The 57,671-nt window shown below is 66.5% G+C and carries 48 protein-coding genes, 1 tRNA gene and 1 pseudogene (1 of these 50 running past the window's edge); 36 read left to right on the forward strand and 14 right to left on the reverse strand.

The window, feature by feature from the left end; genetic code table 11:
- Window positions 1–841 precede the first annotated feature (841 nt).
- The 17 genes and pseudogenes from EDF39_RS12045 (at window position 842) to EDF39_RS12120 (ending at window position 17,694) form a co-directional block, all read left to right on the forward strand.
- Window positions 842–1,648, forward strand: coding sequence for a hypothetical protein (locus EDF39_RS12045; RefSeq protein WP_123943493.1), 807 nt, complete (start codon window positions 842–844; stop codon window positions 1,646–1,648).
- Window positions 1,599–2,642 (forward strand): HAD-IIA family hydrolase, encoded by a 1,044-nt coding sequence (locus EDF39_RS12050; RefSeq protein WP_123943495.1) that lies wholly within the window; start codon window positions 1,599–1,601, stop codon window positions 2,640–2,642. Before EDF39_RS12045 ends, EDF39_RS12050 begins: the two co-directional genes overlap by 50 nt.
- 65 nt (window positions 2,643–2,707) lie before the next feature.
- Entirely contained in the window at window positions 2,708–2,860 is a 153-nt protein-coding gene (locus EDF39_RS17625; protein WP_194606605.1) for a hypothetical protein, read from the forward strand.
- Entirely contained in the window at window positions 2,860–3,696 is an 837-nt protein-coding gene (locus EDF39_RS12055; RefSeq protein WP_123943497.1) for a TlyA family RNA methyltransferase, read from the forward strand. The genes EDF39_RS17625 and EDF39_RS12055 overlap by 1 nt, the downstream gene beginning before the upstream one ends.
- A 4-nt stretch (window positions 3,697–3,700) precedes the next feature.
- Window positions 3,701–4,612, forward strand: a complete 912-nt coding sequence (locus EDF39_RS12060; RefSeq protein WP_055957251.1) for an NAD kinase — start codon at window positions 3,701–3,703, stop codon at window positions 4,610–4,612.
- A complete protein-coding gene (gene recN / locus EDF39_RS12065) occupies window positions 4,613–6,340 on the forward strand; it encodes a DNA repair protein RecN (protein ID WP_123943499.1) in 1,728 nt (575 codons plus the stop codon). It abuts the gene before it with no gap.
- A gap of 48 nt (window positions 6,341–6,388) precedes the next feature.
- Window positions 6,389–8,107: a CTP synthase gene (locus EDF39_RS12070; RefSeq protein ID WP_304999871.1), complete on the forward strand. Its 1,719-nt coding sequence runs from the start codon at window positions 6,389–6,391 to the stop codon at window positions 8,105–8,107.
- Window positions 8,108–8,111: 4 nt separating this feature from the next.
- Window positions 8,112–8,699 carry an NUDIX hydrolase gene (locus EDF39_RS12075; RefSeq protein WP_233573186.1) on the forward strand — a complete coding sequence of 196 codons (588 nt, stop codon included), beginning with the start codon at window positions 8,112–8,114 and terminating at the stop codon, window positions 8,697–8,699.
- A gap of 181 nt (window positions 8,700–8,880) precedes the next feature.
- Complete coding sequence (xerD, locus tag EDF39_RS12080; RefSeq protein WP_123943501.1) at window positions 8,881–9,867, forward strand: site-specific tyrosine recombinase XerD; 987 nt, start codon at window positions 8,881–8,883, stop codon at window positions 9,865–9,867.
- Between the two features lie 199 nt (window positions 9,868–10,066).
- Window positions 10,067–10,900 carry a ParA family protein gene (locus EDF39_RS12085; RefSeq protein ID WP_055961731.1) on the forward strand — a complete coding sequence of 278 codons (834 nt, stop codon included), beginning with the start codon at window positions 10,067–10,069 and terminating at the stop codon, window positions 10,898–10,900.
- Window positions 10,884–11,732 carry a ScpA family protein gene (locus EDF39_RS12090; protein ID WP_055957257.1) on the forward strand — a complete coding sequence of 283 codons (849 nt, stop codon included), beginning with the start codon at window positions 10,884–10,886 and terminating at the stop codon, window positions 11,730–11,732. The genes EDF39_RS12085 and EDF39_RS12090 overlap by 17 nt, the downstream gene beginning before the upstream one ends.
- Window positions 11,722–12,381 (forward strand): SMC-Scp complex subunit ScpB, encoded by a 660-nt coding sequence (gene scpB / locus EDF39_RS12095; protein WP_123943503.1) that lies wholly within the window; start codon window positions 11,722–11,724, stop codon window positions 12,379–12,381. The genes EDF39_RS12090 and scpB overlap by 11 nt, the downstream gene beginning before the upstream one ends.
- A pseudogene (locus EDF39_RS12100) lies at window positions 12,371–13,148 on the forward strand (pseudouridine synthase); the annotation flags it as partial. The gene scpB and the pseudogene EDF39_RS12100, both read left to right, overlap by 11 nt.
- 409 nt (window positions 13,149–13,557) lie before the next feature.
- Window positions 13,558–14,673, forward strand: a complete 1,116-nt coding sequence (locus EDF39_RS12105; protein WP_123943507.1) for a prephenate dehydrogenase — start codon at window positions 13,558–13,560, stop codon at window positions 14,671–14,673.
- Complete coding sequence (cmk, locus tag EDF39_RS12110) at window positions 14,670–15,440, forward strand: (d)CMP kinase (RefSeq protein ID WP_123943509.1); 771 nt, start codon at window positions 14,670–14,672, stop codon at window positions 15,438–15,440. The genes EDF39_RS12105 and cmk overlap by 4 nt, the downstream gene beginning before the upstream one ends.
- Window positions 15,441–15,534: 94 nt before the next feature.
- Window positions 15,535–17,004 carry a ribosome biogenesis GTPase Der gene (gene der, locus EDF39_RS12115; protein ID WP_370275193.1) on the forward strand — a complete coding sequence of 490 codons (1,470 nt, stop codon included), beginning with the start codon at window positions 15,535–15,537 and terminating at the stop codon, window positions 17,002–17,004.
- A 138-nt stretch (window positions 17,005–17,142) separates the two neighbouring features.
- The gene (locus tag EDF39_RS12120; RefSeq protein WP_123943512.1) at window positions 17,143–17,694 is read left to right on the forward strand and encodes a hypothetical protein; all 552 of its coding nucleotides are present in this window, start codon (window positions 17,143–17,145) and stop codon (window positions 17,692–17,694) included.
- Window positions 17,695–17,874: 180 nt separating this feature from the next.
- On the opposite strand, the gene EDF39_RS12125 is transcribed toward EDF39_RS12120, so the two are convergent.
- A complete protein-coding gene (locus EDF39_RS12125) occupies window positions 17,875–18,324 on the reverse strand; it encodes a helix-turn-helix domain-containing protein (RefSeq protein WP_123943514.1) in 450 nt (149 codons plus the stop codon).
- Window positions 18,325–18,378: 54 nt separating this feature from the next.
- On the opposite strand from EDF39_RS12125, the gene EDF39_RS12130 reads away from it, so the two are divergent.
- Entirely contained in the window at window positions 18,379–19,608 is a 1,230-nt protein-coding gene (locus tag EDF39_RS12130; RefSeq protein WP_123943516.1) for an MFS transporter, read from the forward strand.
- A 70-nt stretch (window positions 19,609–19,678) separates the two neighbouring features.
- Window positions 19,679–21,769 (forward strand): primary-amine oxidase, encoded by a 2,091-nt coding sequence (locus EDF39_RS12135; RefSeq protein ID WP_255410133.1) that lies wholly within the window; start codon window positions 19,679–19,681, stop codon window positions 21,767–21,769.
- Between the two features lie 102 nt (window positions 21,770–21,871).
- Here EDF39_RS12135 and EDF39_RS12140 read toward each other — a convergent pair whose 3' ends face one another.
- Window positions 21,872–22,246, reverse strand: coding sequence for a hypothetical protein (locus tag EDF39_RS12140; RefSeq protein ID WP_123943520.1), 375 nt, complete (start codon window positions 22,244–22,246; stop codon window positions 21,872–21,874).
- 290 nt (window positions 22,247–22,536) lie between these two features.
- Here EDF39_RS12140 and EDF39_RS12145 point away from each other — a divergent pair.
- The 10 genes from EDF39_RS12145 to EDF39_RS12190 all read left to right on the forward strand — a co-directional run bounded on the left by EDF39_RS12145 (window position 22,537) and on the right by EDF39_RS12190 (window position 33,298).
- Window positions 22,537–22,613: transfer RNA gene (locus EDF39_RS12145), tRNA-Pro, on the forward strand.
- A gap of 191 nt (window positions 22,614–22,804) precedes the next feature.
- The gene (locus EDF39_RS12150) at window positions 22,805–23,308 is read left to right on the forward strand and encodes a hypothetical protein (RefSeq protein WP_123943522.1); all 504 of its coding nucleotides are present in this window, start codon (window positions 22,805–22,807) and stop codon (window positions 23,306–23,308) included.
- 483 nt (window positions 23,309–23,791) lie between these two features.
- Entirely contained in the window at window positions 23,792–25,063 is a 1,272-nt protein-coding gene (locus EDF39_RS12155; protein ID WP_123943524.1) for a hypothetical protein, read from the forward strand.
- A 92-nt stretch (window positions 25,064–25,155) separates the two neighbouring features.
- On the forward strand, window positions 25,156–25,515 hold the full coding sequence (locus tag EDF39_RS12160; protein WP_123943526.1) for a hypothetical protein: 360 nt from the start codon (window positions 25,156–25,158) through the stop codon (window positions 25,513–25,515).
- Window positions 25,516–25,719: 204 nt separating this feature from the next.
- The gene (locus EDF39_RS12165) at window positions 25,720–26,928 is read left to right on the forward strand and encodes a hypothetical protein (RefSeq protein ID WP_123943528.1); all 1,209 of its coding nucleotides are present in this window, start codon (window positions 25,720–25,722) and stop codon (window positions 26,926–26,928) included.
- A gap of 347 nt (window positions 26,929–27,275) precedes the next feature.
- Window positions 27,276–28,262 carry a reverse transcriptase family protein gene (locus tag EDF39_RS12170; protein WP_233573191.1) on the forward strand — a complete coding sequence of 329 codons (987 nt, stop codon included), beginning with the start codon at window positions 27,276–27,278 and terminating at the stop codon, window positions 28,260–28,262.
- A 294-nt stretch (window positions 28,263–28,556) separates the two neighbouring features.
- On the forward strand, window positions 28,557–30,482 hold the full coding sequence (locus tag EDF39_RS12175) for a hypothetical protein (protein WP_123943531.1): 1,926 nt from the start codon (window positions 28,557–28,559) through the stop codon (window positions 30,480–30,482).
- A 396-nt stretch (window positions 30,483–30,878) separates the two neighbouring features.
- Window positions 30,879–31,265, forward strand: coding sequence for a hypothetical protein (locus tag EDF39_RS12180; protein ID WP_123943533.1), 387 nt, complete (start codon window positions 30,879–30,881; stop codon window positions 31,263–31,265).
- A gap of 211 nt (window positions 31,266–31,476) precedes the next feature.
- Entirely contained in the window at window positions 31,477–32,694 is a 1,218-nt protein-coding gene (locus tag EDF39_RS12185; RefSeq protein WP_123943535.1) for a PIN domain-containing protein, read from the forward strand.
- Window positions 32,681–33,298: a GIY-YIG nuclease family protein gene (locus EDF39_RS12190; RefSeq protein WP_123943537.1), complete on the forward strand. Its 618-nt coding sequence runs from the start codon at window positions 32,681–32,683 to the stop codon at window positions 33,296–33,298. Before EDF39_RS12185 ends, EDF39_RS12190 begins: the two co-directional genes overlap by 14 nt.
- 98 nt (window positions 33,299–33,396) lie before the next feature.
- Here the strand turns inward: EDF39_RS12190 and EDF39_RS12195 are convergent, their stop codons facing one another.
- Entirely contained in the window at window positions 33,397–33,795 is a 399-nt protein-coding gene (locus EDF39_RS12195; RefSeq protein WP_123943539.1) for a hypothetical protein, read from the reverse strand.
- Between the two features lie 782 nt (window positions 33,796–34,577).
- On the opposite strand from EDF39_RS12195, the gene EDF39_RS12200 reads away from it, so the two are divergent.
- Window positions 34,578–34,796 carry a hypothetical protein gene (locus tag EDF39_RS12200; protein ID WP_123943541.1) on the forward strand — a complete coding sequence of 73 codons (219 nt, stop codon included), beginning with the start codon at window positions 34,578–34,580 and terminating at the stop codon, window positions 34,794–34,796.
- 59 nt (window positions 34,797–34,855) lie between these two features.
- Here EDF39_RS12200 and EDF39_RS12205 read toward each other — a convergent pair whose 3' ends face one another.
- Both EDF39_RS12205 and EDF39_RS12210 read right to left on the reverse strand, forming a co-directional pair.
- Complete coding sequence (locus EDF39_RS12205) at window positions 34,856–36,451, reverse strand: cell wall metabolism sensor histidine kinase WalK (protein ID WP_123943543.1); 1,596 nt, start codon at window positions 36,449–36,451, stop codon at window positions 34,856–34,858.
- Window positions 36,448–37,131, reverse strand: a complete 684-nt coding sequence (locus EDF39_RS12210; protein WP_123943545.1) for a response regulator transcription factor — start codon at window positions 37,129–37,131, stop codon at window positions 36,448–36,450. Before EDF39_RS12210 ends, EDF39_RS12205 begins: the two co-directional genes overlap by 4 nt.
- A gap of 139 nt (window positions 37,132–37,270) precedes the next feature.
- Here EDF39_RS12210 and EDF39_RS12215 point away from each other — a divergent pair, with 139 nt between their 5' ends.
- Both EDF39_RS12215 and EDF39_RS12220 read left to right on the forward strand, forming a co-directional pair.
- Window positions 37,271–38,371 carry a hypothetical protein gene (locus EDF39_RS12215; RefSeq protein ID WP_123943547.1) on the forward strand — a complete coding sequence of 367 codons (1,101 nt, stop codon included), beginning with the start codon at window positions 37,271–37,273 and terminating at the stop codon, window positions 38,369–38,371.
- A 154-nt stretch (window positions 38,372–38,525) separates the two neighbouring features.
- Window positions 38,526–38,942 carry a hypothetical protein gene (locus EDF39_RS12220; protein WP_123943549.1) on the forward strand — a complete coding sequence of 139 codons (417 nt, stop codon included), beginning with the start codon at window positions 38,526–38,528 and terminating at the stop codon, window positions 38,940–38,942.
- 140 nt (window positions 38,943–39,082) lie between these two features.
- Here the strand turns inward: EDF39_RS12220 and EDF39_RS12225 are convergent, their stop codons facing one another.
- Window positions 39,083–40,900, reverse strand: a complete 1,818-nt coding sequence (locus EDF39_RS12225; protein WP_199726242.1) for a DEAD/DEAH box helicase — start codon at window positions 40,898–40,900, stop codon at window positions 39,083–39,085.
- Between the two features lie 55 nt (window positions 40,901–40,955).
- Between EDF39_RS12225 and EDF39_RS12230 the strand changes: the two genes are divergently transcribed.
- Window positions 40,956–41,423: a hypothetical protein gene (locus EDF39_RS12230; RefSeq protein ID WP_123943551.1), complete on the forward strand. Its 468-nt coding sequence runs from the start codon at window positions 40,956–40,958 to the stop codon at window positions 41,421–41,423.
- Window positions 41,424–41,430: 7 nt separating this feature from the next.
- On the opposite strand, the gene EDF39_RS12235 is transcribed toward EDF39_RS12230, so the two are convergent.
- From EDF39_RS12235 to EDF39_RS12250, 4 genes are all read right to left on the reverse strand, one after another.
- Entirely contained in the window at window positions 41,431–42,888 is a 1,458-nt protein-coding gene (locus EDF39_RS12235) for an APC family permease (protein WP_123943553.1), read from the reverse strand.
- Between the two features lie 258 nt (window positions 42,889–43,146).
- On the reverse strand, window positions 43,147–45,348 hold the full coding sequence (locus tag EDF39_RS12240; RefSeq protein WP_123943555.1) for an ATP-dependent DNA helicase RecQ: 2,202 nt from the start codon (window positions 45,346–45,348) through the stop codon (window positions 43,147–43,149).
- Entirely contained in the window at window positions 45,348–48,647 is a 3,300-nt protein-coding gene (locus tag EDF39_RS12245; protein ID WP_123943557.1) for a DEAD/DEAH box helicase, read from the reverse strand. The genes EDF39_RS12240 and EDF39_RS12245 overlap by 1 nt, the downstream gene beginning before the upstream one ends.
- Before the next feature lie 60 nt (window positions 48,648–48,707).
- On the reverse strand, window positions 48,708–49,367 hold the full coding sequence (locus EDF39_RS12250; protein WP_123943559.1) for a bifunctional 2-polyprenyl-6-hydroxyphenol methylase/3-demethylubiquinol 3-O-methyltransferase UbiG: 660 nt from the start codon (window positions 49,365–49,367) through the stop codon (window positions 48,708–48,710).
- Window positions 49,368–49,492: 125 nt separating this feature from the next.
- Between EDF39_RS12250 and EDF39_RS12255 the strand changes: the two genes are divergently transcribed.
- The gene (locus EDF39_RS12255) at window positions 49,493–51,121 is read left to right on the forward strand and encodes a molybdopterin-dependent oxidoreductase (protein WP_123943561.1); all 1,629 of its coding nucleotides are present in this window, start codon (window positions 49,493–49,495) and stop codon (window positions 51,119–51,121) included.
- A gap of 528 nt (window positions 51,122–51,649) precedes the next feature.
- Here the strand turns inward: EDF39_RS12255 and EDF39_RS12260 are convergent.
- From EDF39_RS12260 to EDF39_RS12275, 4 genes are all read right to left on the reverse strand, one after another.
- Window positions 51,650–53,035 (reverse strand): hypothetical protein, encoded by a 1,386-nt coding sequence (locus tag EDF39_RS12260; protein ID WP_123943563.1) that lies wholly within the window; start codon window positions 53,033–53,035, stop codon window positions 51,650–51,652.
- 30 nt (window positions 53,036–53,065) lie between these two features.
- Window positions 53,066–53,776: an ABC transporter ATP-binding protein gene (locus EDF39_RS12265; RefSeq protein ID WP_158613228.1), complete on the reverse strand. Its 711-nt coding sequence runs from the start codon at window positions 53,774–53,776 to the stop codon at window positions 53,066–53,068.
- A 68-nt stretch (window positions 53,777–53,844) separates the two neighbouring features.
- Window positions 53,845–56,499: a class III lanthionine synthetase LanKC gene (lanKC, locus tag EDF39_RS12270; RefSeq protein WP_123943566.1), complete on the reverse strand. Its 2,655-nt coding sequence runs from the start codon at window positions 56,497–56,499 to the stop codon at window positions 53,845–53,847.
- A 350-nt stretch (window positions 56,500–56,849) separates the two neighbouring features.
- Window positions 56,850–57,185 (reverse strand): hypothetical protein, encoded by a 336-nt coding sequence (locus EDF39_RS12275; protein ID WP_123943568.1) that lies wholly within the window; start codon window positions 57,183–57,185, stop codon window positions 56,850–56,852.
- Window positions 57,186–57,237: 52 nt separating this feature from the next.
- Here EDF39_RS12275 and EDF39_RS12280 point away from each other — a divergent pair, with 52 nt between their 5' ends.
- The gene (locus EDF39_RS12280) at window positions 57,238–57,495 is read left to right on the forward strand and encodes a hypothetical protein (protein WP_123943570.1); all 258 of its coding nucleotides are present in this window, start codon (window positions 57,238–57,240) and stop codon (window positions 57,493–57,495) included.
- Window positions 57,492–57,671: the beginning of a hypothetical protein gene (locus tag EDF39_RS12285; RefSeq protein ID WP_123943572.1), read on the forward strand. Its footprint extends 276 nt past the window's final position; the window shows 180 of its 456 coding nt (coding positions 1–180); it begins with the start codon at window positions 57,492–57,494; its stop codon lies beyond the right edge, outside the window. Before EDF39_RS12280 ends, EDF39_RS12285 begins: the two co-directional genes overlap by 4 nt.

Here is a 57,671-nt window from a genome sequence, read left to right on the forward strand (position 1 = left end):
AAGACTCTCAGCGCCGATGGTACTGCAAGGGGGACCTTGTGGGAGAGTAGGACACCGCCGGACTCAACTTCAGCAACACCTTGAAAGCCACCCCATGACGGGGTGGCTTTCTTGCGTTTAACCCACCAATTAGGTCACCCCGATGCAGCTCTCCGCGGGCTGTTAGGCTGGGATCACAACACCACAGCAGGCCCTTCGGTCGACGCGCGCCTACGCCACGTCGCCGGAAGAACGAGTCAGGCGCCATTGAGCCGACTCGTCAGAGACTTTTACCCCCGAGGAGAACCCCGTGAGCGAGCGCGACGACGACAACGAGAAGCGTCCGCGACGCGACGACCGCGGATCGGGATCTGGTTCAGGGTCTGGACGGGGTAGCGGTAACGGTGGAGGAGCTAGAGGCCCCGCCGGTGCTGGTTCAGGACGCCCGGGAAGCGATCGCCAATGGAGTCCCCGGCCGCCACGTGGTGGTTCGGATCGACCGTATCGCGGAGCGCCGGACCGCCCATCGTCGGGGCGCCCCTCAGCGGAGCGGTCTGATGCTCGTCGGCCTCCTCGCGGCGATGGTCCCACGGGAGGTTCGCGGCCTCCGTTCCGCAGCGACGACCGGCCCCAGCGCTCGGGAGAGCGGCCCGAGCGAAGCGGTGGGCGCCCCAGTACGGGTGGCCGACCGACGTCAGGCCGTCCCACGACCGGCGGACGGCCCACGGGTGGGCGCCCGACCGGCGGTCGTCCGGGATCCTCGCGTCCGAACGATCGTGACGACCGCGGAAGCCGCTCCGGCCGCGACTCGCGTGACGGTGGTGGCGAGTGGGAAGACCGCGATCCGCTGGGCCTCCGCTCGGTGCGCCCCCGCCAGTTCGAGCCGCACCTGCCCGATGAGGTGGAGCCGCGCCAGCTCGACAAGGTGGCTCGAGCCGAGCTGAAGACCCTCAGTAAGGAAAACGCCGACTTCGTGGCGCGCCACCTCGTGATGGCCGGCCAGCTGATCGAGGAAGACCCGCAGCTCGCGCACCAGCACGCGCAGGCGGCTGGTCGCCGAGCCGGACGCGTTGCAGTAGTCCGGGAGACGATCGCCATCACGGCATACGCGCTCGAGGATTACGCGCTGACTCTTCGTGAGCTTCGTACGTACCGTCGCATCTCGGGCCGGAACGACCAGCTCCCGCTAATGGTCGACAGCGAGCGGGGCCTCGAACGACCCGACAGGGCTCTCGAGCTCGGCCACTCCGTCGATGTGGAGACGCTCGATGTGGGCGTGCGCGTATCGCTTGCCATCGCCATGTCGGGGGCGCGCCTCGATCTCGACCAGAAAGACGCCGCTCTACGCGAACTCGAGATCCCGCAGCTCGATCGTCGTCGTGCGTTCAGCTACAGCCCCGACCTGTTCGACGCCTACGGAACCGTGCTCGAGGAGCTCGGTCGTGAGGCGGAGGCCGCCGAGTGGTACGCCCTGTCACGCCGAGCCAGCGGTGCTCTCTCCGCATCTGATTCTGAGGAAGACCATGAAACTGTCGAGATCGTGGAAGAAGAAATCGAAGGATTCGACGGAGACGACGTCGCAGCCGACGACGAACTCGCAGGATCCGCGGACGGCGCCGATGGAGCCGATAACGGAGCCGACGCAGCAGGCGACGAACCCCGCGACTGAGCCGCGCTTTCCCCTCGCCGGAGTGGACGTCGTGTTGGCGGACCTCGACGGCGTCGTCTACACCGGCCGGAACGCCATCGACCACGCGGTCGACAGTCTCAACCGGGCGGCCGAGTCGGCTCGCGTCGGCTACATCACGAACAACGCGTCGCGGACCGCCGAAGCGGTGGCGGGCCAGCTCTCGGGCTTCGGGCTGTCGGTGGCTGCTGACGACGTGGTGACGAGCCCGCAGGCCGCCGTCCGTCTTCTGGCGACCGTCGTGGATCCTGGTGCGCTGATTCTCGTCGTCGGGGGAGAAGGGCTGACCAGCGTGGTCGAGGCCGCGGGGTATCGAGTCACGCGATCGGCGGACGACGGACCCGACGGTGTCATCCAGGGTTTCTCGCCCGAGGTGGGCTGGAAAGACCTCGCGGAGGCGGCGTTCGCTCTCGCCGCCGACATCCCGTGGGTAGCGACGAACCAGGATTGGACGATTCCGCAGGAGCGAGGCATCGCGCCCGGCAACGGAACGCTGGTCTCGGCAGTGCACACCGCCGTCGGAAAGCTGCCGCTCGTCGCGGGCAAGCCGGAGAAGGCGATCTTCGACGCTGCTCTGGAGCGCTTCTCGGCCTCGAAGCCGCTGTTCATCGGCGACCGCCTCGACACCGACATCATCGGCGCCAACAAGGCGGGCATCCCGTCGGTCTTGGTTTTGACCGGGATCGATAAGGCGAAGCAGGTGCTGGCCGCCCCGACCGACTCTCGGCCCGATTTCATCCTCGGCGATCTGAGGGAACTCCACGAGGAGTACCCGGCGACGATCGAGACGAAGGATCCGACGGGCGCGCGGGTGTTCGAGGTCCGCTCCGCTCGGGTGAAGTTGCACGGAAACGTGGTCACCGTGCTCGACGAGGGGTCGTCGCCGGTCGATCTGCTTCGCGCCGGTTCGGCCGCGGTGTGGGCCAGCGGCCTCATGATCTACGGGATGGTCGTCGACCCCAAGCTGTACGAGTAGCGCCTCGGCGAGCCCTGGGGAGGACGCCCCCGGGTGTCAGGGGCAGACGTTAGTGTGGACGGACCATGAGCGATAGCAGGCAATCCGTCGATGAGCTGATCTCGCGACTGACGGTCATCGACCAGCAGCCGCTCGATCAGCGCGCCGGTGCCTTCTCGCAGATCCACGACGAGCTCCGGGCCACCCTCGAAGACGGTCGCGGCCAGGGCGACCGGTGATGGCGTCGTCGTCACCCGACGAAGCCGGCTCGGCGAGCGAGGTATCGCGACTCGACGTGGCCCTGACATCGCGGGGTCTGGCTCGGTCGCGAACGCATGCGCATCGGATCCTTGCCGAGGGTCTCGTGACAGTCGACGGCCGCGCGGTGCTGAAGGCGTCGTTCCCGACCAAGGGCGACGCGACCATCGAGGTCGCGGGTATCGACCACTACGTGAGCCGGGCTGCGCACAAGCTCATCGGGGCCCTCGACGCCTTCGGTGTCGATCCCGCGGGTCGGCACGCCCTCGACGTGGGTGCCTCGACGGGTGGATTCACCCAGGTGCTGCTCGAGCGGGGCGCCGCGTCGGTGATCGCCCTCGACGTGGGGCACGGCCAGCTGGTGACAGCGATCCGGAGCGATCCGCGGGTCTCGGTCGTCGAGGGCAGCAACGCGCGCTATCTCGAGGCCGAGGTGCTCCGTGCGGCATCCGGCAACGCCGACCTCATCTCCATCGTGGTCGGCGACCTCTCGTTTATCTCTCTCACGATGGTGCTGCCAGCGCTCGTGCGGTCGGTAGGGCTCGAGGCCGACTACGTCCTGCTGATCAAACCGCAGTTCGAGGTGGGGCGGCAGGGAATCCGCGAGGGTATCGTCCACGACGCGGGCCTGCGGTCCGACGCCGTTCAGGCGGTTCTCTGGGCTGCTCACGATGTGGGTCTCGGCACCGCCGGCGTCGTGCCGTCGCCCATCGTCGGAACGAACGGCAACCACGAGTACTGCGTGCACCTGAGTGCCCGAGCCGGCACGAATCCGACAGAATGGGTCGGTCGGATCGACGAGATGACGAAAGGGTGATCCCATGGAGAGCCAACAGCGGCACATCCTGATCGTCTCGCACACGGGGCGGCGCGACTCGATCGACGCAGCCCTCGACGTCTGCCGAGCCCTCGACGCAGCGGGGCTCGTGCCCGTCTTGCCCCGAGACGAGTTCGACGACATCCGGGCGGCCGAGCCCGCGTTCACGGGCGTGCACCTGCTGGGTGACGACGTGCTCGTCGACGACATCGAATCGGTCATCGTCCTCGGCGGCGACGGGACCATCTTGCGAGCCGCCGAGCTGGTGCGCGGCACCCGGGCGCCGATCGTCGGAGTGAACCTCGGCCACGTCGGCTTCCTCGCCGAGAGCGAGCGCGAAGACCTGCACGACACCGTGCAGCGCGTGGTCGCCCACGACTACGAGGTCGAAGAGCGATTCGCGCTCGAGATCGCCGTGATGGTCGACGGGAAGCAGGTCTACGAGACCTGGGCCCTGAACGAGGCCACGGTCGAGAAGGCCTCGCGCGAACGCATGCTCGAGGTCGTCATCGAGGTCGACGGGCGCCCGCTCTCGTCGTTCGGCTGCGACGGCGTGGTCATGTCGACTCCAACCGGCTCGACGGCCTACAACTTCTCGGCAGGCGGGCCCGTCGTGTGGCCGGAGGTCGAGGCGATGATCCTCGTTCCGCTCAGCGCCCACGCACTGTTCGCGCGACCACTCGTCGTCGGGCCCCAGTCCACCTTCGCCGTGGAGGTGCTGAGCCGGACCGACGGCTCCGGCGTGCTCTGGTGCGACGGCCGCCGCGCACACACCCTCGAGCCCGGAGCCCGAGTCGTTGCACGCCGATCGGCCCAGCCCGTCCGTCTGGCTCGCCTGCGGACGGCGCCGTTCACCGACCGCCTCGTCGCGAAGTTCCACCTGCCGGTCACCGGCTGGAGAGGCCCGCACACCTAAGTGATCGAAGACATCAGCATCCGCGACCTCGGGGTCATCGGGCGAGCCACCCTGCCCCTCGGGCCCGGTTTCACCGCCGTCACCGGCGAGACCGGTGCGGGCAAGACCATGGTCGTCTCAGCGCTGGGGCTTCTGCTCGGGCAGCGTGCCGATGGCGGTGCCGTGCGGTCCGGCAGCGCCCAGGCGGTTGTCGACGGGCGCTGGTCGGTACCCGACGGTGGTCCGGCGGCCGAGCGCGTGCGCGATGCCGGAGGAGACGTCGACGACGGCGAGCTCTTCCTCAGCCGCATCGTCTCGAGCGAGGGACGAAGTCGTGCGGTCGTCGGCGGTCGATCGGCGCCGGTCGGCGTGCTGGGCGACCTGGCGGAGCACCTCGTGGTGGTGCATGGGCAGTCCGAGCAGATCCGTCTGAAGTCGGCGGCGGCGCAGCGCTCGGCAGTCGACGCCCACGGCGGAAAAAAGCTCGCCGTCGTGAGAGCGAGCTACGCCGAGGCCTTCGAGAGCTGGCAGAAGGCGGCACGCGAGCTCGACACGATCACCGGTGATCGAGACGCTCGATCCGCCGAGGCCGACACCCTCCGCGCCGCGATCGACGAGATCGAACGGGTTGGCCCCACAGCCGGCGAAGACGCCGAGCTCGACGCCACCGCCGAGCGCCTGAGCAACGCCGAAGACCTCCGACTCGCAGCCGGCCTCGCGCACGAGATCCTGTCGACCGACGCGGTCGACGGCACCCGTGACGTCCTGTCGCTGGTCGAAGAGGCGCGCCGCCAGGTCGAGCGGGTGGCGCAGCACGACGCCGAGCTCCAATCGATCGCCGATCTGCTCGCGGAGGTGAGCGTGCAGGTGTCCGACACGTCCGCGCGGTTGTCGAGCTATCTCGGATCCTTGGATGCCGATGTCTCGCGCGAACTCGAGACCGTGCAGGAGCGCCGTGCCGACCTCGGCGCCCTCGTGCGCAAATACGGGCCCACGCTCGACGACGTGATCCAGCTCGTCGCCGACGGATCGGAGCGCCTCGTCGAACTCGACGGTGACGACGATCGAGTGGTCGGTTTGGCCGCGGAGGTCGAGGCGCATCGGGCCGCAGCCGAGGAGCTCGCAGGTCGGCTGACGGCGCTCCGCCGCGAATCCGGCGACGATCTCGCGGCGCGAGTGAGCGACGAGCTCGCGGCGCTGGCCATGGCCGGGGCTCAGCTGGTCGTCTCCGTGAGCGACCGAGGAGAGCTCGGTGCATCCGGTGCCGACATCGTCGAGATTCTCCTGCGCCCGCACTCCGGCAGCGAACCGCGGCCCCTCGGCAAGGGTGCGTCGGGCGGCGAGCTCTCGCGCGTGATGCTGGCCATCGAGGTCGTCATGGCTGCGTCGAGCGCCGTGCCGACGTTCGTGTTCGACGAGGTCGACGCCGGCGTGGGCGGCGCGGCCGCCATCGAGATCGGCAGGCGCCTGGCGATGCTGGCGGATCGCGCCCAGGTGATCGTCGTGACGCACCTGGCGCAGGTGGCGGCCTTCGCGACGAACCACCTCCGAGTCGTGAAAGACGCCTCGGGTGAGGTGACCGCCTCCAGCGTGCAGCAGCTCGAAGGCCAGGAGCGTGTCGCCGAGATGGCCCGGCTGCTCTCGGGGCTGCCCGACAGCGAGAGCGGACTCGAGCACGCGCGCGAGCTGCTCGATCTCGCCACCGCCCGTCCGACACGCGCGGGAGTGCGCACCGATACACGGTCGTAACGACCGGAGGCTGTTCGGTGAACCACGAGTGACGTAGGATGGAAGCCCGTGGTGGTCAATCAAAACTCCGGCTCGGTCAACTCGTCAAACGACACGAAGGTCACGAAGCACATCTTCGTCACCGGGGGCGTCGTCTCCTCTCTCGGCAAAGGCCTCACGGCCGCAAGCCTCGGCAATCTGTTGACTGCTCGCGGGCTCCGCGTCGTCATGCAGAAGCTCGACCCGTATCTCAACGTCGACCCGGGAACGATGAACCCGTTCCAGCACGGCGAGGTCTTCGTCACCGATGACGGCGCCGAGACCGACCTCGACATCGGGCACTACGAGCGGTTCCTCGACATCAACCTCAACCAGGGCGCGAACGTCACGACCGGTCAGATCTACTCGACCGTCATCGCGCAGGAGCGCCGGGGCGAGTACCTCGGCGACACCGTGCAGGTCATCCCTCACATCACCGACGAGATCAAGCGTCGCATGCGCCTGCAGGCCTCCGATGAGCCGCAGCCCGACGTCATCATCACCGAGGTCGGCGGCACGGTCGGCGACATCGAGAGCCAGCCGTTCCTCGAGTCGGCCCGTCAGGTGCGTCACGAGCTCGGCCGCAAGAACGTCTTCTTCGTGCACGTGTCGCTGGTCCCGTTCATGGGAGCCTCTGGCGAGCAGAAGACCAAGCCGACGCAGCACTCCGTCGCCGCCCTCCGCGCCATCGGCATCCAGCCCGACGCGCTCGTGCTCCGCAGCGACCGACCGGTCACCGAGTCGAACCGCCGCAAGATCGCGCTGATGTGCGACGTCGACGAAGACGCGGTGGTCAACGCCAAAGACGTGGCCAGCATCTACGAAATTCCGGCCATGCTCAACGAGCAGGGCCTCGACGGCTACATCATCGAGCACCTCGGCCTCGACGAGAAAGCCGGCGCGGTCGACTGGACCGGCTGGAACCCGATTCTCTCGGCTGTCAAAGACCCCAAGCACGAGGTCACGATCGGCCTGGTCGGCAAATACATCGACCTTCCCGACGCCTACCTCTCGGTCACCGAGGCCCTCAAGGCCGGCGGCTTCGCGCACCAGACCAAGGTCGTGCTGCGCTGGATCCCCTCCGACGAGTGCGAGACCATCGAGGGCGCCGCGAAGGCGCTCGCCGACGTCGACGGCATCTGCGTTCCCGGCGGTTTCGGCATCCGCGGCATCGAGGGCAAGCTCGGAGCGCTCCGGTTCGCCCGCGAGAACGGCGTCCCGACCCTCGGGCTCTGCCTCGGCCTGCAGTGCATGGTCATCGAATACGCCCGCAACGAGGCCGGCCTCGCCGGGGCGTCGTCCTCGGAGTTCGACCCCGACACCGAGTACCCGGTGATCGCCACGATGGCCGAGCAGGTCGACATCATCGCGGGAGGAGACCTCGGCGGAACCATGCGCCTCGGCCTGTACCCGGCAGCGCTGACCGCCGGATCCTTGGCTTCTGAGGTGTACGGCTCGGAGCTCGTCGAAGAGCGCCACCGCCACCGCTACGAGGTCAACAACCACTACCGCGAGCAGATCGCCGACGCCGGTCTGGTCTTCTCGGGCACGTCGCCCGACGGCCAGCTCGTCGAGTACGTCGAGCTCGACCGCGCCGAGCACCCGTACTACATCGGCACCCAGGCGCACCCCGAGTTGCGCTCGCGCCCGAATCACGCGCACCCGCTGTTTTCTGGTCTCGTCGAGGCGGCACTCGACCGTCAGAACGCGACGCGGCTGTTCGAGGTCGCCGAGGCCGAGGGTGCCTGAGGGCGTGCCGTCGACCGGGTCTGATCTGCCGGCCGTGCTCGCCGACGACCCGACCGAGGTGGCCGTCACCCGGTCGGAGGTGGTGTTCGAGGGCGCGGTCTGGAACATCCGGCGCGAGACGTTCGAGTACGGCGGGTCGGCAATCGTCCGCGAGTACGTTGCGCACACCGGCGCGGTCGTCGTGCTTGCCCAGGACGACGAGGGGCGGGTGCTGCTGATCAAGCAGTACCGTCACCCGATCCGCTCGCGCGACTGGGAGCTGCCGGCCGGCCTTCTCGACATCCCCGGCGAAGATCCTCTCGTGGCAGCCCAGCGTGAACTCGCCGAAGAGACCGATGTCACGGCCTCCGCGTGGGAACACCTCATCACCTTCAACACGACGCCCGGTGGCAGCGACGAACAGCTGATCGTCTTTCACGCGACCGGTGTCTCGGCAACGGATGCGGCGTTCGAGCGCGAGGCCGAAGAGGCCGACATCGAGGTGCGCTGGGTGCCGCTCGACGAGATCGTCGACGCTGTGCTGAGCGGAACGGTGCATAACTCGATCCTGTGCGTGTCGGCTCTCGCGCTGCAGGCCAAGCTCGCGCGGTAGTGGGTGGATTGGTAGCCGGGAGCTGAGGCACCCCGGGATGGCCAGACAACCCCCGGATGCCGCGGTGATTCTGGCCAAGCGGGGGTGCGCCGGCGTCTGCGCGCCTGCGCGTGAGCGGCAGCGCGTGCGCGTCAGCGCGTGAGCGGCAGCGCGTGCGCTCCGGCGCGCCTAGCCTGGGGGCATGACCTCGAAGCTCGACGACGCCGTGCAGCGCTACCTGCGGCACGTCACGGTCGAGCGCGGTCTCTCGCCGCACACGGTGGCTGCGTATCGGCGCGATCTCGCGCTGTACGCGACATTCCTCGAGGAGGCGGGCATCCAGGATCCTGCCCTCGTCGATTCGGTGCTCGTCGCGGGCTTTCCGGCCGCGCTCGCCACCCGCGAGGTGCCGCTCGCCGCATCGTCGGTGGCGCGCGCACTGTCGAGTGTGAAGGGGCTGCACCGGTTCATCGCCGAGGAGGGCCTGGTCGCCGACGACGTGACCACGAAGGCGCGACCACCGAAGCTGCCGTCGCGGCTGCCGAAGGCGATCACCGTGGCGCAGGTCGAGGCGTTGCTCGCAGCGACCGACGGCGACGAGCCGACACGGCTCCGTGACAAGGCTCTGCTCGAGTTGCTCTACGCGACCGGCGCGCGCGTGACCGAGGCGGTGTCGCTCAACGTCGACGATGTGATCGAGGGCGACGTGGTGCGGCTGTTCGGCAAGGGCGGCAAACAGCGGATCGTGCCGCTCGGCAGCTACGCCCGGCGGGCCCTCGATGCCTACCTGGTGCGGGCGAGGCCGATTTTCTCGGTGCGGGGGACTGCGACGCCCGCTCTGTTTCTCGGAACACGCGGGGCACGGGTGTCTCGGCAGAACGCCTGGTTGATCATCCAAGCGGCGGCGTCCCGGGCGCAGCTCGGATTCGAGGTGTCGCCGCACACGCTCCGGCACTCGTTCGCGACGCACCTGCTCGAGGGCGGGGCGGACGTGCGCGTGGTGCAGGAGCTGCTCGGGCACGCGTCGGTGGCGACGACGCAGATCTACACGCTCGTGACCGCGGATGCGCTGCGCGACGCCTACGGGCAGGCGCACCCGCGAGCACGGTGGGCGCCGGGGGAGAAAGAGGCCCGGGCTGCCCTGAGTCGTCGGGCCGGTGTCGCCTCAGCAGGAGCCGCTGCGGGGTAGTCCTGTGTTGAGGAGCGGAAAGCAGGTCGACTCCCCGTCAGACGGGCATCTCGTGCCCGAACTCCCTCGGGGTTAGACGGGCGTCCTTTAGACAGGGCGAGGCAACCCGGGCTGGGCGGGACGCGCCGGTAGGATTATCCCCGTGAGTACGACGCCGAAATCGACCGAGGCCCCTTCCGCGGAGAGCCCGGCCGTCGAGATGGGGCCGACCGGCCGACCCCGCACGGCCTTTCCGGTGCCGGCCGAGCTTCAGAGCCACGGCCCCGCCCGCATCATCTCGCTCTGCAACCAGAAGGGTGGCGTCGGCAAGACGACGACGACCATCAACCTCGGTGCCTCGCTCGCCGAGTACGGCCGCAAGGTGCTCGCCGTCGACTTCGACCCGCAGGGTGCCTTGAGCGCGGGCCTCGGCGTGCAGACCCACGACGTGCCCACGGTGTACGACCTGCTGATTGGCACGGTCAAGGATCCCCACGAGGTCATCCAGGGCACCAATGTGCCGGGGCTCGACGTCATCCCGGCCAACATCGACCTCTCCGCCGCCGAGGTGCACCTCGTCAACGAGGTGGCTCGCGAGCAGATCCTTGCCCGAGTGCTGCGGAAGGTCCGCGACGATTACGACGTGATCCTCGTCGACTGCCAGCCGTCGCTCGGCATCCTGACGGTGAATGCGCTCACCGCGGCCCACGGGGTGCTGATCCCGCTCGAGTGCGAGTTCTTCGCCCTGCGCGGTGTCGCCCTGCTCGTCGAGACCATCGACAAGGTGCGCGACCGGCTGAACGAAGACATCGAGCTCGACGGCATCCTGCCGACCATGTACGACTCGCGCACGTTGCACAGCCGCGAGGTGCTCGAGCGGGTCGTCGACGCATTCGGCGATCGGGTACTCGAGACGGTCATCACCCGGACGGTGAAGTTCCCCGACGCCTCCGTGGCCGCAAGCCCGATCAATCAGTTCGCGCCGTCGCATCCGGCTGCCGAGGCGTATCGCCAGCTGGCCAGAGAGCTCATCGCCCGTGGCGCCGCAGCCTAGCGACTCCACTCTCGATGCCGGCGTCGCCTCCGACGTCGAGCCATCGACCGACCAGGCGTTCACGCTGCGTCTCGACAACTTCTCCGGCCCCTTCGACCTTCTCCTCTCGCTGATCACCAAACGCGAGATGGACATCACCGAGATCGCGTTGAGCGAGGTGACCGACGAGTTCCTGTCGTACCTCCGCGGGCTCGACTCCGACGAGGAGCTCGACAAGGCCAGCGAGTTCCTGGTGGTCGCCGCTACCCTCCTCGACCTTAAGGTCGCCGGACTCCTTCCGCAGGGGGAGCTCGTCGACGCCGAAGACGTCGCGCTGCTCGAAGCGCGCGATCTGCTTTTCGCACGCCTCCTGCAGTACCGCGCGTTCAAGCAAGCGGCCGAGTGGTTCGCGACTCGCGGTGAGGCCGAGGGCGATCGACATGCCCGGAGCGTCCGTCTCGAACAGAAGTACCGCGTGTCGACGCCCGAACTCGTCTGGACCCTGTCGGTCGACGACTTCGCGGCCATCGCGGCGATGGCGTTGACGCCGAAAGAGGCCCCCACCGTCGGGCTCGACCACCTGCACGCGCCTCTGGTGAGCATTCGCGAGCAGGCCGCCATCGTCGTGTCGATGCTCCGGCGCGGTGCCGTGCTGAGCTTCCGCGAGTTGATCGACGGGGTCGACGTGAAGGGGGTTGTCGTGGCGCGGTTCCTCGCGATCCTCGAGTTGTACCGCCACGCGTCGCTGAGCTTCGAACAGCTCGAACCCCTCGGCGAGCTCACCATCCGCTGGACCGCCGAGCACTGGACCGAAGAGAACCTCGCCAACCTGGGGGCCGACTATGACGGATGATGCAGCGCCTAACGACGCAGCGCTCTCTGACGCAGCGCAGACCGACGCCGCGTTCGCTGACGACCAGGCCCTTCCGACGCCGGGCGTGCCGATCGCTCGCACGCTCGAAGCGATCCTCATGGTCGCCGACGAGCCCCAGAGCCTCGTCTCGCTGGCCACAGCCATCGGGGCGCCTGTCGCGGCCGTCCGCCAGGCGATCGATTCGCTCGTGGCCGACTTCGACGGGGTCGACCAGGGCGACGGCGCACCGACGACCCGCCGCGGCTTCGAGCTGCGCGAGGTCGGCGGCGGCTGGCGGTTCTACGTCCGCGAAGAGTTCGACCCGATCGTCCGCGACTTCGTGCTGACGCAGAACCCGACCCGGCTCTCGCAGGCCGCACTCGAGACGCTCGCGGTGATCGCCTACAAGCAGCCGATCACCCGAGGCGCCATCGCTCAGATCCGTGCGGTCAACGTCGACAGCGTCGTCCGTACGCTGCTCGGACGCGGACTCATCACCGAATCGTTCACCGACGCCGAGACCGGCGCCATCAACTACGAGACGACCGAGTTGCTGCTGACGCACCTCGGCGTCAACTCCCTCGACGAGCTGCCGCTGATCTCACCGCTGCTCGCCGATGGGCAGGAAGGTTTCGACAATGGCCGATAACGACACCACTCCAGGATCCGAGGCGGCGCCGCAGGGCGAGCGCCTCCAGAAGGTCATGGCGGCGGCGGGTATTGCCAGCCGACGTGTCTCCGAAGACTTGATCGCCGCCGGCCGCGTCACGGTGAACGGCGAGGTCGTCACCTCCGCCGGGCGTCGAGTCGACCCCGCGGTCGACAAGGTCGTCGTCGACGGTCAGGCCGTGCAGCTCGACCCCACCCGGCGCTACCTGATGCTGAACAAGCCGGTCGGCGTCGTGTCGAGCCTGCGCGACGAGCGCGGGCGCCCCGACCTCACCGAGTTCACGCGCCACTACCCCGAGCGGCTCTTCAACGTCGGCCGACTCGATGCCGAGACGAGCGGTCTGCTGATCCTGACGAACGACGGCGAGCTGGCGCACATTCTCGCGCACCCGTCGTTCGGGGTGACCAAGACGTACATCGCCAAGGTCGAGGGATCGATCACACCGACCACGGCGAAAAAGCTCGTCGCGGGCATCGACCTCGACGACGGGCCCATCACAGCCGACTCGGCGCGGGTCGTCGACCGGGGCACCGGGCAGGCGGGTGGCACGAGCATCGTCGAGATCACCCTGCACTCCGGCCGCAACCGCATCGTTCGGCGCATGCTCGACGCGGTCGGGCACCCGGTCGTCGACCTCGTGCGTCGCCAGTTCGGCCCGCTGCACCTCGGTTCGCTGCGCGTCGGCGAGGTGCGCGACCTGACTCGTGACGAGCTCGGCGACATCCTGACGATCGCGCGCGACGCCGGGGTCGGAGCAGCCGAGCCGTCGGCGGTCGCGGCAGCCGCCGTGCAGGAGAGCATGGACGACAGCGGGGTCGAACTCGTGGCGGATGTCGACGACGACGTCGCGGAGTCGGAGAAGGAGTACTACGACGAAGACGACGAGGAGTACGAGCCCGATCTCGACGCGCGCGAGGAGAGCCGCCGCGGCCGGACGAGCGCGCAGGGGGGCAACGGTCAGAACGGCAGCGGGCAGGGTGGTGCCGGCGGTGGCGCCGGGCAGGCCGACCGCCGCGAGCCCAAGAAGCAGTACGACAGCGATGGCAACCGCCGGGTGGCCGTCAACGGCGACGTGACCGGGGGTCGCGCTCCGGCGCCGAGCCGACGATCGCAGGTGCGCCGTCAGCAGGAGGAGCGCCGACGAGGTAGCGGCCGGTGAGCTCGACGCACGAGGGAGCTCACGAGCCGAAGCGGCTCGTCGGCCCGGTCCGCATCGTCGGCTCCGGCCTTCTCGGCGCGAGCATCGGCCTCGGCCTCCGGCAGCAGGGCGTCGAGGTCATCCTCGACGACGCCTCGCCGTCGGCCCGCCGCCTGGCGATCGACTACGGCGCAGGCCGTGCGCCTGCGGACGGAGACGAGCCGACCCTGATCGTCGTCTGCGTTCCCCCGGATGTCACAGCCGACATCGTCGTGCGAGAGCTCGCCGACTACCCGAACGCCCTCGTGACCGACGTCGCGAGCGTCAAGGTCGAGCCGCTCCGCGAGCTGGAGCGTCGTGGCGCCGACGTCTCGCGCTACATCGGCTCGCACCCCATGGCCGGGCGTGAACGCGGCGGTCCCATCTCGGCGCGCGCCGACCTCTTCGTCGGACGCCCCTGGGTGATCGCCGGCCACGACGCCATCAGCTACCGCGCCGCGGCCGCTCTCGAAGACCTCGTGCTCGACCTCGGGGCCACCCCGATCGAGATGACGCCGGAAGAGCACGATCGCGGGGTGGCCGTGGTCTCGCACGCGCCCCAGGTGGTTGCCTCGCTCATGGCGGCACGGCTCGGAGATGCCCCGGACGCCTCGCTCGGCCTGGCGGGGCAGGGGGTCAGGGACGTCACACGGATCGCCGCCAGCGACGCCGGCCTGTGGGTGCAGATCCTCGGGGCGAATGCCGGCCACGTCGAAACCGTGCTCCGGGCGCTGCGGGACGATCTCGACGGCGTGATCTCCGCCCTCTCGGCCCCGTCGGATCCTGGGTCGCTGCGCGCGATCGCCGAGACCATCGGCCGCGGCAACACGGGTGTCGCCCGCCTGCCCGGTAAGCACGGTCAGAGCACCGTCTTCACGCGGGTGGTCGTCATGGTCGACGACACCCCGGGCCAGCTCGGGCGACTGTTCACCGAGATGGGCGAAGCCGGCATCAACCTCGAAGACCTCCGTCTCGAGCACTCGCCCGGCGCACAGTTCGGCCTCGCCGAAGTGAGCGTCGTGCCCGAACACGAAGAACGACTGATCGACGAACTCGTCCGGCGCGGCTGGACCATTGCAGGAGCACAGGCATGACGAACCCCGACCTTCCCGAGACCTCCGAAGAGCTGCACGACTTCAAGGCGGACCTCCTTTCGCGGTATCGCTCGAGCAGCCTCTACCGACCCGTCGTCGTAGCCGTCGACGGCCCCGCGGGCAGTGGCAAGTCGAGCGTGAGCCGGGCGACGGCGGTGGCCCTCGGCTTCGACTACCAAGACACCGGTGCGGCCTACCGGGCGTTCGCCCTGCATGCGGTGCGGTCGGGTGCCGACCTGTCTGACGCTGCGGCCGTCGTCGCGGTCATTTCGACGTTCGACTACGAGATCGGCACCGATCCGGGTGACTACTTCGTCCGGATCTCAGGATCCGACGTGACCGACGAGATCCGGACGCCCCAGGTCACGCAGTCGGTCGCCTCCGTCTCGAAGCTCCCCGAGGTGCGGAGTCACCTGGTCGAGGTGTTCCGCGGCATCATCGCCGGCACCGAGAAGCCCGGCATCGTGACCGAGGGGCGTGACATCACGACGGTCGTCGCGCCGGATGCGCAGGTGCGGATCCTGCTCACGGCCACCGAAGAGGCTAGAATGGCCAGGCGTTCCGCAGAGATCACGGGGCAGAGTGCCGAAGAAACTGCCCGGCAGCTGTCGAAGAGAGATCAGCAGGACAGCAAGGTGGTCGACTTCATGACAGCCGCAGAAGGCGTCACAACCCTCGATTCCACTCATCTCGACTTCGATCAGACCGTCTCGGCCATGGTCGAGCTCGTCCGTTCCACTGCCACGGCGCCCGCGCCCCAGGCATGACCGGAGAGCACCCACGTAGCTAGGAGCCACCATGGCGAACGACAAAGACAGCGCCTCTTCGGGCGACCGCGATTTTCCTGAGTTCGACGACTCGATGGCCGATCGCCTCGCGACCCTCGACGACGTCGACGCGGAGCAGCGCGCATCTGCCCTGCGTCAGGGGCTGACCGACTACGAGCTCGACGACGAAGACCTCGATGTGCTCGAAGCGGGCGAGTGGGATCCCAACGCGATCACCTACGCTCCCGCCCTGCCGGTGCTCGCGATCGTCGGTCGACCCAACGTCGGCAAGTCTCAGCTCGTCAACCGCATCATCGGCCGCCGCGAGGCCGTCGTCGAAGACAAGCCGGGTGTCACCCGCGACCGCGTCTCGTACAAGGCCGAGTGGGCCGGGCGCCGCTACACGATCGTCGACACCGGCGGGTGGGAGCCCGACGCCCTCGGCATCGACGCCTCCGTCGCCATGCAGGCCGAGATCGCCGTCGACCTGGCTGACGCCGTCCTCTTCGTCGTCGACGTCAACGTCGGTGCCACGTCGACCGACGAGCACGTCGTCCGCATGCTGCGCGCCACCCACAAGCCCGTGATCCTCGTGGCCAACAAGACCGACGACGACCGCAAGGCGATCCAGGCCTCCGAGCTCTGGAGCCTCGGCCTCGGTGAGCCGTTCCCCGTCTCGGCGCTGCACGGCCGCGGCGTCGCCGACCTCCTCGACAAGGCGATGGCCACGCTGCCCGCCGTGTCGAAGGTCGCCAAAGAGGAGATCGGCGGGCCCCGCCGCGTCGCCATCCTCGGCCGCCCGAACGTCGGCAAGTCGTCGCTGCTCAACCGCGCCGCGGGTGAAGAGCGAGTCGTCGTCAACGAGATGGCCGGCACGACCCGCGACCCGGTCGACGAGCAGGTCTCGATCGGCGGTCGCATCTGGACTTTCGTCGACACCGCCGGAATCCGCAAGCGCGTCCACCTGCAGCAGGGTGCCGACTTCTACGCGTCGCTCCGCACCTCGGCCGCGCTCGAAAAGGCCGAGGTCGCCGTCGTCGTGCTCGACGTCACCGAGCCCATCTCGACTCAAGACCTCCGCATCATCGACCTCGTTCTCGAGTCCGGCCGAGCACTCGTGCTGGCCTTCAACAAATGGGACCTCCTCGACGATGACCGCCGCCGCTACCTCGAGCGCGAGATCGACCAAGACCTCGATCACGTCTCGTGGGCCCCGCGCGTCAACATCTCGGCCAAGACCGGCCGCCACCTCGAGAAGCTCGTGCCCGCGCTCGAGCTCGCTCTCGAGTCGTGGGACACCCGCGTGCCCACCGGCAAGTTCAACGCTCTGCTCGCCGAACTCACGCAGGAGCACCCGCACCCCGTCCGCGGAGGCAAACAGCCCCGGATCCTGTTCGGCACCCAGGCGGCCAACCGCCCGCCCACGTTCGTGCTGTTCACGACCGGGTTCCTCGACCCGCAGTACCGCCGGTTCATCACGCGTCGTCTGCGCGAGATCTTCGGGTTCGAGGGCACGCCGATCACGGTGAACATGCGAGTGCGCGAGAAGCGCAAGCGCTCCTGATCTCTGGAATGGCGGTCGGCGTCGTTCACCGGGAGTGGCAAGCGCCTTCGGCGATGCAGAGCCGACGCCTGCCACGTTCTGAAGGGCCGCTGACGCGGCCAGGGGCGGGGAGGGCTCGTCGTCTGGGATGATAGGCGTATGGCCACCGCATCGACGCCGCCGCCCGGCACGCTGGGCGCACTCGTCGATCGGCTGTTCGCCACCTTTCGCGTCGATCGTCTCGCCGGGGGGCGGCAGCACGCCTACGTCGTGCGCGAAGACATGCGTCGGCACCCGCGCACGGTGCGGTCGTTCAAGGCGATCCGCTGGCTTCTCGTCGGCGAGACGGTGGTCGGCCTCGCGGCGGTCGTGATCGCGACTGTGCTCGCGTCGCACGGTGTGCACGTGCCGTGGGCTGTCTGGTTCCGGTCGACGGTGGTGCTGCTGATCACGCTCTCGCTGTACGTGTTCGCGTGGCGGGCCCAGCTCGGCTATTACTGGGCGTTTGCGCGGCTGCGGCTGTTCTCGCGGATCTTTCCGCTGGTGACGGTGGTGGTGGCGAGCTTTCCGGGGCTGTACCCGACGTGGATGGTGATCGAGCAGCTCGTGTTCTCGGGGCTGATGGTCGCGATCGCGGTCGTGCTGTCGAACCCGCACCTGCGGACGGTGTTCCCGGCTCCTATGCGGCGAGGCTCGCGGAGAACCGTTTAGTCGCGATTCGCAGGTTTAGACGCGCCATACCGCGACTACACGTGCGAAACGCGACTAGGTGATGGGCCTCTGCGGCGTCGCACCTCAGGCACGCCTTGCTAACCGAATCACGCATCGCTCGCCGAATAAACGGTTCGCGACGCGTGAAACGGCTAGCGAGACCGGGCGCGCGCGGCGGGGCTAGGCCGAGGGGCGGACGAGAGTCACCCGCGACGCCGGGACGGACGCACCGCCGGCCGTGGCGAACGTCAGGTGCACCGGGTCGCCAGTGTGGGAGTCGAGGTAGCGGATCCTTGTGCCGGAGTCGACGGGGAGGTGATCGGCGCCCCACCGCCCCAGAGCCGCGAGGACCGGCGCCAGCTCGCGGCCGGCGTCGGTGAGGACGTACTCGTCGCGCTCACGCTCGCCGGGGTCGCGATACGTCTGGCGGACGAGCACGCCGCAGTCGACCAGGGTGGCCAGCCGCGCGGTGAGGATGTCGGGGGAGACGCCGAGGGAGGCGCGGAACTCAGAGAAGCGGGAGCGGCCGAGGAACGCGTCGCGCACGATCATGAGGGCCCAGCGCTCGCCGAGGACGTCGAGACTGCGGGCGATCCCGCAGGTGGGATCAGGGCACGCGCGTGGTGACATGCCACCCACCCTACCTCGGTTGGGTTTTCGTAGCCAGCCTGCTACTGTCGCGTCATGTCCGCTTCGACCCGTCAGCCCACGTCTGATCGCCTGGCCTTCTGGACGTGTGCGGCCGTGCTCGCCCTCGCCCTCTGGACCAGCGGCGCCGCAACCCCCGTCTACCCGCTCTACACGGCCGACTGGCACCTCACCGCGCTGCTGACGACGTCGATCTTCGCCGTCTACCCGCTGGTACTCGTGGTCGTGCTGCTCGTCTTCGGCGACCTGAGCGACACCATCGGGCGGAGGGCCAGCATCCTGCTCGGAGTCGCAGCGTCGATCATCGGCGTGCTGCTGTTCGCGGTCGCGCCGAACGTCGGCTGGCTGCTCGTCGGGCGAGCCTTCATGGGCCTCGGCGTCGGCCTGTCGCTCAGCCCTGCCACGGCGAAGATGATCGACATCGCCGGGCCCGCGAACTCGGCGCGGACCGGCGCCATCAGCACCGCCTCGACCGCCGTCGGGCTCGTCTTCGCGACGCTGCTCGGAGGTGCGCTCGTGCAGTACGCGCCGTTCCCGCTGCACCTGACCTACTGGATCCTGCTGGCCGTGGAAGCCGTCGTGCTCGTCTTCGTCTGGCGGCTCGGCCGCGACCGACCCGCCGAGGCAGGGCGCTGGAAGCCGCACGGCATCAGCGTGCCGCGGTCGCTCTGGGGAGCCGTGGCCGCCGCAGCCGTCTGCATCAGTGCCGCGTATGCGCTCGGCGCGGTCGTGCTCTCGCTCGGCGCATCGATCGGTAAACAGCTGATCGGCAGCGACAACGCGTTCGTGACCGGCGCAATCATCGCGCTCTCGATGGGAGTGATCGGCGTCGTTGCTCTAGCGTCGCGCCGCCTGCCGCTCGTCGTCGCCACGCCGGTCGCGTTCGTGGCCACGGTGCTTGCCTTCGCGTCGCTCGTCGCGGCCGGATCGTTGCATTCGCTCGGGCTGTTCCTGGCGTTCTGCGTGCTCGGCGGGGTCGGCTACAGCCTCTTCTTCGCGGCCGGCCTGCAGATCGTCAGCCGCTTCGCGCCGGCTCACCACCGCGCCGGAACCCTCTCGGCCGTCTACCTCGTCGCCTACCTCGTGCAGGGTGCCGCCGCGCTCTGGCTGGGGGCGGAGGCCACCGCGGGCGGCCTCGAGCACGCCGTCGACCTCGGGGCGCCGGTGATCGCCGGGCTGGCACTGGTCGCGCTGGTCGCGGTCGTGATGTTGGCGGTGCCGCGACGCGGGGCCGGGGCGGCGGCGGGTGGGTCGGCGCGAATCTGAGAGCGATCTCGCCTGCGAGTCACTTCGGTTACCGCGGTGTGGCGGGCGTCGGGGCGCATCGCTCGCAAATGTGCGAGGGGAAGGGGCGGGACGAGGATCCGGCACGGCCCCGCTGACAGAACGGCAGGCGGGGCCACCGAACCGGCACCCGACCAAAGTCGCCGCTCCGAGTACGGTCGGGGCCACCACCCGCCGCGCCGCCGAAGGAGCACCGTTGCCTACGCATCCCCTCGAGCCCCTGTCCGCCGACGAGATCTCGGGGGTGTCTCGGATCCTGAAGCGCGATCAGGGACTCCTGAACTCCGCACGATTCGTCTTCATCGAGACGTTCGATCCGCCGAAGTCGGTCGTCGTCGACTGGCAGCCGGGTGACGCGTGGGATCGGCAGGGGTTCGCGGTGATCCGCGAGACCGCCGAGCACGCCACCTACGAGGCGATCGTGTCGCTGACCGAGGATCGGGTCGTCTCGTACGAACACATCGAGGGCGTGCAGCCGCCCATCACCGTCGAGGAGTTCGACAAGTCGGAAGAGCTCGTCCGGGCCGACGTGCGCTGGCAGGAGGCCATGCGGCTCCGCGGCGTCGAGGACTTCGACAGCGCCATGATTGACAAGTGGTCGTCGGGCTACACCGGCGAGAACGATGCGCCCACCCGCAGACTCGCGCGACTGCTGACGTTCGTGCGGCGCGGCCAGTACGACAACGGCTACGCCCACCCCGTCGAGGGACTGATCGTCACGATCGACATGGACACGTGGGAGGTGCTCGAGGTCACCGACCACGGAGTCGTGCCGCTGCCGCCGACGAACGGCAACTTCGAAGAGGCGCTCTGGTCGCGCGAAGGTCAGTACCCGCCGCACGACGAGGCTCGAGCGCCGATGAAGCCCATCGAGATCAGTCAGCCCGAAGGATCCAGCGTCGAGCTAGACGGACACAGCCTCAGCTGGGGCCCCTGGCGGCTCCAGGTCGGCTACACGCCGCGCGAGGGCGTCGTGCTGCAAGACGTGCGGTACCTCGACCACGGGAAGCTGCGGCCGATCCTCTACCGGGGATCGGTGTCGGAGATGTACGTGCCCTACGCCGATCCAGCAGCGACGCACTGGAACAAGAACGTCTTCGACGAGGGCGAGTACGGGCTCGGTGTGCTCGCCAACTCGCTGGAGCTCGGCTGCGACTGCGTCGGCGAGATCCTGTACCTCGACGCCGTGGTCAACGATCAGGACGGGTCGCCGTTGGTGATCCCGAACGGCATCTGCATTCACGAGGAAGACGCCGGTATCGGCTGGAAGCACACCGAATACCGCGACGGCCGAGGCGAGGTGCGCCGCAACCGCCGACTCGTGATCTCGTTCTTCGTCACCGTCGGCAACTACGACTACGGCTTCTACTGGAACATCCACCTCGACGGGTCGATCGAGCTCGAAGTGAAGCTCACCGGCATCATCTCGACCGGAGCCCTGCTGCCCGGAGCCGTGGCACCCGGCGACGAGCCCGGGTTCGGGTCGCTCGTAGCGCCACAGCTCTACGGGCCGCACCACCAGCACTTCTTCTCGGTGCGCCTCGACATGCAGGTCGACGGTCAGCGGAACAACATTTCGGAGCTGAACTCGGCGGGGGTTCCGGCCGGTCCGTCGAATCCGTGGGGGAGTGCATGGCAGGTCGAGCGGACGCACTTGACTTCAGAGTCAAGCGCCGCACGGGAGGCGTCGCCGCAGACCGCGCGAACGTGGATCGTCACCTCGGCCGACACCGTCAACGGCATCGGCGGCCGCCCCGGCTACCTCATCGAGCCGGGAGCCGCGGCGCCGTTCTTCGCCCTGCCGGGGTCGCAGCAGCGCGAACGGGGTGCCTTCGCGACGAAACAGCTCTGGGTCACGGCGTTCGAGCCGCGGCAGCGCTATGCGGCGGGCGAGTACATCGCGCAGCAGCCGGTCGACCAGGGAGTGTCGCGGTTCATCGAAGGCGATCGGCCGCTCGTCGACGCCGACCTCGTCTGCTGGTACACGGTCGGCGTGCACCACGTCGTGCGCCCCGAGGACTGGCCGGTCATGCCCGTGGCCCGGGCCGGATTCCACCTCAAGCCGGTCGGGTTCTTCGACGGCAACCCCATGCTCGACCTGCCGATGGAGCCGATGGGAGATCACTGCGCGCACCACGAGTGAGCGGCTGCGGGCACTGTGTTCGGCTGCGGCCCCGGGGCTCGGGGCTCGGCTGTGAGGGGCGTCGCTGGGGCGCGGATCGACCTGAGGTGGGAGGACGCCGACCTAGTCGACGCTGGGGGCGCGCGTGAGCGTCACGATGGTGCTCCCGGCTTGCGATAACTCGATTGTGTCGTCGTGATTGCGGAAGGTGGCGGTGTACGTCTCGACCGTTCCCGTCTGCGAGACCTTCAGCGTGTAACCGCCGCGGTCGGCCGTACCCGTGATCTGGCACATGCCCGGCTTCGCGATCTCTTTCATCGTGCCGCCGGTGTAGAGCATGTTCGTGCAGTTGCCGTCGTCGCTGATCGTCTTGTTGGGCGAGCCGTCGGAGGCCTTCCAGACGCCGGCGATGTCGGGGTAGCTGGTGGAGCAGCCGGTGAGGCCGAGAGCCAAGGATCCGACGGTGGCGGCGACAAGGACGACGAGCTTCTTCTGCACGGGGCGGCTTTCGATCTGGGGGTTCCAGGCTAGCGCTGGTGTGGGGTGCGGAGAGTGCTGCTGGCTGGGGACGCTTGCTGGGCTGACTGTCCGGGCCCGGCTCCCGACCGTGAAAGCGTCGCCCGACCGCGAATAAACGCGGTCGGGCGACGCAAACGCGGTCAGGGCGGGGCTCGGTCTCGCGAGTGGTTCGTGGGAGGCCGCTCGGTCGGGTATGCTTGTCCGGTTGCCTCGGTCGGGGCAACACCGGATTACATCGGCTGTTCCACACGGTTCAGGCGGAGTCATCTCGGGCTGTGGCGCAGCTTGGTAGCGCACTTGACTGGGGGTCAAGGGGTCGCAGGTTCAAATCCTGTCAGCCCGACCAGTGGGCTGAGTTAAGAACTGTCTTAATAACTCAGCCACGAGAAAGGGCCACAGCCAACAGGCTGTGGCCCTTTCCCTTGGTGGGATTTCGACTAGGAACTGATCGGCGCGGTCTTCTTCGTTCGGCGGGACTGCTTTGCCTTCGCCCAACGGGCGGAGGGAATTGTCGCAGGTGTTCGGCATACTCTTCTCATGACCAACGTATTTGGGGTAGCGCTCGGCTCCCTTGTGGGTGGCACGATCAGCGGAAGACAGCAGCGTCAGCAAGACGAGCGCGCTCGCCGACGTGAGGCCGCAGCGAACCTGCTCGGGTGGATGATCCCCATGCATGAACAACTGCGTCACCTTCGAGATCGCCGCGAAGCCCAATTCTGGGTCGATGCGATTCCAGAGGCCTACAGGAGCATCGACGCCGCGAGACTTCGCGTGCCACGTCAGTGGCGACACATGAAGCGCTCAATTCGAGCGTGCCTCGGAGAGGCGCTAGGGAATGGCATCGTCTTCAACGATTTCTACGACGACAATCTGTCCCAACGGATCGACTACTCCCCACGTTGGGCAAGCTACGCGGATGACTACGTCACCATGTGCCTCAGGCAAGTTCGCGCGTGGGAGCACGAGTGGAGCGGTCGCCGGGCCCGCCGAACGAGGATTCCTGCATTCGATGACTGGCTCCATCTGACCGGAAATGCCTGAAATCGTGCCGACCTGGCGCCAATGGGGCACCCCTGATGCAGGCTGCCGTTAGTGATGCTTGGCGCGCTCGAGGATGGTCAAACATCCATGTGGTTCCTCGAAAGACATGCGTGGGACGTCCGGCGATCCGGTCGGCTTTCGTAGCACTCGCGTGCGTGACTAATGGCAGGACTGATGCCCACCGGCGTCCTAGGTTCGGTTCGGCCTCATGGCTTTTTTCGCGCGGACTTTGGAGACGGGAACGAGGGCTCAATTACCGTCCAGGCTTCATCCATAAACGCGTCACGAGCCACGCAATAAGGCTCTCTCGTTGCAATCGCCTTTCGTTTAGCAGGACGCCCTAAGACGTGTTGACGTGCAGCCTCGCAAGCACAACATTCCGACCTCGACGACTTGCTCGGGTCGACCGGCCGCTACACCTCTGGCTAGCAGGTTCTTCCTCAGGGCGGGACGGAATGTGCGTACGCGCCTCATATTGTCGAGATGAACCTATTCGAGAGATTCTCAACCGGCGTGTTGAACCGTCACTCGCTAACTGGTCGGCGATCCTGGCAGACAAGGACAACTGATTGGGGCAGCGGATTGACTTTTTATGTCCTACTGGGCCGTCAGAGGATTGCTATCGAGGAGACGGTCTTTACGGCTCTGCTTGAGAACTCCGTTGCCAACCACCGGGCAGATTACGTGAACGCCCTCGAAGCCTCAGCGATCACATTCGACAAGCTCGTGCACCTGGCAAGGATTGCCGATATTCCCTACGTCCTGTTCTTTGCGCCGACACCTGTCGTGGAAGCTCAGCTAGAGAAGAAGACGGACAAGTTGCTCCAAGGGCTTACCAAATCGTCCTTCTCCCTTAATTCGCGCAACGAAGTGGCGCTCAGGGACATCGAACTGATCGTAAAGGACCTCCTCCGCAAGCAGGAGCTACTCAAAAAACACGACAAGTCGCTCGTTACGAATACCGTCGTCAGAGCGCTGAGTAAGCCAGGAAGAACCATTCCCGACGACGCTCAAAAGCTCCTCGACCTACTGGAACTGCCGGCCGACGCAATCCGTTCAGTGAATAAAAAGGAAGACGCGACACGGAAATTGATCGAGGCACTCGAGGCGAAACAGATCCTCGTCGCTCAAAGCCAGAACAACTACATGCCGCAACTACTCAGAGGCGTCAAGTTCAGCGGGATCACCATCAAGGACTCCAAGGTCCCCTACATCTTCCTAGCAGGAGGAGACGAGGGCGAGAACCAGGAACCGGCAGGCCGGCGAACATTCACCCTCGTGCTCCTGACCGTTCTTATTTCGCGTGGCATTTTTGCCCCCGTCACCTATAACGGGAGAACTGCCGCGCCGGCGGAGAACCGAGAGTTCGCGATCGCTGCTGAGATTCTTATGCCCGTCCTGGAATTCCGAAAGACTCAAGTCGACACTCTCGCCAGCGCGAAAGAGACCGCGGACCTTTTCAAGGTCACTCCGAGCGCGGCCATCATGCGCGCGCTCCGGCTGGGCATGACGACTCAAGATATTGCGAACGCGCATCTTCGGACCTTGGACTCGGAATACGCGGCGAGAGAGAAGCCGCAGCCCCGTCCCCCCAAAGCCGTCAATGCCATTCGCCGCTACAACGGATCCGAACTCTCTCGCCGAATGATGGCGGTCCATGATTCCGGCGGAATCTCATCAGGCGAATTTTGCCGAGCAGTGTGTCTCAACAAGATCAAGCCCGCTCAGATAGGCGAATTTCGGGCCGCATTGTGATTGACGGAAAGCGCTATCTCCTCGACAACAATGCTCTGTCCCAGGTTCCTCCTGCGGACCGCGGGGGAGCCTTCATTCGAAGTTTCTGTCGCATGCCTGAAGAGGTGATTCACGAAGCTCAGGGTTATCCGGATATCGACACCTTCTCAGACCTGATCTATCCCACAACGGCCGGCGTACTGCGGGCTCTCCAGGAAGTCATGGCCACTGTCGATCCGGCCGACTCGACGCTCGTTGACCTGTTCCGCAATCGGGGCAACGCCGATCCCCTTCTGATTGCTTGCGCCATTGATGCCCGCATGGAGAACGCCCAATATCTTTTTGCGGACGAGTGGGTCGTCGTTTCCGATGACCGCGCCGTCCAGTCCAAGGCTCGAGAACTTGAAGTCGCCGCCCTCACTAGCAGCGAATTCCTAATCGAATTGCGCTCTCGATCGATCCGCTCAGACTGATGGAAGGCCGACGTCGGCGACAGCATCAGTCGTCGGATGGACTAGAAAAGCGGCCCGCGTCGAGCCTCTGGCCACTCACCCGTCGGCCAGTCCTGTCCGGGCAGTCAAACGGTTTCACATCATCGGTCAGCCGAACCGACATCAGTCCACTAAGTGTCGCGGCTAAATTGAGGCCATCGAAGTTCAAACAAGGAGGCGATGCCTGTGAATCCCAAATCCATTTCAGAAACGGAGGCCGGTGTAGCTTGGCTGACCAATTTTGAGCCCGACGAAGTAGCTGACGCGGCGGCACTACTGGATGCCATCCCGATTGTTTCAGCCACGAATTTTCGCCATGAACTCAAGCGACTCCTCACGTCTGTTTGCGCGGAGATGACGAACGCTAGCGTTGCGGCTTTCGCCGTCCGTGGTGGTGCGGGACTTTCGGTTCCCTACACATCTCGCGAGAATCTTCCCCAGAGCACCGGAAGCGAACTCCTAGTCGAACAACTTTTGCGCAAGACTGCGAGAGCGACAGGCATGCTGTTTGAGCCGTCCGTTGAAAAGATGCGGGCGGCAAAGGTGGATGTTGTCCTGTTCGTTACCGACAACCTAGGCAGCGGCAATGAGGTGTGGGAGTTCATGTCGAGCTTTACTGCGAATTCCTCAATTCGAAGCTGGCTGTCTAGCAGGCATATGCGTTTCGAACTGGTTGCGCACGCGATCAGCGAAGTGTCGTGGAAGTGGCTCTCGTGGGACAAGCGATGGAGTGCAATTCATTACGAACGGCCCGGCGCTGATCTCGAGTCCGCAGGATGGCCGCCCGATCAGCTGCAACGAATCATGGCGCTTTGCGCGAAGTACGCTGATAAACCCAGCATGGCCTACGGATTCAAAAAGATAAGCCAACTCACCGTTTTCGAACACACGGTTGGGAATGGTCTTCCACGGATCTTGCTCCAGAGCCAGGGTCCCGGACGCACGCCTTGGGTGCCGCTGTTGCCTTACGATCGCAGTTTTGGATTTGACAACGACGCCGAGACCGAAAGTTCAGGCTATGAACCGCCTAGAACCGCGCAGATGATCATTGAATCCCTGCGTGGGGCGTCCGCGCCACGCAAATTGCAGAAGCAGGAAACCCACGCTCTACTTTCGGGCGCCGATTCAATGCTCCGGCCTGTGTTGCTTTACCTCGTCTGCCTCCGTCTCGGCATCCGAAGTGGTTTCCAGATGCAACGGCACGCCAACATGTCCAGCAGCCGCTTAACGGAAATTCGGGCGTTCTGCGTCTCCCATGGATTGATCGACAACGACGACACCTTGCTGGAGAGCGGGCGAGATTTGATAAGAAAATTCGGTCGGAGGCAGATTGATGCCGTTTCCGCTGTTCATCGCGGCTCGACGAAACCGTACTATCCTTCTCAACTAAGGTGAGGGGAACGATCACGGTCAGAAAAAGCCGGCAACGTTGGTGCCGGCACTCCGAAGCATTTGTCTTCGGCGTCGCGTGCGACGAGGGCTAAATCGTTGATTGGGCCTGAGCACAAACTCACGATTACGCAGAGCAAGTCGAACTCCTCTCGGTCGCTGTCTCGGTCGACGAGCCCGACTGTCCCTCCGGGATCGATCCAAGGTGACCTATGAAAACTTCCCCTCACCTGTACCGAACCCTAGCCCCAGCAGGCCTTGACTCGGCGATCGTCGATCGGGCGCTGGTGTTGGACTCTCGCCAAAGTGCATCTGGAGTCCAGCCGATCTACACGCTGAGGCACCTCGCCCACATGAGCGGCGTTAGCTACGCATTCCTTCGTCGGGTCGTCGAACGGGAATCCGATCCATACAACATCTACACAATCCGTAAGCGAGACGGGAAGTCTCTGCGGTCCATAGCAGCTCCCTCTGAGGCTCTGGCTGCGGTCCAGCGATGGCTGCTCGACCAGACCTTTGCAAGGATGCCCAGCACGCCGTGGAGCTTCGCTTACGAGAAGGACAACTCGTCGGTCAAGTGCGCCCAAGAACATCTGGGCGCGACCTGGCTTTTGAAGATGGACCTAAAGGACTTCTTTCACCAAACGGACGAACGCGACGTCTATCACCTCCTTCGCAAGTATCGATACTCGGAGCTCGTCGCCTTCGAACTAGCAAGAATCGTGACCCGAAGCGTCAGAGATCCCCAGGACTGGCTGCCACCAAAGTACGCGAGCACTGTGGAATGGCGCCGCGGTGCAGGATTTCCCTATGGCAAGCGGGTTCGCCTTGGCTACCTGCCGCAGGGAGCGTCTACGAGTGGGGCCATCGCAAATGTGCTCGCGTCGGGGCTGGACCGCGCACTGCACGAGTTGGCAATCAGCCACGGCACGACCTATACCCGCTACGCGGACGACCTGACGTTCTCAGGTGGGCCCTACGACCGGGCCTCCGCTCGAGAATTCGCATCGTCAGTCACCTCGGCGATCTTCGCCGCTGGCTATACGCCCAACAAGAAGAAAACCCGACTCATCGCTCCCGGGCGAAGGCTCGAAGTGCTGGGAGTACTGGTGAATGGCTCAAAACTTCGCGTTCCCGCTCGATTCAGAAAAAGAGTGGAGGCGCACTTGTACGGTCTTGAATCCCATGGCGTAATGGGGCACCTGCACAGCCGCGGCTTTCGAGACATCGATGGCATGTCGCGGCATATTCTCGGCCTTATCGCCCACGTCCACGCCGTGGATTCCTCGCTGGCGAAGGTGTATTACACCCGGTTCGCGTCTGCATTCCCGAATCCCTGAAAATTGCCGACAACGGTCGTTCGGCTGAGGGACCGTACAACGCTCAGAGAGACGGTCGTAAAAACGGCAGTCACGCCTGGCATGAAGACTGCGGCGCTCCAGAGTTGCTTTTTGATTATCTGGGCTTGGATTCCTCATAATCGCGAGTCGGCAACATGGGCGCCTGGACGACCGGGTCTGAGCATTGGGCAACGTGGGCGATGCCAAGGCACGAGGGAGGGATCAGGACGTGGCAATCTCAGACGCTAATCTATACATGTGTCAGAGGTGAGGTCTTCAGCACGGCAGACGTGGATGGCGAAAGCATCTGCGCTTCCGCAGCTGCCCGGCGGTGCCAGCGAACAGCCTTCGCAACTGAGGTCGTTCCTTCGTTACATCGAGGGTCACGACGACAGCGGATGGGTTGGCGACGAGTCGAGCACGAGCCGCGTGCAGAGCACGATTGCGGGACTGGGTTACACAACCCGCTCTAGGAAGGGACTTCACGTCACGGAAGCGGGGGCGTCGTGGCTGGAGAGCCCGGATCCGTTAGCGTTGTTCGTCGCTTTTCATAACGCGTACAAGTACGTTGGGGAACTCCTCGTCTTCGTCGAGTCTCGACAAGGTGCAAGAGTTGACGAAATACTTGACGATGCCCGCGCATATGGCCTTGAGTGGAGTAGCAAGGACCAGATTCGACGCCGGGTCGGCTGGCTCACCTCCCTAGGTTTGCTCAGCGATGGGGCGGAATGGTCACACGTCATCACTGACGCTGGCAGTAAAGCTCTTGCTGAAGTCGAGCTGATCGAGAGTTCGGACCTTGGGCCGCCTGATGACGACGACGAGTCCGCAGAGCTACCGCCGGCACCGCCGTTACTGCAGGCGCTAATCGACGGGATGGATCCTGCCGAACGCGAACTGTCCTTGGGGTTCAAAGTTGCGAGTGACGCTACAAGTCGATTTGTGGACTTGCTCGGTGAATCGATGACGCGCTCAGCACTGGACGATGCCGTAGTGCGCGAATTTCACCTTAAGCCCTCATCGGTGGACGCGCTGGTGTCGTCGATGAAGCGCCTGGGAGTTTGGGAGTGGGCAGACCGTGATATCGTCCGCCGGACACCACTCGGCGAGGAGTGGGCGACTCAAGGGTCGCCTCTCAACTTCGCTCGTCTGATGCACGTGCGTTATCAAGCTGTGGGGGAAGTACTCGACTACGCGTCCGGCCAGCCCCTCGACACGGGCACGGTCCACCGCGCTCTCTTCCCCGACGGAGGTCCCGCCTCGAGCCGAACGAGTCAAGTCATGCGTCGGCTCGAGCAAGCTGGCGCACTCCTCGAACTGGGACGTGGACGTTTTGTAATCACGGTACTCGGCGTCGCTCTCCGGGACAGTTTGCCGCGCACCGAGCTCAACGCTTCATTGGATCTTGAACCAGATGACCATGCGGTCGGCAACAATGATCTTGGCCCCGCTTCTGACCGAGCCGAGCTATCGTCCCGGCTACTCGAGGCCGGAACCGACGCATCGCGTCCGTCACGGCTAGAAGAGGCTGTTGCCGACGCGTTCGACCGCCTCGGAACCGATGCGCAGCTTCTCGGCGGTCCTGGTCGAACGGACGTACTTGTCACGATTCGAAGCGGACTCGAGGTTATCGGACTCTGCGTCGTTGATGCGAAGACGGCGGCTGGCGGTCAACTGCGCGAGGACTCTGTCGACCTGGAAACGCTGCGCGAACACGCAGAGCAACACGCGGCTGATCGCATCGTGGTAGTCGGACCCGGATTCGAGAAGTCTGGTCGATTGCTGAAGCGAGGCGCCGCAGCAGGTGTCGTGTTCCTCACGACCGAGCAAATGGCGCAGATGGTTCTCGAGCACGTCGACCTGCCTTACACACCAGAGGATCTAGCCGAACTCACGCGGGTAGGTGGGGCGTTGGAGGTGGAGCAGCGGCGCCGGGCCAAGCAACGGGAGCAGGACCTGCTCGGCAGCGTCCTCCGAGAACTCCGGGCGGAAGCAGAACGAGATCAAGCCGAGTACATCACGGCGCGAGACATCTACCGAACCGTGCGCGACGACCTAGAGACGACCGAGGAGGAGATCTTGCGGGTACTCGTGTTCCTCCAACATCCATTCGTCGCTGCGGTCCGTGAGGGAGCAAAGGGTTCCTTCGCCCTCGCGGCTCGCCCGGACGTGGCGGCCCTGCGGCTTAGCTCAATCGCGGGTGCGTTGAAGACCAAGTAAGGCGTTTGCTCCGTAGGCATGATTGTCGCCACGACAATCCCGATTGTCATCGCTGTGGTTCTCAAGCCAGACACCGCCGCAAGTTCGAAAGGCCAACGAGTTGTTCCTGACCCTCGCCAAGACGCAATTGGTTACGTCGTGGATGTGCGAGGTGTTGAGGCCCGATGAGCTTCTGCTGACGAGTCATGCGGGGGTGTCGTTCCTTCGCAGCACACTTAGTTGGCGCTTTCGAAAACGGAGCGCTCTAACTCGAAGGGGGCGACGTGCACGCCGTCACGTCCTTCGAGATCCTCCCGGACGTGGTCTGTGCGCGGGGCGTGCACACTGCGTGAAGCTTGCGTGTCGAGCTACCGTCGCCGGTAGGCTCGCGATACCCAATCGCGACAGGAGACCCGCGTGAGCAACCTCGGCTTCTACCAGGACATGACAAAGCTGGCGAAGAAGGTCGGCGGTCCGTTGGTCCTTGCTGGGCTGACCGCCGCGGGCGGTTACCTCGTCGGCCGCGCTGGCGAGTTCGGCGTCGTCACCGGAGTCAAGCAGGTGGCGAAGAAAGCTCGAAGCGCGGGGGCGAAGCGCGCTCGGACGATTGCCACGCTCCCGGTATTCACAGTGCACACCGAAGCCGACTGCGGCGGCGGACTGACGATGGCGCCCGGCCAGACGTTCCGCGTCACCGAGCGGGACGGCGACATGGCGATGGTCGCGATCGTCGGCGACAAGGACTCGCCGTATCCAGTGTCGGGCGCGCTGCTCGCAACGTTCTCCGATTTCATCGACGGGTGAGCTGAACACGCGACAGGTCTGAACCTCGAGAAGGCGAAGGACGACGCCGAGCACTGAGCTTGGATCGCGAGAACGAAGAACCCCGCGGCCGAGACGGCTGCTGGGTTCTCAATGGGCGTGGCTCGCGGTTGCTCAGCCGCTCATCACGGTGGCGATGTTGTTCACCAACGCCGGATCGGGCGTGGTTGACTGCGTCCGGCATGATTGAACGATGATCACCGTCGTCCCGGACACGAACGCGCTCTTCGGGCACGCGTGGATGACGTCGGTGGCGGCCAGGAACCTTGTCGATCTCGTTAAGTCGGGCAAGTGCCGGGTGGTGCTGCCTCAGGTCGTCGTTGACGAACTCGATCGGCAGGACCGCAAGACCCTTAAGTCGAAGCGTGACAAGGCCAAGGGGGCACTGAGCGAGGTCGGCGACGACATCACCGCGACCGCGATCGACGACGCGTTCGACCGCCTCGGCGCGAAGACGGATGCTTCGCGCGACAGGCTGCTCGCAACGAGCGGCGTGAGCGTGACCTCAGTCCCCGAAAACCGCACTTGGGCGCTCGTGGATCGCGATCTGGCAGCGCGCCGGCCGTTCATGGAGACCCTCGGCGGCAAGAAGTCCTACGGCTTCCGCGACGCCGTGATCTGGGAGACCGTTTTGGACGTGTTGACAGAGGACAAGGACGCGATCGCGAACAAGGTCTTCTTCGTGTCGGCGGACAAGGGGTTCATCGACGACGACGCTCCGAAGGAGTTGCATCGGCACCTGCTCGAAGATCTCGACGCGCGAGGTATTGCCCGAGATTGCGTGGTACTGGTTGAGAAGGTCGCGAACGTCGTCGAAGACGTCCGTGCGGCGGCCGCCGAAGCCGAGGCACTGGCCGCCGAAGCACGGGCCGCTTCGACGCCACCTGATGACGAGGCACATGGATTGGCGTCTCTACTTCGCGGGTACGCGTTCGACGCTTCTCGCCGAGCGGAGCTGGTCCGCGTGGCTACGGAAGCTCTTGACGAGCTGGTTGGCCAGCCGATGGACGAAGAGCTGACCTATGGCGGCGACTACGGACTGCCGGACTGGGTGCAGTTCGAGCTTCCAGCGATTGGAGGGGACCTCTCGATCTACGGATACGACTTCGAGTCCGAGTTTGAATTCGAAGCACCGGACGGCGACACCGTCACAGGCCGTGCGGACGTGGTCCTTTCGATCGAAGCGGGGGACCTGTTCGGCGAGTCCGACGAAGTCCGAACACGAGTCACCGTCGAAGTTGACATCGAGGACCCTGCGGCGTTCGAGGTCACCTGGATCGTCCTTGAGGACAACCCGAGCCCGCCGCGACCGGCTGATCCGACCAGCGTGCAGCTCGACTTCGAGTTCGATCCGGACCCTGGCGACTTAGAGATCGATCCTGATCCGGGAGATCCTCGTGACGCTGTCTGACCTCGCCGCGGATGCGGTTGCCGTGTTGACCGGCACCCGGTGGTCGATCACAGATGCGCCGGCGCACGTGCCAGCGAGACCAGGCCTCTACGCGATCTACGGCGACGAGCAGGCGCACCGAGAGCTGGGCCTGCTCGACGACCTCGAGGCCCGCAGCGCGCCGGACCTTCCGCTCTACGTGGGCAAGGCCGAGGCGAGCTTCGTGTCGCGAGACCTGAAGGACCACTTCGCCGCGGTGCCGGGCAGCACGGCACGAACCGGCGGGTCGACGGTCAGGCGCTCCTTCGCGGCGTTGCTTCGGGACAGCCTCGACCTGCAGGGCATCCCGAGGAACCTTGCGAAGCCGGCTGACTTCTCGATGTACTCGCTGGCAGGTGACGGCGACGCGCGACTCACCGCCTGGATGCACCAGCGGCTGAGGCTGGCCGTTTGGGAAGCGCCGAACATGATGCAGGTCGCGCTGGTCGACGCCGAGACAGAGCTGATCCGACACTTCACACCCGTGATCAACCTCGACAAGAACCCGAAGAAGCTGGTGCGGCTGAAGGTCGCGCGGAAGGCGATGGCCGCCGAGGCGCGCGCTTGGAGGCCGGTCGAGATCTGAACGTCACCACTGCGCGCCGGCGTAGGTCGGCTTTCACACGGGGAATCCATCGTCACCGCGACCCTCGAAGAGGAACGCCTCGTCGGCGCGAAGAGCAGTTAGCGACCCATCAGCGTCACGGGCACGTCGACCTGGCGGTCTCGGCCGTTGGTGTGGCTGTACGCGTTGATGATCCCGATGTCGTCGAGGCCGATGGATGCGTCTCGGTACCGGACCACGATCGCGTCCTCGCGTAGCATCACACCGTCCTCGGTGTAGTTGGCCTGCGTCGCGCTGGCGTGGTCAAAGATGAATGCTGTCACCTCCTGGGTGTCGGACAACCGGACGCCGAAGCGCTTCCCACCGTTGCCGTCGCGGCCGTAGTACGCGAGGCCGTAGCCGAAGAACTGGAACGAGCCCTCAGCGGGCTCACCGAGACCCCAGGTCACGACGATGTCCTCGTCCGTCTCCTCGACCAGGACGGCGGTCAGCGTGCGCGGAACTCGATTGTTGCTCATGTGTTAAGCCTAACCGGCGGACGCGTTTTCACCGGGAGTCAATGCGTTCTTCGCCATGCTGTCAACGAGGCTTCAGAGATTCGGATCGACCGCCGAGCTCCGGTCGCCGGTGCGAGGCACCGGGAGCGATCGTGTCGGTAACCATGCTGGCGGGGTACGGCTGTCCCAGATGGAGGACTAGGTAACGCTTCTCGTTGATTGGCGACCAGGTCCTGGCCCCTCCGACAGCGCGGCCGTGGCGGAGGAGCACGAGCGTCTTGCCGACTTCGTTGTCCATCGGGGGCGGGGCGGCTTCCATTCGCAAACCGCCAGAGCTACGCGGAGGCGCGAAAGTCCCTGGTCAAAGGCTGTATTACGGACACCGGGATCGTCCCAGAGGATAAGAGACAGGTGAAGAGAGGATAGGGCCACGATTCGTGAGTTCGCAGGCCCCGCCGCTTCAGGCATGTAGCGGTTCTTAAGACGGCCCACCACTTTGGAAGACGGTCGCCTTTGGCGGCCGTCTTTTGCGTTGATCGGGCTGACTCGGACGAGAGCCTGTTCGTGGGCCCACGGCGCAGGGGCGCCCAGCGACGCGTCAGCGGCGGTTGAGGAGCGCCGGGGGGCAGCCCGACCACATCTGCAAGACGGTCGCCTCCGGCGGCCGCCTTCTGCGCGGGCAGCAACTCAGCCAGTGCCATCGGACGACCGGCCATCCCGTCAACGCGTCGGGCGGCTTGGGCTGCGAGCCCTCCGCGCCGCGAGGGTCATGGCCCCCACCCCGCCCTGTGCATACTGGGGCCATGCCCAAATGGTGGAGTCGGTCGACCCTCTGGCAACGCGTGATGCTCGTAACTCAACTCTTCATACTCGTCGTCATTGTCGGATCGTTCTTTCGTGACTACTCCATCACGTGGGCGATCCTGCTGAACCTCGTCCTCTTGCTAATCAACTTCGTCGTGTCGGTACGAAGTGAAAGCCGCAAGGAGCGCCCCCGGAACGACACCGACTCCGATGTATAGGGTTCGGCTCCTTTGACGAGCCCGACTCGCCGTAGTGAGGCCATCGCCAAATAAACGCCTCAGATCTGGCCCATTGCCATGACGTGATGCTCGAGCGATGAAGCAGAGCTAGGCGAAAGCACCGGCAGCGTCACCACGAACTCGGCGCCCACACCGGACGCCGGCGCCACGCACACCAGCTCGCCCCCGTGCGCCCGCGCGATACCGCGCGCGATCGGCAGGCCGAGCCCGGCACCGCCGCTCGCGTGATCGCGGCCCGCGTCGAGCCGCACGAGGCGGTCGAAGATGCGCTCGCGGTCGGACTCGGGCACTCCCGGGCCATTGTCGGCGACGGTGACCGACGCGAGGGAGCCGCTCGGCGCATCAACCGAAAGGTGGACCCGGCCGCGCCCCGACGTGGCACGAGACGCGTTGTCGACGAGGTTGCCGATCACCTGGGCCAGCCGGTCCACGTCGGCCTCGACGAGCACGGGCTGGTAATCCACGATGCGATCAGGCAGCGACACCTGCAGGTCGAGTCCGGGCCGGCGCAGACGGTGCCGCTCGACCTCGGCCAGCACGAGCGCACCGAGGTCGACCGGGGCGAGTTCGAGCTCGAGGCCGCGATCGACGCGAGCCATCATCAGCATGTCGTCGATGAGGCGCGAGGCGCGCCCCGCCTCGCGGGCGACGTGTGAGGCCAGCCGTTCGCGCTCCTCGGCGCTTACCGGCGCTCGCACGAGGGTGTCGGCGGCAGCACGCATGCCGGCGACCGGTGTGCGCAACTCGTGGGCGGCATCCGACACGAACGACCGAACTCGCGCCTCGGCTTCGAGCGCCTTCCGTTCCGCGCCCTCGACGGCGTCGAGCATCTCGTCGAAGGCGAGTGCCACCCGGCCGATCTCGGTGCGTGGATTGCCCGGTCGCAGTCGCCGACCACGATCACCCCCGGCGATGGAGCGCGCGACGCCGGTCATCCGGTCGAGAGGTCGGAGAGAGGCCCGCACCACGAGAACGAGGCCGACGGCCGCGACGACCAAGAACGCCCCCGACGCCCCGAGCATCACCCAGCGCAGCTGCGCCAGGGTCTGCCCGACCGAACTCGCATCGGCCGTCAGCGTGATCGTCGACCCGTCACTGAGCTTCGACACGAGAGTGATGATCTGGTCGTCGTCGGTGATGCGCGACGAGCTGATCGTCACATCGGCGGCGTCGGCCGGAGCACTCGACGTGCCGGTCGATCCGGTAGCGGACCCGGTCGACGACGACCCGGACGAGGATCCGGCACCCGCCGCTCCACCCGGCGCATTCCCGGCCGGCCCGACCAGCCCGCCATTCGCCTTCGGCCCCGCCCGCAACTGCTCCGGGGAGGGCCCGGCGACGATCGAATCGCCGTTCTTGTCTCTGATCAGCACCGATAGCCCCTGTGCAGACAGGCGTTCTGCGAGCTCGTCCGAGCTGACCGTGCCGACGAGAGCGGTCGCGGCGGAGGCGCGGTCGCGAAGGCGATCCTCGATCTGACCGCGGAGCCGCTGACCGAGGATGGCCTCGACGGTGATCGCGAGGGCGCCGAGCAGCACCACGAGGAGGAGCAGCACGGCGACGACGGCGCGCAGGCGGAGGGAGCCCGTTCGGAGGCCGGGCCCGGTTCGGGTGGGGCGGATCCTTCGGTTCATCGCACGGCCTCGGCGACAGCGACTCGATAGCCCATGCCTCGGACGGTATGGATGAGGCGGGGGCCGTGCGACTCCATCTTTCGACGGAGAGACGAAAGGTGGACCTCGACGAGATTGGGGTCGTAGTCGTCGTAGCCCCACACCTGCGTGAGGATCTGACCCTTCGAGAGAGTGCGCCCCCGGCTCGACGCGAGGAACTCGAGGAGGCGGAACTCGGTCGCGGTGAGATCGAGGACGACGTCGCCGCGACGGGCCGAAGCCGCCTCCTGATCGACGAGCAGATCGCCGATCTCGATGACGGACGGAACACGACCGCGGCGGCGGAGCACGGCAGTGACCCGCGCGACGAGCTCGGCCATCGAAAACGGCTTCACCAGGTAGTCGTCGATGCCCTCCGAGAAACCGCGCAGGCGGTCGTCGACCTCGTCGCGCGCGGTCAGCATGACCACGGCGGCGTCGGTCGAGGTCCGCACGGCAGCGGCCAGCTGGATGCCGTTCGGCCCCGGCATCATCCAGTCGAGGATCACCAGATCGGGCAGGAAAGTGGACAGCTCGGCGGCGATCGAACGGCCGTCGGGGGCGGTTCGGCAGCTGAATCCCTCGGCCGAGAGGGCGGTCGCGACGGAGGTGCGAATGGTCTCGTCGTCGTCGACGATCAGGATCCGGGCGGGGTTGGGCATGAGGGAACGCTACGACTTTTCGCGTGCACGGACCTATGAAACTCCTGCCCAGAAGCTGTCCTTAAGTGATGCTTCAGATTCGACTTCGACTCTGAGTTCACCAGCAACCGGGCAGCAGCCCAGATGAACGGAGCAACCCATGAGCAAGAAGAACAACAACGACGACAACACGCCCTTCGACCCGTTCGGCATGAACCGGGCCGACGACGGCGTCGGTCGTGACGGCGCTGGCCGCGACGACGCCGGTCGTGACGGCAGCACGGGTGCCGGCCCCGCCGACGGCACCGTCGACAACCAGCCGACCGAGGAGTTCGCGCGGCCGGTCGTCGGCACCCCGGGCGGCTCGGACGACTACGCGCAGACGCGAGAGATGCCCGAGATGGGCCGGCCCGCCGCCGAGTGGAACGCACCGGCTCGCGAGACCGTCGTCGCCTCGTACGGCGCACCCGGCGACGGCAGTGGCAGCGGCAGCGGTAACGGCAGCGCCTTCGGCACCGGGCAGAAGCGCACCAAGCGCATCGTGATCGGTGCCGCCATCGTCGCGCTCTGCCTCGGCGGGGCCGGGGTGGGTGCCGCGGTCGCGGCCTCGGGCAACGGCAACACCGGATCCACCAGCTCGGCCGCGGGCAGCGCCGGATCGAACGGCTCAGGATCCGCGGGAGCCGGCACCAGCACAGCCGAACCGACCGACGGCGCCACGTCCGGCACCGGCGGTGGCTCGAGCTCGACGCCGCAGGCGTGTGCGCCGGGTGCGGGCGCGGGGACCGGGACGGGTTCTGGGTCCGGCACGGGCTCCGGCTCGACATCGGGGCCGGCTGCGGGGCCGGCTGCGGGGCCGGCGGCAGGGAAGGGCCCTGCGGCGGGTGCGCTTCCGGCGGGTCCCGCGGATGGGAAGGCGCCTGCGGCCCCGGCGGACGGGAAGGCGCCGACTGCTTCGGCTGATGGCAAGGCTCCGGCCGCGGCGACGGCGCCCGCCGACGGGAAGGCGCCCGCGGCGTCGTCCAACGGAAAGGCGCCTGCTGCGCCTGCGGCTCCGGCCGATGGAAAGGCTCCCGCACTCCCGAAGCAGGGGGAGAAGCCTGCCGCACCGAAGGAAGGCACGGCACCGACACCTCCCGCCGCGGCGAAGGACGGCAAGACGCCGGCCGCACCGAAGGCGGGTACCGCGCCGACGGCTGAGCCCACCGCGCCGTCCGGATCGGCGACCGCCCCGGCGGAGTCCTGTGGCGCGTCCTCCTAGGCAGCCACTCACTGCAAGGTGACGTGGATCGGCCAAGGTCACAGCGCCGCGGCGCGCGACCTTGGCCGATTCGCGTCGGGTCGTCCGGCGACGGCACGAGCCACCCCTGTGGAGAACGTCAGCCGACCGGCCCGGAGCCTGTCAGACTCGGTGCATGCCTTCTTTGACGTACGACGTGACCGTGAGCCGCGACGGCTCCGCCTGGCTCCTCGAGATCGCCCCGATCGGTGGTGTCGCCGAAGCCCGCTGGCTCGGCGAAGCCGAATCTGTGGCCCGCGCCTTCATCGCCGACTTCGAAGACGCCGACCCGGAGAAGATCGAGCTCGAGCTGACGGTCGTGTATCCCGGTGATGTCGCCGAGCAGCTCGACCGGGCCGAAGAGCTCCGGCGCACCTCCGACGAGGCGCTCGACGACGAGTGGGAGGCCCTCGGCCGAGCCGCACGCGCGCTCGACGACGAGGGCGTCACGCGTCGCGATATCGGCGATATTCTCGGGCTGGCTGTGCCGAGGGTCCGGCGTATTCTGCGCGGCGGGCCGCGCGAGAACCAGTCGCGGCAAGACGCTCAGTAGGGCTCGAAGCCGGGGCCGGCTGCCCGGGCGAGCCGTCGGATCCTTCGTTCGACCCGCAACGAAGACACCGCCTTCCGGCCAGAACACCGTCGAAAGACGGGGTTCCTGCCGAAAGGCGGTGTCGAGCTCAGCCGAGGGGCTTAGTAGCGGGGCTTGCGGGCCGGGCGCTCGTCGCCGTACTCGCGACGCGGGCGGTCTGAGCGCTCGGGGCGATCCGCTCGCTCGGTGCGAGCGCCGCCACTGCGGCGGTCGGGCCGGATCTCGATGAGCTTGCCGCTGATGCGGGTGTCGGTCAGGCGCTCCAAGACGCTGGGCGACATGTCGGCCGGCAGCTCGACGATCGAGAAGTCGGGTCGGATCGCGATCGCACCGAAGTCGTCGCGGCTGAGGCCACCTTCGTTGGCGAGGGCTCCGACGATCTGTCGCGGCTCGACGCGCTGACGACGACCCACCTCGATGCGGTACGGAGCCATCGGCTTCGTGGTGCGGGGGCGGCGCTCTCCGCGGTCTGCGCTGTCACGCTCGGGGCGGTCGCCACGATCCGGGCGGTCAGAGCGCTCGGGTCGCTCGTCGCGACGAGCGGCACGGTCAGCCGCCGGATCGAGCAGGAGCGGGGTCTCGCCCTGGGCGACGACCGCGAGAGCCGCAGCCACATCGGCCTCGGGTACATCGTGGTGCTCGACGTAGTGCGCGATGATGTCGCGGAACGCCGAGATGCGCGGCTCCTGCTCGAGCGCCGCGGTGATCGCGTCGTCGAAGCGGGTGAGGCGCGTCACGTTGACGTCTTCGACGCTCGGAAGCTGCATCTGAGTCAGGGGCTGGCGGGTGGCCTTCTCGATGGCGCCGAGGAGGCGACGCTCACGGGGCGTGACGAAGCTGATTGCGGCACCCGAACGACCGGCGCGACCCGTGCGGCCGATGCGGTGCACGTACGACTCGGTATCGATCGGAATGTCGTAGTTGACGACGTGGCTGATGCGGTCGACGTCGAGACCGCGGGCGGCGACGTCGGTCGCCACGAGGATGTCGAGCTTGCCCGACTTCAACTGGTTGACCGTGCGCTCACGCTGAGCCTGGGCGACATCACCCGAGATCGCCGCCGCCGAATAGCCGCGTGCGCGGAGCTTCTCAGCAAGCGTCTCGGTCTCGCTCTTCGTGCGGACGAAGATGATCATGCCCTCGAAGTTCTCGACCTCGAGGATCCGGGTCAGGGCATCGACCTTCTGGGGGTACGAGACCATCAGGTAGCGCTGGGTCGTGTTGGCCGAGGTCGTGGTCTTCTGCTTGACCGTGATCTCTTCGGCGTCGTTCAGGTACTGCTTCGAGATGCGACGAATCTGCGACGGCATCGTCGCGGAGAAGAGCGCGACCTGCTTGTCGTCGGGAGTGTCGGCGAGAATGGTCTCGACGTCTTCCGCGAAGCCCATCTTGAGCATCTCGTCGGCCTCGTCGAGCACGAGGTACTTCAGCTCGGAGAGGTCGAGGGTGCCTTTGGCGAGGTGGTCCATGATGCGGCCGGGGGTGCCGACGACGACGTGGACGCCGCGGCGGAGAGCCGACAGCTGCACGCCATAGGCCTGCCCGCCGTAGACCGGAAGAACATGGACGCCGCGCATGCCCGAGGCGAACTGCTCGAACGCCTCGCAGACCTGGAGGGCGAGCTCGCGGGTGGGCGAGAGGACGAGAGCCTGGGGCTTCTTCGCACTGACATCGAGGCGCGACAGGATCGGCAGCGCGAAAGCGGCAGTCTTGCCGGTACCGGTCTGAGCGAGACCGACGACATCGCGGCCGGACAGGAGCGTCGGGATCGTCGCGGCCTGAATAGCGGAAGGCGTCTCGTACCCGATGTCGCGCACCGCCTTCAGGACGGCGTCGCTCAACCCCAGATCCGCGAACGTCAGGGGGTTCTCGGTCGTCTCGGTCGCTTCGGCCTCGATCGGGGCATTTTCATCACTCACTGTATAGACCGTAGTCGCTCCCGGCCCCTCCCCGGCACGCCCCTATACTCCTGGCATGCGAATCGTGCGTAACGGCTACAAATTCCTCTTCCTTTTCGCTGCTTTCGTCGTGCTCGGGATCGGCACGACCCTCTTGGGCGAGGTGCCCTCGCTCGCGGTGGCCGCCGTCTGGATCGGTGTTGCCGTGACACCCCTCGTCGTGGTCATCGCCACCAGGGTCTTCCGGGTGCCGGAGGAAGACATCGTCAGCCCGCGACCGCTTTGGCGCATGACCGGTCGGCCCACCGCCGGCTTCGTCTTGGGCAGCGTCTTGGCCCTCAACATCATCGCCACCGTCTGGATCGAGATCTACGGTCGGACGATCGGCGCATCCGACTACTCGACAATCGACGGCCCCGGCGGATTGCCCGTGCTCATCGTCGACCTGCTCGTGTCCGCGGTGATCGCCGTGCTGTACTTCCGTTCGTCGATTCGCCTCAATCGGGAGGGCTCACCGGCCGCCGGAGCCGCTCCCGTCGGCTAGATCCGCTTCAGGTTGTCGTCGACGTCTCGTCTTGAGCGGCGGCCGTCTTGGTCGGCTCGCCCTCGAGTGAACCTCGGCGGCGCCGCACGACGAAGGTGACCGCCCACAGCACTACTCCGATCACCAGCAGCGCTCCGGCGATGCTGTACTGCTCGCTGCCGCGACCCGACGACCAGGGCAGGACGAGCCAGAGGCACGCGACGATCCCGATCACGGGGAGCACGGATCCGGCGTGGAAGTGCTTCTGCCGCACGGTGTCGCGACGGAGCTTGAGCACGACGAAGTTGACCACGGCGAAGACCGTCAGAAGCAGCAGCGACGTGGTGCCGCCCAGCACGGCGACGATCGGTGACTCGGGCGACAGCGACACGTAACCGATCAGCAGCAGGCTGAGGCCCGTGGTGAACAGGATCGACGCCCAGGGCGTCTGGTTCTTCGCGTGCACCTTCGACAGGAACCCCGGTAAGACGTTCTGCTTGGCCATGCCGTATAGCAGACGGCTGGCCATCATCATGTTGATGAGGGCGGAGTTCGCGACCGCGAACATCGAGATGAACGGCAGCAAGGATCCGATGGGAAACCCGGGTGCGGCCGTCTCGACCACTGTCACCAGCGGAGTCTCGTTGTCGGCCAGTTCGCCGATCGGCACGACCGCCACGGCACAAAGGGCGACGAGCACGTAGATGACCGCAGTGATGCCCAGCCCCGTGAGCATGACCCTGGGGAAGATCCGGCTGGGATCTTTCGTCTCTTCGGCCATGTTGACCGAGTCTTCGAAGCCGACCATGGCGAAGAAGGCCAGGCTCGTCGCGGCCGAGATGCTGAGGAGGAGGGTCTTGTCACCCGGCGTCTCGAACAGCACGACGCGCGAGAAGTCGGCGTTGCCGCCCGTGATGGCGTAGAGGCCGATCAGGATCACCATCACGAGCCCCGACAGCTCGACGAGGGTCAGTACGACGTTCGCCTTGACGCTCTCGGAGACGCCACGGAAGTTGATGAGCATGACGAGCAGCATGAAGCCCATCGCGATGAGCATGATGGTGCCGTTGCCGAGCTCGAAGTCGATGCCCACGGCGAGGTTCGCGGCGAACGCGCGCGCTGCCGTGGAGGCGGAGGTGATGCCCGAGCACATCACGATGAAGGTCACGATGAACGTGACGAAGTGGACACCGAATGCCTTGTGCACATAAAGCGCGGCACCGGCGGTCTGAGGATATTTCGTGACGAGTTCGAGGTAGGAGAAGGCGGTGACCAGGGCCACGCCGAATGCGATGAGGAACGGCAGCCAGGCGGCACCGCCGACTTCGGCCGCGACCTGCCCCGTGAGTGCGTAGACCCCGGTGCCGAGGATGTCGCCGACGATGAAGAGGAGGAGGAGCTTCGGCCCGATCGCCCTCTTAAGCTCGGTCGGTTGCTCGCTGTTCGGGGCCGGGCGGCCCGCGGGTGCCTGCGTTGTCGACGACATGAAAACCTCCGGAATCGGCTGGTGCTCGGGTCTTTCGGTTCACGCCATACTGCTGCCCGCCACCGACATTCGCCATGTCAGAGCCAGAGATTGCAGGGCGTGCAGACTTCAGCCAACGTCCGTTTCGGCCTGCGTCACACGCTGTCGTTCTGCGCGCCGCGGGGGCCTTACCGACGCGCAACGGACGGAGAGACGTGCCGCGGCGCGTCTCCGTGACCGTGCCACGTCTGCTGACGCACGCGTTCCCTGCGCGGGGGGTTACCCGACGATGGCGAGCGCGAACGGGAGTACGGAGTGGGCGCCCGCCGCACGAAGCACGCGACCGGCGACCGTCATGCTCCATCTGCTGTCGATGAGATCGTCGACGAGGAGCACCGGCCCGTGCTGCTCGGCCAGCGCGGTGGCGAGAGACGGCCCGACCTCGAACGCCCTCCAGACGCCGGCGAGGCGATAGACGCTGTTTCCGCCGCGCTCGCCGGGGGCGCGTGGCACCTGGTGGGTGATCTCGCCAGGGCCGTCCGCTCCTGCCCCGGCTCCTGACCCCGGCTCCTGCCTAGTCGAGCTCAACGTCCCGAGCAGCGGAATGCGGCCCACAGACGAAAGTGCCTCAGCCAGTGATGCCACGAGAAGCGGGTGTGTCGACGACGGCATCGCGACGATTCCTGTCGGTCGTTCCGCCCACGGCCATTCGGCCAGAACCCGGATGCACCCGTCGAGGAGGCCCTTCGTGAGGGGAACGTCGGGTCGGCCGGGGGAGAAGACCTCACGGAGGGTGGTACCCCAGCCGAGGTCGGTCAGTCGGGCTAGCGCTCGCCCGGGCTCGACGCGCTCGGCCGGGGAAATCTTGCCGCGGAGGCTCACCCCGGCTCGGTCGGCACCCGTCGGCCACTGCGCTCGCGGCTCGATCTCGACTCCGACACGATCGAGGGCTCCCGTGGCTTGATCGGAGGCCGAGGCGGCGACGTCGGTCGGAAACCAGACGCCGGCACAGACATCGCACCGCCCGCAGGGGGTCGCTGCGGGATCGTCGAGATCGGCTTGAAGGAGCTGCATTCGGCACACGGCTCCCTCCTGGTATCGGAGCATCGACTCCTGCTCAGCCAGCCGAGCTGCGGCGATGCGTTCATAGCGATCTCGGTCGTAGCTCCACGGCACGCCCGTCGAGATCCAGCCGCCCTGTACTTTGCTGACGGCCCCGTCGACGTCGAGCACTTTCAGCATCAACTCAAGGGGCGTTCGCTTGATGTCGACTCGAGCCTCAAGGGCCGGAGTCGAGAGCGGCTTGTCGGAGAGCTCGGCGAGGACCGCCGAGGCCCTCGCCTCCGACGGCATGGACGCGGTGGCGAAGTACTGCCAGATCTCAGCGTCTTCCCGCCCGGGCAGGAGAAGCACGTCGGCGTTGTCGGTGGCTCGACCCGCTCGCCCAATCTGCTGGTAGTAGGCCACCGGCGACGATGGCGCCCCCAGGTGAAGGACGAAACCGAGATCGGGCTTGTCGAAGCCCATGCCGAGAGCGCTCGTGGCGACGAGAGCCTTCAGGTCGTTGCTTTTGAGCCGCTGCTCGAGCTGTTCGCGCTCTTCCGGGTCGGTCCGCCCGGAATACGAGCGGACGTCGTACCCGGCATCGCGGAGCAAGCGGGCGGTGTCGTCGGCGGCCGAGATCGTCAGCGTGTAGATGATGCCCGAGCCGGGCAGCTCGCCGAGGTGGTCGACGAGCCACCCGAGCCGGTCGCGGCTCGACGGAAGCGTCAAGACACCGAGCCGCAGGGAGGCGCGAGCGAGCGAGCCCCTGATCGTCACGACCTCGGCGCCAGCGGCGAGCTGCTCCTCGACGTCGGCGACGACGCGCGCGTTGGCCGTCGCGGTCGTGGCCAGCACCGGAACCTCGTGCGGCAGAGTGCGAATGAGCTCGGCGAGCCGACGGTAGTCGGGACGGAAGTCGTGCCCCCAGTCGGAGATGCAGTGGGCTTCGTCGACCACGAGCATGCCGAGTGTTCGCAGCAGTTCGGGCATTTGCTCGTCACGGAATCGAGGGTTGTTCAGGCGCTCGGGGGAGACGAGGAGCACGTCGATCTCGCCCGCGGCGATCTTCTGCTGCACGTCGCCCCACTCGTGGGCGTTGGCCGAGTTGACGGCGGCCGCTCGAACCCCGGCACGAGCGGCGGCGGCCACCTGATCGCGCATGAGCGCCAAGAGAGGGCTGACGAGGAGGGTCGGGCCGGATCCTCGTCGCCGAAGCAGGAGGGTCGCAATGAAGTACACCGCCGATTTGCCCCAGCCGGTGCGCTGTACGACAAGCGCTCGTCGTCGGTCGGCGACGAGCGCTCGGATGGCCTCGAGCTGGCCGTCGTGGAAGACGGCGTCGGCTCGACCGGTGAGGGCTCGGAGAAGTTCAAGGGCCTCGGCATCAAGGGAGGTGGGGGTCGTGGCCGTCGCGGTGTCGGCAGAGGGCGTCGACATCAGGCCTCCAGCAGACCGCGGATGTCGTCGACGGTGAGCGCGCCACCGAATGCCGCCTCGTCGTCGCTCATCATGACGTCGAACAGCTTCGCCTTCGTTTCTTTCAGGGCCATGACCTTCTCCTCGATGGTGTCGTTGGCGATCATCCGGTAGACCATGACGTTCGACGTCTGGCCGATGCGGTGCGTGCGGTCGATCGCCTGGGCTTCGGAGGCGGGGTTCCACCAGGGGTCGAGCAGGAACACGTAATCCGCTTCGGTCAGGTTCAAGCCGAAGCCGCCCGCCTTCAGGCTGATCAGGAATACCGGGGCCGAGCCCGACTTGAACTCGTCGATGACTTCGCCGCGTTTGCGGGTGCCGCCGTCGAGGTAGGCGTGGGCAATTCCGGCCCGATCGAGTCGGTCTGCGACGAGCGAGAGGTACGACGTGAACTGGCTGAAAATCAGAGCACGATGACCGCCCGCCACGACATCGACGAGCTCATCGAGGAGAACATCGAGCTTGGACGACGGAATACCGCTGTATTTGTCGCCGTCGATCAATGACGCGTCGAGGGCGAGCATTCGCAGCAGTGTCAGAGACCGGAACACGATGAACCTGTTGCGATCGAGGTCGTCGACGAGATCGAGCAGCTTCATCCGCTCGCGCTGCAGGACGAGGTCGTAGAGCTTGCGGTGCGCCGGAGCCAGATCGACTCGCAGTATCTGCTCTTGCTTCGCGGGTAGCTCGGAGGCCACGAGCTCTTTCGTGCGACGAAGCATGAGCGGCCTTATTCGTCGCCGGAGTCGTGCCAGCAGATCGGGCCGGTCGTTCAGCTCGATGGGCTTGAGATACTCCTCGGTGAAGCGGAGACCTGTCGTCAACAGGCCTGGCGAGACCACATGAAAGAGCGCCCAGAGATCCATGAGGTCGTTTTCGAGTGGCGTGCCGGTGATGGCGAGTTTGAACGGAGCCTTGAGGTCGACGGCCGCTTTGTGCGCTTTTGACCGGTGGTTCTTGATCATCTGCGCCTCGTCGAGCACCAGGCCGCTCCACTCGACCTCTTGGTAGCGGGCGAGGTCGAGACGGAGCAGAGCGTACGAGGTGACCACGACGTCGTTGTCGCGGGCGATGTCGTCGAACCTCTGTCGGCTCTTGGCCACGGTCGACGTGATGCCGGTGACGCGAAGAGAGGGAGTGAAGCGATTCGCCTCAGCGACCCAGTTCGACACCACCGAGGTGGGGGCGACGACGAGAAAGGGGCGAGAAGGATCCGTCGCACCCGCCTCGGCGGAACGCGCCTTGGCATGGGCGATGAGCGCGAGGGTCTGAAGCGTCTTACCGAGCCCCATGTCGTCGGCCAGCACGCCGCCGAGCCCGTGATCGAGGAGGAACGCGAGCCAGCGGAACCCCTCGACCTGGTACGGACGGAGTTCAGCTTGGACCGCTGACGGAACGAGGATGTCGGCGATCTGTTCGCCCGCTGCGATTCGATTCAGGCCGTCGGCCGTCTCGCGCCATGATTCGGCCTGGTAGGTCTCGTCGGCGAGCTCCTCGAACTCCGACCAGAGGCTGGCCTGGTACCGACTTATTGTGAGCTCGCCCGTCTCCCACTCGTCGAGGGCCTCCGCCTCGGCGATGAGGCGCTTCAGCTCGTCGAAGACGGGCTGCTTCAGGGAGAGGTAGGTCTTGTCGACGAGGAGGAGCTTGTCGCGGCCCTTCGACAGAGCGGTGAAGAGTGGGGCGAAAGGAATCGTGCGCCCCTCGACCGTGACCATGACCCCGAGATCGAACCAGTCTCGGCGGTCGGTCTCCACAGTCGTCACGGCCAGTTTCGGCGTCGCAGTGAGCTCGCGGTAGTCGGGCTTCTCACCGAGCTGGACGATTCGGAGATCGTCGCGGGATTCGAGTACCGGAAGCACAGTCGAGACGAACTCGGCCGCATCCAGACCGTGCAAGACGAGTGCAGTCGGGGCGCCGCCGAGGTCGTCTTCGAGAGTCTCGGGCACGGAATGGGAGGCAAGCGGTTCGGTCAGCCCTGCTGCGATCCACGCCCAGTGGAGCTCGAGTCGGTCGCCCTCGGCGAAGCTGATCGTCAGCGTCAGCATCGGTGGCTCGATTTCGGGTAGCCGCACCGATGCGTTAGAGCTGACCACCGGAATTGCGCGCGACAGTCGCGGGTAGAAGTCGGTGAGGAACTCGTCGCGCCCCTCGGGAGGCACGTCGATCGCGCCCTGCGCTCTGAGGAGCGACCGCACCTCCTCGGTGAGATGCCCGGTTGGAGCGAGCACGAAGTGGGGCGCCGGGCTGAACGAGACCCTGTAGACGCCATGATCGGCGATGAGACCGAGCTCTCTCGCCGGCACGGTGAGGTCGTCGATGACAACGGCGGGCTCGACGTGGAGAGTGCCGGCCGCCACACCGGCCTCGCCCACCGGAATCGATTCGGCGACATCAAGCGTGACCCGACCCGACCCCGCCACCCCGACGTCGGTCTCGCGTTTGCCAGTGACGAGGTCGATGCCGAGCCGGGCCCCCTCGGCGAGGAGCGGCCAGAGAAGCGGGCTTGCGAAATCGTCGAGGTAGAGCCAGTCAGCCTCGCCGGGCACGTAGGCGTCGCGCGCGGAACGGTGAAGCGACTGGAACTGCCCGAACCATCGGTGCTGCTCCGCACTGACCCCGAGGCGGTTCAGTGAATAGGGCAGGGTCGTCCATGTCAGATTGCTTCGCGTCCAGTTGCCAGCCGCGCTCTTCGTGACGGGCCGCATACCGAGACGGAGGGAGGCGCTCGCCGAAACGGCGCTCCGCGCCGAAGCCGCCCTCGAGGTCGGGGCGCCCCAGCGCGCCGAGTGACTGCGCGACCTCTCGCGCAATTCAAATTGGAGGCCCATCGGGGTCGCCGGTGCGCTGAGCGGAGACGTGCCCCGGGTCAGGGCACCGAGAGCCGTTCGCCAGACGGGTGCGGCCTCGGTGGGGAGCGCAACGGCCGTGCTGGTCAGCTGCGAGGACTCGAGGACTTTCGTGGCATTCGTCGCGAGCACGAGGGCCGCGACGTGCTTGCAGGCTCCGCCCACAGGGCACGAGCAACTACTGGCGCCGGGTCGGCCGTAGTCGCCGCGAAGGGGTGTCAGAGTGACGGCGGCCTCGTAGGGCGCCGGATCGCCGCCTCGAACGGAGCCCGTCAGCAGATGATCGTCGGCGTTCCACTCGGTGGTCTCGACGCGGTGCTCGCGAACGTAGCTCTTGGCGCGCTCGAACGCGGGACGACCGACGAGGCGGATGACGTCGGTGGCGTCGACGAGTGGGGCAACAGCGAGCATGCGACAAGTCTCGCAGGCGCCCCCGACACCGTCGGAGCCCCGAGCGAATCTGTGGAGAAGTCAGACGAGACGTCGGGCCATGAGCACTTCGTCGCTCCCTTCACGGGACGGGTGCGGTTGCAGACCGGCCTCCACGACGGTCCAGTCGGTCGGCTCGAGAAGCTCGGCCAGTTTCGCGGCCGCTACGAAGTAGTCCGGGCCCATCGCGGAGTGGCCGTTCGCTTCGTGTGCCACCACGAGCAACGTACCCCCGGGGGCCACCGACGCCGCCAGGCGCTTCACGAAGGGCACGAGGTCGGCCGACGGAAAGTGCGAGTACTGCGACGACACGAGATCGAAAGTGCGCTCGGGAGGCGCCCACTCGAGCACATCGGCCTGCTTCCATTCGATGCGCGCAGCGACCACGCCGTCCGCTGCGATCACCGCCGCGGAGCGATCGAGGGCCACACTCGAGATGTCGGTCGCCGTCACCCGCCAGGAGTGGCGGGCGAGCCAGATCGCGTCGGCTCCCTCACCGCTCCCGATGTCGAGCGCGACACCAGGATCCAACGCCTCGACAACGCGAACCAGGTGCGGATTCGGGTTTCCGCTCCACACCCTCGTGTGTTCGGAGTAGCGGTCATCCCAGAAGCGCTTGTCGAACGGCCCCGTCCATTCCTCCGGGATCGTCATGCCGTGCCGGTGGTCGGTCGATTCGGACGCTTCGCGATCAAGAGACATGGAGGAAGTCTTGCCTGCCACGACTCCGCCGACCAAGGCTCCTTGCTGAAAGAGCAAGATCTCGCGGGAGCTCGGCTGTGGAGAACTCCAGCGAGTTTTCTGCAGCCAGGCTTACTCTCACTCTTATGACCTCACGCCTCGCCGCCCCACCGGCGACCCCGCTTCCTACCCGAGCTGGGCTTCGCTCCTCACGGTGGTGGGCCGCTGCGTCCGGCGTCGTGGCGCTCGCCGCCTTCCTGGGCTCGGCCGAGGCCGTGGCCGTCGTGGTCGGAGCTCGTTCCAGCCCACTCATCGCAGTCGGGGGCGCCGTCATCGATCTCGCACCGCCCGCAGCGAAGAACGCGATGGTCGATCTGTTCGGCACGGGCGACAAGGCAGCGCTGTTCGTTCTCATGGGGGTGCTGCTGGTGGTCATCACCGCAGCGGCCGGAATCCTCGAGCGGGCTCGTTTTCCTTTCGGGCGGCTCGTCTTCGCTCTTGGCGGAGTGCTCGCCATCTTCGCGGTCCGGACGCGCGCTGACGCCAGCGACTTCGACGTGGTGCCCGCGGCGGTGGGCACCGTGGTGGCCATCCTGGTCTTGCGCGCGCTCATCGGAAAGCTGTTCCGCTGGGACGCAGCGAGTCGATCCCAGTCGGGAGGCAGTGAGAACGCGGAGCTCAGGCCGCCTCTTCGCTCGACCCCGCTCGAACGACGTTCGTTTTTGCTCGTGACCTTCGTCGCTGCGGCAGCCTCCGTCGTCGTCGGAAGCGGGGCCCGTCTCATCAATGCAACAGCCGTGAACGCGGCCGCGCTCCGTGACTCGGTCCGGCTCCCTCGACCGGCGACTGCCGCGTCGGCGGTCCCCTCGGGGGCATCCCTCGACGTGGCCGGCATCACGAGCTACGTGACGCCGAACGCCGACTTCTATCGAATCGACACTGCTTTATCGGTGCCCCAGATCGATCCGGCGAAGTGGTCGCTCGAGATCTCCGGTTTGGTCGATACTCCGGTAACGCTCACGTGGCAGCAACTGCTCGATCTTCCGCTCGTCGAACACATGGCCACTCTGAGTTGTGTCTCGAACGACGTCGGGGGTGACCTCATCGGCAATGCGCTGTGGCTCGGTTACCCGATCCGCGAGCTGCTCAAGCGGGCCGGAGTGCAGGAGTCCGCCGACATGGTGCTGTCGACCAGCATCGACGGCTTCACCGCGGGCACCCCCCTCTCGGTGCTCCAAGATCCACAGACACAGGCACTTCTCGCCATCGGCATGAACGGTGAGCCGCTCCCGGTCGAGCACGGCTTTCCCGTGCGCATGGTCGTTCCCGGGCTCTTCGGCTATGTCTCCGCTACGAAGTGGGTCACTTCACTCCGGGTCACCCGCTTTGCAGACGAGAAGGCGTACTGGTCGACCCGAGGGTGGGACGAAAAAGGCCCGGTCAAACTCGAGTCACGCATCGACACGCCTTCCGGCGGTGCCTCGGTCGCGGTCGGCGCCGTTCCGATCGCGGGGGTCGCGTGGGAGCCCCACACAGGAGTGGAGCGGGTCGAGGTCCGCATCGACAGCGGTGCTTGGCAGACGGCTGAGCTGGCTGACTCCGTGTCGGATGACACCTGGCGACAGTGGGTCTATCGCTGGCAGGCACAAGCGGGTAACCACCGGATCCAGGTGAGAGCAACATCCAAAGACGGGCGCGTGCAAAAGGCCAAGTATCTTCCTCCCGCTCCAAACGGTGCCGAGGGGTGGGACGAAGTGACGGTGACAGTCGCCTAGTTCCCTAGGGACGTACCCGTAGTGGTGCTGACGCGCTGGTGACGCTGAGGAGATCAGGGAACTACCGCACCGCGACGAGCAGGCTTGCGAAGGTCAGCGTTCCGAATGCGCCAAGTGCGACCAGCGCCGAGCAGACTATGGTGACCACTCGCTGTCGACGACGTTCAGACATTCGCGCCAACCGGCGAGTCGCCGACTCAGCAGCCGCACTCGTCGAAAGGACCTCGAGCCCGGAAAGTGCGCGCTCCGAAAAGGTGGCCGGTCGCTCTTGTGCTGAAGCACGCTGGCTCTTCGCGATCGTTCCCCGGTGGTGCTGCATCGAGATGCTCATGAGTGCCTCTACTCGTTGACTGGTGTGATCTATCAGGTGATTCGGAGCATCCACAGATCCGGGTTGGTTCTAGTGACGCCGGGCTCTCAGACCGACATGGCTCTCCTCCGAATCGGGCGTGCTGCAAGCGGGCCCCTTCGGAACCACCGGACCACCGAATCTGGCCCCATGAAGGAGTGGGGGAGTGCGGGGTGTCTTTACCGGTGAGCGTCACGCCCGCCGCGTACCCATTGACTCGGTGTGACGTGCGCGCCAAGTACCGCAACCGCGTTCGCCACCGTGACCAGAGCTGCAGCCACGATGAGGGGTCGCGCGTCGGGAGGAGTCGGGGTGATAAGCACGCCGAGGAACGGGGCCACGAGCGCTGCGGTCGTGACCGAGAGCGCCCAAATACCGAGAGCGGGAAGAAGCGCCGTGATCGTGTAAATGACGACCTTGAAGAGGTCGAGGGAGAGCCGTTGGATGGTCGATGCGCCCATGTCGGCGAGAAGGTGGCTGTCATGCTCCTCAGCGGCCCGCCCGATGGTGAGGGCGACGCCGCCGCCGACGAGCGCGACGACGGCGCTGGGCCCGAGGGTCCAGATGAGTTCTGCCCAGTGGGAGTCCGGCGGTGCGTCGATCAGGCGCGCCACGTCGACGGCACCCTGCACTGAGCCGACCAGGCCGATAACGAGACCCCCGATCACCACGGTCGTTGAAGCGACGCTCACCCGCTCGGCGGCGGCGTGGCGGGCTAAGTGCCACGTCGCACTGAGCTGGCGCGGCAGGCAGGCCGTCCAGAACAGGATGAGTCGCCGTCCGCTCGCGGGCATGACTATGGCCGCGCCGATGACGAGCCAGAGCGAGACGGAGGATGCGAGGGCGATCACCCTGAGCGCCGGAGTGATGCCGAGTGTGTCACTGATGGCTTCGGCTCCGGGCGGGCTGGCGCCGATCAGGAGCGCAGCGACGGTCGGAGGCAGCGTGAGAAGAAGAATGGCCCCCGCGACGAGCCACCGCACGAGGGGAGATGCCCGCACCTCTCGGTCTGTCTCACGAAGGGCCAGAGCGGGGCTGGTTCGCGAGGCGCTGAGAGCGGCGGGCAGCGTGGCGAGGCCGACAAGGACGATCACCAGGGCCGCGGCGATCGTTGTCGCGGAGGTTGTCACCCTGAGAGCCTCGGCTGGCGACGGCGAGCGGGGCAAGATACCGAGGGAGGCGTAGCCGGAGGTCACAGGAGAGACAAGGCCTGCGGCGAGGGGCACGGCGAGAAGCGCGCCGGCCGTGGCGCTCACAACGGAGCGAACGAGCAGAGTGTGGCTGACCTGCCGTGGGGTGACTCCGACGATCATCCAGGACACGAAGAGCCGTCGGTTCACCCTTACGCCCAGGCTGGCGGTCGAGCTGACCGAGGTGGCGAGAGTGAGCAGCGTGAACGCCGCGATCGAGCCGAACGCGCCCTGGCCTTTGGGCGCCTGAAGTGCTTCGAAGATCGCCGCACTGCCGACGAGCGAGAGGGCAAGCGTGCTCGCGAGAGAGATTGCAGCGATCGCGGCCAGAGACCGTGGATCGAACAGCACCTGGCGCCACGCAAGCAGGATCATCCTGCGACCCCGGTCATCCTGCGACCCCGGTCATTCCGGCCCCGGTCGCTCGGCACCCGGGAGCGAGGTCGGCTGTGGGGTCGATGGGCCGCGGATCCAGCGCTCCAGTGCCTCTCGACTGGGATCAACGGCGTCGACGAGGATGCGCCCGCCGGCGAGGACTATCGCCCGGTCGGCGCGCGCGGCAGCGGCGAGGTCGTGGGTGACTAAGGTCACAGCAGAGCCGGCTGCGGCTCGCTCGCGGAGAAGATCGATCGTGCTGGCCGAACTCACCTCGTCGAGGGCGGCGGTCGGTTCATCGACGAGAACGATTTCCGCCGGCGTTGCTAGCAGTCGAGCCAGAGCGACTCTCTGCCGCTCTCCTCCCGAGAGGGTCGCTGGCATGTCGCTCGACGCCCACGCCATTCCTACGGCGTCAAGGGCGCGTTCGGCTGTACGCAAGAGCCGCTTCTGCGGCACTCGATGCCGGAGTCGAGTCGGAAGCACGACATTCTCCCGACAGGAGAGTGCACTGAAGAGATTGTCGGCTTGAAGAACTAGTGCCACGTGGTGGAGGCGGAACGCGGCGAGCTTGTTTCGGCGAAGGCCCTGCAGATTCGCGCCGAGCAGCGTCACCGTGCCTCGGGTCGGACGGTCGATTCCGGCCAGGCAGGCCAGCAGGCTTGACTTGCCCGCTCCGGACGGGCCGATGATCGCGACCACCTCACCGGGAGCGATCGAGAGCGAGACGTGTGAGAGCACCGGTCTCGGTGGTTCGAGCTTCGTTCGGCCCGGTACCTGAAGGCAGAGATGTTCAGCAACGATCGCGGTCACCGGCTTGTCGCTCTCACAGGATTGCCCGGCAAGAACGATGGAAGAGACGCGAGATCACCGGTGAGGGCGGCGCGCGTCGCCGTGAGCGCGGAGAGCACGCCGGCCGTTCCCGTGCCCCAGTCGGATGACAACCGGAGGAGTTGCTCACCAGGGAAGGCAATTCCACCACCGTGTCGGATCGCATGGAGCCCGAGTGCGCTGGCATGCTCGCGGAGCGTCTTCGACGCGGTGTCGCTCGCGTGCCCCGATGCGATCAACTCGGCCAGAAACTGCATCAACCCGGCTCGCCCCGAAAAGAGACCGGAATTGATGGTGAACGCCGTCGACGCCGCCTGTTCGATCCCGGGGAGTGCAGCACGCAATCGTGGCGACTGGCACACGCGCAGCACGGCCAGAGCCGCGAGGCCGATACCCGTACTGCCCGAACCGAGGTACGGAAGAACGCGCGTGCCGTCGTCAACCTGGAGCGAATCGTCGGGCAGCAGTCGGCATCGGTCGAGATCGGAGATGACCAGCCGTTCGGCCTCTTCCGCCGCCAACGAGTCGTCGAAGCGCTCAGCGAACGCGGCGAGGAAGACGGCGACCCCCGACGCCCCTCGCAGAAGCCCCACGCGACTCGCGTCAGCGGAGCGAGTGTCGGAGACTCGTCGGGCCCGGTGAGCGATGGCGGTCAGAAGCTCGCGCTCGGCGTCGTTCGGTTCACGTGCCTGCGACAACAGAGCGAGGCCGATTCCACTCGCGCCGCCGAAGAGGTCGACACCGCACTCGAACGGATCGGCTCGAAGAACACGCGCACGGAGCCCGGGCTCGTCGGTGCCACCGGCAACGAGCGCACCGGCCAGTCCGCTCATCAACCCCGTCGGGAGAGAAGGATCCGGGAGCTCGCCGCGCAACCAGGCGCGGGCACCCCTGTCGTCGTGCCCCGCAGCCCCGAGTGCCCGCAAGACCCCCGTCACCCCGTGTGCCAGCCCGATTCGCTTCGCCCCGAACTGGTCGATGTCGCCGGGGTACCAGCGCTCGCCGCTGGTCGGTTCGGCGCTGGCGACGATGGACGTGGAAAGGAGCTCGTGCACCTCGTCGAACGCAGCGAGATCACCGCGGCTGAGCCCAGTGAATAGGTGAGAGATGTCGGGCCCCATGCCGGCGCGCGGTGGTCGGATGATCGGGTGCAATGGGGTTAGGTGCGCAGCGATCTGCTGGGCGCGCGGCTCGGAAAGCTCGAACTTCCCTCGGGCGACACTGAGGTGCAGTGCCGCCTTGGATCCATCGAGGTGATGGATGAAGGTGAGTGGCAGGAGTGCGCTGAGCCGCATCGCGGCCACAGCGTGGGCGTCGCGAGCGGGCCCCGTCACGCAGGGTGCCGCTGAGAACCCGGGGACACCCTGAGGTGATGGAGGAACTCGAGCGTCGATGGCGTGTGCGGATTCGAAATCGATGAGGGTCGTCTGGCCTTCGGGGGAGACGAGAATGTTTTCGGGGTGAACGTCGCCGTGAACGAAACCGGCTCGGTGGATCGACTCGAGAGTCTGCTGCACCAAGTCGAAGAGGCGGTCGGCCTCGTCTCGGTAGGCGATACGGTCGCGGACCGTCGAGGATGCCCGGAGGAAAGGGTTTCGGGAATGCAGGTGGCGGTTGACCGTGCAGCCCGGAGCGGCATGCAGGGAGAGAAACCGGTGGCCGCCCGACTCGAAGGCGTTTTCGAGACGGACTACCCCCTCGACGTGGGAAAGAGCCCGGATGACCTCCTCTTCTCGACGAAGACGTGTGACGGCGTCGTCGCCATCAGGGTCGAGCCCGGTGAACGGCCGTGCCTCTTTGAGAATGACCGGTGCACCCGTATCGCGCCGAGTGGCACGGTAGAGCCCCCCGGCCGCGCTGAAGCGAATGGCGCCGGTGACGTCGTATTCGGCGAGGTCCCCGGTGTCTGCATCGCGGACCTGTCGCATGCGCTCGGCAACCGCCTTGGGTAATGGAACCCACGACGGCGGTGCGAACGAGGGAGAGCGAACGTCGGGAACCAGGGTGCCATCGGGGGCTTCAACGGCGAGGAGGCGTGGCCGGTCGGCGCAGGGATCGAAGAAGGGGTCGCCGTGGGATGCGTCTGAGGCACCCCGGGCCCCTTGGGTGTCGGGGTCGTCGACATAGCGCTCGCGGAATCCGCCGAAGCGGAGGAAGACCGGAGCATCGTCGCTCCAGCGGAGATCGCCGAGGATACCTGGGCCCTCGAGATGAATGAGTTCGTGGACGAGTTCATCGAGAACCGATACCAGCTGAGTCTCGTCGGAGGGATAGACGGTGACGAACTTGCCGCTGGCCGTTCTCGGTGCGAGTTTGCCGTTCTGAGAGGCCAGGGCGGCCGGCCCGGGTGCGAATTTGAACGGGATGCGCCTAGCGGCGCAGACCTCGGCGACTCCCTCGAGGACGTCAGGCGCTGAAGCGAGAGTCGCGGAGCAATGGATCTTCCAGCCCTGCGGTGGCAGCTCATGGCCTCGCGGGCTGACGATCGTCCAGGTCTCGATTTCGTGGATGACCCACTCGCTCCAGTCGAGATAGATCGGCAGCCCGTAGTCGCGCGCGGGCCTCGTGCGCCGCTCCTCTCGGCCGTAAAACGGACTGCCGATCGGCAGAAACTTCAAATAGCGGTCGTCCATGAGCCTCACTCCTTGAGATCGGATCGAAGGCCTCCAAGCCGCGCCTCCTCGTCGATGGCCGCAAAGCTACCAGAAATTAGGTGTTTGACATTCGTGTTTTACACAACCTAAATTCTGTGGGCAGGACGTTCTGTCCGGCCGGGTACAGCCCGGTTTCTTCCGTACGAAAGGCATCACGAATGAACACATCTGATCTGCAGAACCTTAAGGCCGAGACGATCGACGACGGCGAAATCGGGCTCCTCTGGAGTTCGATCAGCCTCTACTTCTGCTCGTAGCGTGACGCACCGCCGTCGGCCAGGGCCTGCTGGCCGACGGCGGTGCGACGAGCTCTGGTGGGTGAGCCGCGATCAGTGATCTGAGGCAGGGGCTCCGGAAGTCGCAGCTCGAACGGAGCGTCGGCGGGATCGAAAGAGGGCTCCGGCAACCATCACGACAACTACGCCCACGAGCAAAGCAAACCCGGGCCCGGTCGTTGCGTCAAAGCCGCCGCCGGGAGTGTCGGATGCGTAGGACGCGGTCAGAATCCATGGCACCGAGACCGGGGCGTGGGTGACCCAGACGATCAGCACCAGCGCCAGCCCGATCGTGATCATGAAGAGGGGCGCGAGGATCAGCGCCGCCAATGTCGCAAGGGCCATTTCGCCGAGGATGGAGCGCCGGATCCTGGTCAGAGATTTCCACACCCGAATAGAGTATAGGAATATCTAATCCCTCGAAAAGTGGCACAGTTGTCTCATGAACGACGTTGTCCATTTTGTTCTCGCCGGGGTCTCATGCTCGCTCACGCGCCAGGATGTCGAGCGACGTCTCATTCACACCGACCCGGCGCCCATCACCTCGCACGCCGTCTCGATCAACGGCCTCTGGTACCCGGTCGGGCAGGCTCTCGAGGTGGCTACTGGGGTGGATCGGCGCAAGTTTCGCTCCCGCGAGGCCCGCCGGCATCTCACTCAGTTCGGATTCGAGCTGCAGAGTTCGGTACCGCGGCGATGACCGCGCAGGATCCGCGGAGCCGCGATCACCTCAACGTCTCGGGCGGGCCCGGGGCGGAGCCTCCCCGCCGGCGACGACTGACCTTCGCACGCGTGCGGGTGGTCGTTCTCGTCGGAGTCATGGCCCTTCTGATCGGCAGCCGCGCGCTCTTCGCCACGGAGCGGGTGCAGGTGACC

Origin of the sequence: Frondihabitans sp. PhB161, from assembly GCF_003814635.1 — a bacterium.
In the GTDB taxonomy this organism is placed as follows: Bacteria; Actinomycetota; Actinomycetes; order Actinomycetales; family Microbacteriaceae; genus Frondihabitans.

Coding starts and splice junctions, on each gene's coding strand:
- EDF39_RS12050 (WP_123943495.1), top strand. CDS start 1,599: ATGGAGCCGATAACGGAGCCGACGCAGCAGGCGACGAACCCCGCGACT.
- EDF39_RS17625 (WP_194606605.1), top strand. CDS start 2,708: ATGAGCGATAGCAGGCAATCCGTCGATGAGCTGATCTCGCGACTGACG.
- EDF39_RS12055 (WP_123943497.1), top strand. CDS start 2,860: ATGGCGTCGTCGTCACCCGACGAAGCCGGCTCGGCGAGCGAGGTATCG.
- EDF39_RS12060 (WP_055957251.1), top strand. CDS start 3,701: ATGGAGAGCCAACAGCGGCACATCCTGATCGTCTCGCACACGGGGCGG.
- xerD (WP_123943501.1), top strand. CDS start 8,881: ATGACCTCGAAGCTCGACGACGCCGTGCAGCGCTACCTGCGGCACGTC.
- EDF39_RS12085 (WP_055961731.1), top strand. CDS start 10,067: ATGGGGCCGACCGGCCGACCCCGCACGGCCTTTCCGGTGCCGGCCGAG.
- scpB (WP_123943503.1), top strand. CDS start 11,722: ATGACGGATGATGCAGCGCCTAACGACGCAGCGCTCTCTGACGCAGCG.
- cmk (WP_123943509.1), top strand. CDS start 14,670: ATGACGAACCCCGACCTTCCCGAGACCTCCGAAGAGCTGCACGACTTC.
- der (WP_370275193.1), top strand. CDS start 15,535: ATGGCCGATCGCCTCGCGACCCTCGACGACGTCGACGCGGAGCAGCGC.
- EDF39_RS12120 (WP_123943512.1), top strand. CDS start 17,143: ATGGCCACCGCATCGACGCCGCCGCCCGGCACGCTGGGCGCACTCGTC.
- EDF39_RS12125 (WP_123943514.1), bottom strand. CDS start 18,324: ATGTCACCACGCGCGTGCCCTGATCCCACCTGCGGGATCGCCCGCAGT.
- EDF39_RS12130 (WP_123943516.1), top strand. CDS start 18,379: ATGTCCGCTTCGACCCGTCAGCCCACGTCTGATCGCCTGGCCTTCTGG.
- EDF39_RS12150 (WP_123943522.1), top strand. CDS start 22,805: ATGACCAACGTATTTGGGGTAGCGCTCGGCTCCCTTGTGGGTGGCACG.
- EDF39_RS12155 (WP_123943524.1), top strand. CDS start 23,792: ATGAACCTATTCGAGAGATTCTCAACCGGCGTGTTGAACCGTCACTCG.
- EDF39_RS12160 (WP_123943526.1), top strand. CDS start 25,156: ATGCCTGAAGAGGTGATTCACGAAGCTCAGGGTTATCCGGATATCGAC.
- EDF39_RS12170 (WP_233573191.1), top strand. CDS start 27,276: ATGAGCGGCGTTAGCTACGCATTCCTTCGTCGGGTCGTCGAACGGGAA.
- EDF39_RS12175 (WP_123943531.1), top strand. CDS start 28,557: ATGGCGAAAGCATCTGCGCTTCCGCAGCTGCCCGGCGGTGCCAGCGAA.
- EDF39_RS12185 (WP_123943535.1), top strand. CDS start 31,477: ATGATCACCGTCGTCCCGGACACGAACGCGCTCTTCGGGCACGCGTGG.
- EDF39_RS12195 (WP_123943539.1), bottom strand. CDS start 33,795: ATGAGCAACAATCGAGTTCCGCGCACGCTGACCGCCGTCCTGGTCGAG.
- EDF39_RS12200 (WP_123943541.1), top strand. CDS start 34,578: ATGCCCAAATGGTGGAGTCGGTCGACCCTCTGGCAACGCGTGATGCTC.
- EDF39_RS12205 (WP_123943543.1), bottom strand. CDS start 36,451: ATGAACCGAAGGATCCGCCCCACCCGAACCGGGCCCGGCCTCCGAACG.
- EDF39_RS12210 (WP_123943545.1), bottom strand. CDS start 37,131: ATGCCCAACCCCGCCCGGATCCTGATCGTCGACGACGACGAGACCATT.
- EDF39_RS12215 (WP_123943547.1), top strand. CDS start 37,271: ATGAGCAAGAAGAACAACAACGACGACAACACGCCCTTCGACCCGTTC.
- EDF39_RS12220 (WP_123943549.1), top strand. CDS start 38,526: ATGCCTTCTTTGACGTACGACGTGACCGTGAGCCGCGACGGCTCCGCC.
- EDF39_RS12230 (WP_123943551.1), top strand. CDS start 40,956: ATGCGAATCGTGCGTAACGGCTACAAATTCCTCTTCCTTTTCGCTGCT.
- EDF39_RS12235 (WP_123943553.1), bottom strand. CDS start 42,888: ATGTCGTCGACAACGCAGGCACCCGCGGGCCGCCCGGCCCCGAACAGC.
- EDF39_RS12240 (WP_123943555.1), bottom strand. CDS start 45,348: ATGTCGACGCCCTCTGCCGACACCGCGACGGCCACGACCCCCACCTCC.
- EDF39_RS12245 (WP_123943557.1), bottom strand. CDS start 48,647: ATGCTCGCTGTTGCCCCACTCGTCGACGCCACCGACGTCATCCGCCTC.
- EDF39_RS12250 (WP_123943559.1), bottom strand. CDS start 49,367: ATGTCTCTTGATCGCGAAGCGTCCGAATCGACCGACCACCGGCACGGC.
- EDF39_RS12255 (WP_123943561.1), top strand. CDS start 49,493: ATGACCTCACGCCTCGCCGCCCCACCGGCGACCCCGCTTCCTACCCGA.
- EDF39_RS12260 (WP_123943563.1), bottom strand. CDS start 53,035: ATGATCCTGCTTGCGTGGCGCCAGGTGCTGTTCGATCCACGGTCTCTG.
- lanKC (WP_123943566.1), bottom strand. CDS start 56,499: ATGGACGACCGCTATTTGAAGTTTCTGCCGATCGGCAGTCCGTTTTAC.
- EDF39_RS12280 (WP_123943570.1), top strand. CDS start 57,238: ATGAACGACGTTGTCCATTTTGTTCTCGCCGGGGTCTCATGCTCGCTC.